Genomic DNA, 53422 nt, shown 5'->3' on the forward strand with positions numbered 1-53422 from the left:
GGACGAGCTCCGGGCCGAAGAACTGCGCCTCATCGATGGCGATGAGGTCATAGTCCTTCTGTAGGGCCGCCCCTGCAAGGGACGCGACGTCTCCGAGCGGCACTGCGGGGATATTCACCCCGGTGTGCGAGGTGATCGTGGAGATGTCCGATCGGGTGTCGAGCGAGTGGGACACGACGAGGACATCGATTCCGGCAATCGTAGCCCGCCGGACCCTGCGCATAAGCTCTTCGGATTTTCCGGAGAACATAGGTCCGGCGATGACCGTGAGACGACCGGTGTCAGTCATCGACGCTGACTCTCTTGGAGTCGGTGTCAACGGTGACTTCCACGTCTCCGCTGCCCTTCTCGAAATCGAACTGGTACTCCTGCTTGCCGTCGTCGAATTCGAGTTTCCAGCTCACGAGCTTTCCGTCGGCTTTCTTCTGGGCAAGTTTGAGAGCGTCGTCGAAGGCCATCGGATCGTTGAGGTCGATGGCCTTCTCTTTGTCATCGGTCGAGTCCTGCTCGTGTTCGGCGATCTTCCCGGTCTCCGCGTCGATCTCGACGTCATGGTCGGTGTTTCCGTCGAGGATGGACACCTCGTACTGCCAGGCCTCGTCTTTGTCGTCCCAGTCGAGCTCGATGCCATGAACGATTCCGTTCCCGACTTCCTCCTCGGCAGTCTTGATCGCGTCTTCGGCACTGATGGCCGGCGATTCTTTGCTCAGGTCGGCACCGGCGCTCAGGCCTTTCCCGGACGATTCCTCCGCCGGCCTGGTTTCATCGCCGTCATCGTTTTGGCCATCGTCGCTCTGATCCTCGCCTCCGGCAGGGCTGGCCTCGGCCGATTCGCTTGCCGCGGACGAGTCCTGCGCCTCATCGCCTCCGTTTCCGGAGTCACTTCCGCCACACCCGGCCAGGCCGAGAGTGAGTGCTGCAAGTCCGGCCACTGTACTCATTGCCATGCGATTCGTCTTCATGGCTGCCACGCTAGCAAGCGAACACCTTTCACAAGTCGTTTCTGAGAACAATCTCATCTGAAGGGGTTCGAGACTGCTGGTCAGTCAAGGCAGAATTCGTTGCCTTCGGGATCGGCCATGACGATGAAGCCGTGTTCCAACGGCGGGTCCGGATCGACTCGGCGCAACCGAGTGCCTCCGAGTCCCGTGAGTCGGGTGCATTCTGCTTCGAGTGCATCCATCCGCTCATCGCCGTCGAGTCCCGGAGCGGCACGGACGTCGAGGTGCACGCGGTTCTTCACCGTTTTGGGCTCGGGCACCGTTTGGAAGAAGACCCGAGGACCGACCTGTTCAGGGTCTTCGATGGCGGCACGCATGTTCTCGGGACCGAGTTCGATGCCGAGTCCGGCGATGAATTCCTTCCAAGCGACGAGGGGGTCGTCGTCAGCACCGAGTCGCACCCCCGGAGGTCCTGGAATGATGTAGCCGAGTGCTTCGGCCCAGAAGCGGGCGAGCCTTTCGGGGTCGTGGCAGTCGACGGTCACCTGGATTGTTCGGCTCATGGTCGGTGGCTCCCTATTGTCCGGTTCTGCCGTCGATGCATTCACGCAGCAGGTCAGCGTGACCACAGTGGCGGGCATATTCTTCGATGCGGTGGACTAAGAATTCCCGAACCGCGATGTCTTCTCGGCCCACGTGTGTGCCGAGGTCGTCGTGTCTGCTGACTTCGGCGTCGGTGGCGGCCTGCTCCTGTTCCAGTCGGGCGAAGGCATCGGTGAGGACGGTTTCCTCGGGGTGAGACGGAACATCACTGAGGTCGAATGCGTCATCCAAGCTCCCATAGATCGGGGGTTCGGGTTCGCCGTCGGTGATCCAATTCCTCCAGTCTCGCTCCACTTCGGTCATGTGACGGACCAACCCGAACAGCGACATCGTCGACGGTGGGACGGAGAGCTTCATCATCTGCTCAAGCGTGAGTCCCTGGCATTTCAGATCCAGGGTCAGCCGGTAGTCGCGCAGGTAGCTCAGCAGTGTGGCGAGTTCTCCGTCGGGACTGTGTCTGTCGGAGCTGCGGGGGTCGTCGTCGGGATCGACCCACAAATCGGGGTAGACGGTGGCAATGCTCCAGCGCTGTGGTGAGGTGGACATGATGGTCATTCTGCTCCGGTGGACGGCTGAGCACCAGGGTCGAAGGCGCTTTGCCAGGGTTCAGACAGCCAAGCTGTCATCTAGTTCGAACAGGCTCGGCATCTCCTCTCGGATCATGATCCCGAAGGCGAGCGCACCTCCGAAGAGTCCCTCGATCGTGTCGACGGTCTGCAGCACCCGGTCCCGGGAGAACTCGGGCATGAGCTCTCCGTATTTGAGGTAGCCCTTGAGTGATCCGGTCGCGGCGGCCCTCACACCGAGTCGCCCGGTGATGAGCCAGATGATGCATTCGGTTTCGAACCGCGCCTGGACTCCCTCAGCCTTCGGCTCGACCGACGCCGCACCGAGGTCGCGCCCTGGCCTGCGGTGGTCGGAGAGGCTGAGCGCGAGTTCGCTGAGGAGATGGATGAGCATGACGGAGGGGCTGCGTGTGTGCGGAAGGTAGTCCGGCAGCAGGTTCTTCCGGTGCAGCGTATTGATGACTGCGTGCAGTCCATCCCAGGTGGGTGGGCTCGCCGCGGGCAGAGACCTGAGACCGTCGGTCGTGCGATCGGGCCTCTGCTTCGCACCGCGGGCCGCTTCGACGGCGGAGAGCTGCGGGGACCGACGAACAGCGGCGAGCAACTCATCCCATGACATCGGCAAGTGACGGTCGAGCAACTCGGCAACGTGGGAATCGAATGGTTTCGACTTCTGATCCATGTTCTCACGGTAGGCGCAGCCCCTGACACGAGATTCGGCGCCGGTCGGAGTCCGTGCCCGGGCGGCGGCGGTAGGCTCGCTGTGAAACAGATTCAGCGGGAAAGGAGAGAGTGTTGACCGAGCACAATCCGGATCTTCATCTGCGGATCGGGCGGGAGGAACTCGTCGTCCGGCAGCGCTACCAGGTGATCAGCATCGCCAATGATGTGCTCATCGGCCTGTGGTTCCTCATCGGCAGCTTCATGTTCTTCTCCGAATCACTGACCTATTCGGGAACCTGGCTGTTCGTCATCGGCAGTGTCGAGATGCTCATTCGCCCGGTCATCCGCCTCATCAGGCATCTGCACCTGCAGAGGCTGCGCAGCCCCGCAGCCGCCGGAGACGATTCCTTCGACTACTGACCGCTGTCATCCGCTCTCAAATATCCGCCCGCCATTCCATCATGACCGGGCTCGCCCGTCGATAAGCCGCAGTCTGCGGTGCGCGAACTCGTTCGCCCAGCGCTGGTCGTGTGTTGTTGCCAGGACAGCGCCTCCACTGTTGAGGAACGACTCGATAATCGCGTTCAGTCGGGTCATTGCCGCGAGGTCGCGCCCGATCGTCGGTTCGTCAAGCAGCAGCACCGTGGTCTCGGTCATCAGAGCCGAGGCGATGACGATGTCTTTGCGCCTGGCCACATCGAGGTCGAAGGGATGGTCGTCGGCGACCTCGGTCAGGTCCGCCTCGGCGAGGACGCTGTCTGCGGCTGCCAGGCGATGGTCGCGCACTCGCTTTCGGTCTCGCCGTCGATGCGGCGGCAGCGGAGCGGCGTGAAGCAGTTCGCGTGCCACTGTGGCTGCGGAGAGCTGCAGTCCTGCATCCTGTCCCACCCATCCGAGGTGAGCACTGCGCGCGTGGGCGGGCAGGGTGTCCAATCGGATCATCTCGCCGAGGCGGCTGACTGTGATCGTGCCCGTCACGGACGCCGACCGGTCGAGCAGGCCGAGGAGGGCCCGCAGAAGCGTGGACTTGCCGGCCCCGTTGGCACCGGTGACTGAGGTGAGTTCGCCGGGCCGCAGATCGAGGTCGAGGCCGTCGAGGATTCGGCTGCTCCCCCGATCCACGGTGAGGTCGCGAACGGTGAGCAGCGGATCTGCCTGTGACCTCAGCATCGTCGAGAGAGTCGCATCATCGTTCGGGCGGCTGTCCCAGATTCCGACGGATCGAACCGTGGGAGTCGCCGTCTGCAGCCGACCGGCGTCAAGGAAGCGGACCTCTTCGCAGATCCGGGTCAGTTCGTCAGTCTGATGACCGGTGATGAGCACAGCCCCTCCCCGATCACAGAATTCCTGCAGCACTGTCACCAGGCGCACACGCATCTGCGGATCCAAGGACTGTGCTGGTTGGTCGAGAACGAGCAGGTCGGGCCCGGGTGCGAGGATCCGTGCCACCGCGACCAGTTGCCTCTGCCCTCCGGAGAGCGTGTCCAGCCGTCGGTTCCATAGGTCTCCGATGCCGAGGAGCTCGAGCAGGTTCCGGGCTCGGCGGTGGGCATCGGCCGGATCATGCCCGTACAGTCGACACGCCAGCTGGGACTCGTCACCGACGTGGCTGGTCATTCCGCTCAGTTGCGCTTCCGGGTCATCGCCGAGCAGCGCCACGGTTCCGTTCCGGTCGATGGTGCCGGTCAGGGCTCCCCGAGAGACGAGCTGTCCGGCGAACAGGCGGCAGAGAGTCGACGTTCCCGATCCGAGCGGTCCGAGCACTGCGGTCATGGTGCCGCTGACAACGTCGAAAGTGATTCCGCTCAGCGCGGCAGTGTCCTCTCCACGATAGGTGAACCACGCGTCCGTGATCGAAACGGTCATCTCAGGCACCGCCGATCAGCTGCGCGGCGCCCGGCAGCGGGAGGGATCCCGTCACCGAGGCGACGATGAGTCCGATGCTCACGAGCGGAGTCAGGATCCGCAGGAGGCTCTGCCCTGTCCCGTCCGTGTGGTCCTGGAGCGCAGTCGCGGTCGCGTTCGAATTGAGTCCGCTGGATTCGAGCACGTCGTGACGTTGGTCGACGGTCAGCAGGATCGCGGTGACGAGTCCTGTGACGATTCCCGGCAGCAGTCGGATGCGCACCCGCCAGGAGTCGGTGGCCCAGCCGCGGGCCTGTCTGGCTTCGATGATGTGTCGGGTGCGTGCGCCGATCATTGGGATGAGACCGATGGCAGAGGCGCACATATAGGCGACTGCCGAGGGCAGACGAAGTCGACGCAGACCGTCGAAGAGGCGAGCGGAGTCGGCACCCAGACCGAACATCGCGCACAGCCCGATCAGGGCGCTCACCCGCAGCCAGATCTGAACGGCGATGCTCAGTCCTTCGACGCTGAGGCGAGCGGGTCCGACCTGCCAGAGCACATGCACATCGGTTCCGGGGTAGAACAGCCCCTGCACGACGATCAGCACAACCAGAGTCGGCAGGCACAGGAGACCTACTGTCATCGCCCATGCCCGCAGTCGCACGGCGGGTGAGACTGTCGCGGTCACGACCGTGCCGGTCAGGATGATGACAGGCACGATCGGAGAGGGGATTCCGAAGACGAGCAGCAGGCTGCAGGCAAGGATGATCAATTCCGTGGCAGGGTGCAGACGACGCTTCGGGCGGTGAGCCTCAGCCGCGTCAACGGCGGCGTGCGTGTCGGAAGAGGCGTGACTCATTCCGCCGGCTGTGCCGATTCGGCCTGTTTGGTCAGATCGGGGCCGTCGGACTTCTTCGCCCGGGGGCGACTATGAGCGGCGAACTCGTAGCGACCGACGATGCGTTTGGGCAGCGACTGGATGACGACATAGGCGAGGGCGAAGATGAGCGCCTTGTCGACGATGTCGGAGACCATGCTCTGAGCGAAGGTGGCATTGAACATCTCGAGGCCCGTCGCTTGGAGGATCGCGACGACTCCCCCGGTGCCGGCCCCCAGCCCGCCGCCGAAGACATAAGCGGCGACGGGTGCTCCGATGGCGCCGGCGGGAACACCGGCGACGGCGCCGACGATGATCGCGGTCCAGGGTGTGCGGAAGACTCCGAGCCTTGCTGCCCAGCCGGCGGCGGCGCCGATGAAGGCGGCCCCGGAGCTGAAGGCGATGACGCTGGGGCTCAGGGTCACGCCCCAGATGAGGTTCGAGATGATTCCCGTGAAGGCACCTGCTGCGGGGCCTGCCAGGACGCCGATGAGCACGGTTCCGATGGAGTCGAGGTAGAGGGGCACGGGCGTGTAGTTGCCGATGATCTGCCCGATGACGACGTTGAGGGCGATGGCGACCGGGATGAGCGCGAGAACGCTGCGGGGAATGAGCGGGAGAGTGCCTGCGGCGAGCAGAACTCCTCCGCCGAGATAGCCGAGCATGACCCACAGAGTGGTGTATCCGAGGTCAACGCCGAGGTTGGCAGGTTGGGTGAGGAGTACGGCGACGTAGGTGCCGATGACGATGAGGGTGCCGAGCAGTGTGAGGATGAGGGGAAGAGTGCGGTTGCGGTTTTGTCCGGGACCGACCGTGGTGGTCGGCCCCTGCCCAGACTGTCTGGAGTGTGCGGTCATGCGGGTGGTCCTTTCATCAGGGTGGCGCTCAGGTGGTCGAGGAAGGCAGGAGCGTCGATGGCGCGGATGATCTCTGCGTTCACGGGGCGGCCCCACCGCCCCAGCCAGTCGGCGACGGTTTCGCCTCGTGTGAGTGTACCCGTGAGTTCGACATCGACAGGTGCCCACAGCGTCGACGCCCATGGCAGGTCCCCCGCACTTCCCCTCACGGGCACCGGGGCGGACGGCTCCCGGGAGTCGGAGTCCGATCCCTCGAGCTCTGTTCCGGTCGACGTTGTGGTGTCTTGCCGAGCCCAGGACAGAGCGCAGGCGAGGACGAACGGGTCGTGGATGTGGGCGAGGTAGCCGAGCCCGTCGGTTTCGTGGAATTCGAAGTAGAACCGAAGCGCCTCGGCCAGTTGTGCGAGTACTGATTGCCAGCGGTCATCGGCACCACCGGCAGAGGATCCGTCGAGGATGGTGGCGAGACGCTCGGGTGTCATCTCAACGGCTTCGGTCGCTTCGATCGGGGCGATGACCGGAAGGTGGGCCAGCCTCTCCTCCTGTCTGGTGCGGTCGAAAGCGGCAAGCACCTGGGCGGTGGACTCAGGGTCGAAGGTGACATTCCATTCCGTCGTCGGGTGGGTGTTGCCCCGGTAGTTGAACGCTCCTCCCATGATGAAGAGACGTTTGAACAGACTCGGCAGATCCGGGTCGATTTCGAGGGCCAGGGCAAGATTCGTGGCTGGACCGATGACGACACCGAGGAGCTGTCCGGGATGGGCGTGGGCAGCATCGACCCAGGCCTGAGCCGCCGTCACCGAACTCACCGGCGTGCTCGGGGTCGGCAGCCGCGCATATCCCCGCCCGGTCTCGCCATGGGTGAGGTCGGCATATTCCAGGTCTTCGCCCATTGCCGTCTCCGCTGCCTGCGGATCCATCTGCAGTGCCTGCCGTGCCAGCGGAAGACTGTGGCCGGCGTGGACGGGAATGTCGCTGCGTCCGGCCAACGACAGCCATCCGCGGGTATTCTCGACGACTTGTGCGGCGGCGACGTTGCCTCCGGATGCGGCGATGCCGACAACGTCGACGTCGTCTTGGCAACACAGGTAGGCCAGTGCAATAGCATCGTCGATTCCGGGGTCGCAGTCGAGGAAGAGCGGCAGAGTGGCAGGCATGGTTCTATTCTGCCGGACCCGGCTGTGTCACCACCGTCGGATGCGGGCCCAGTTTCCGCAGGCTTGGGTGGATCCCCGTCTCACCAGTCGGCAGCAGAGGTAGAGCTTCGTCGAGAGAGGTTCGTCAATTCCGAACCTTTCTCTCATATCGATGGCTTCCTCACTGCCGAAGGGAGTGCCGATGACTTCACCGAACGGCATGCTGGTGATCCACGGTTTGGCCGCGAAGGTGAAGGCGTTGAGGAACATTTCACAGTCACAGCAGCAGGCACCCATGCTGCTCAGCCGCGCGAGCAGAGCCGTGGCGCGTGGAGCCGTACGGTCGCGGAAGCCTTCCGCGAACCGGTGGGTGCCGTTGCAGCCGAATTCGCCGAGTTGTCGGAACACGTAGCAGGCCAGGCATTCGCCGGGGCGCGGAGCGAAGACTCGGGCGGTCTCCTCGTCGATGATCGTTCTGACGTCGTTGTCAATGGTGTTCTTGTCCATGGCCACACAGTCCCAGACGGCACTGACATGACATGAGGCGAATTAATATCGTTCATCGATTTCCGTCCTATTTATGCAAGTCGCAACTGGAGAAGACTTTTCACCTTAGAATCGGACCCATGAGCATTCTCGTCATCGGTGAGGCCCTCATCGACATCGTCAGCACGCCCGGGAGTCCAGACCGATATGCACCGGGTGGAGCTCCAGCCAATGTCGCTCTCGGGCTGGGCCGCCTCGGCGTCGAGGTCGAGTTCCTCACCGATGTCGGTGATGATTTCCACGGCGGGTTCCTTCTCGCTCATCTTCAGGAGTCTCATGTCACTGTGCTCGCTTCACCACGTGGCGCCACGTCGACGGCGCTGGCTCGCCTCGCCGATGACGGCTCCGCCGAGTACGAGTTCCACCTGCGGTGGGACCCTGACTCTTCCCTGCTCACGGACGCACCTCGCTCCGTTGTGCATTTCGGCTCGATTGCGGCATTCCTTTCGCCTGGCTCCGCAGTCACCGATGATGTTCTCGCCTCTGCGACCGGGGCTTTCGGTACGCATCCTCGTCCGCTCATCTCCTTCGATCCGAATATCCGACCGTCGATCATCGGCTCCCGCGAAGATGCGCTGCCGCGTTTCGAGGAGTTGGCTCGTCGAGTCGACGTTCTCAAACTCAGCGACGTCGATGCGAACTGGCTCTATCCCGATCTCGACGAGTCCGCACAGGTCGACCGTCTTCTCAGCCTCGGGGCGAATCTGGTCGCCATGACTCGCGGTGGTGAGGGTGCGATCGTGGCGACCGCCTCGGCGCGGGCATCGGTGACCTCAAGGAAGGTGGAAGTCAAAGACACGATCGGGGCCGGGGATACATTCATGGTCTCACTCATCCACGACCTGCATGCTCAGGAGAACGCTGTGTCCGATCTCAGCACGGCAGAACTCACAGCCCTGGGAGATCGCGCATCGGCGCTTGCGGCGATCACGGTCAGCCGTGAGGGTGCGGATCTGCCGTGGGCCGTGGATCTCACGAACTGAGGAAGTCGCCGAGCTGTCGCAGGCAGATGTCATGGCCGTTGCGGTGTCCGTCGATCATTCCCCGACCGACGAAGGACACGACCTGGTCGACGAGCTCGACCCGGGTGCCTGTCGGGATAGCGGTCAGGGTCCAGGTGATGATGGCCGTCGATAGTATCTCATCGTCTTTGGTGAGAGTCTCCGTTGTGACGATGTGACGTCCCGGCGCAAATGAGCAGTACTGCCCGGTGGAGACGAACTCGAGTTCTCCCGGTGACCCACAGCGGGCCCGGATCGCTCCGCCCGGACGGAATTCGTCGATGTCGCAGACCATCTCCTCCCCCTCGGGAACTCCCCACTGCACGCGCTGATCCGAATCGGCGAAGGCGTTCCAGACCTTTGAGACCGGATGCTCGAAATCAGCGCCGAGGCTGATCGTCGCGGTCACTGGCGCGCCCTGGTCGGATGCTGCCTCACTCACCGAAGAACACCACCTGGTTTCCGTCCGGGTCGGTGACCGGCAGGATGCGCTGTCCGCCGCCTGGGGACGGTTCGTCATGGTCGATTCCGGCCGCTCGCAGATGCTCGGCCATCGTGTCGAGGTCGTCCACGTCGAGAACCACGTTGGAGCGTCCGGCTCGCTGCGGGTCCTCCCAGATCTGGATTCCGAACCTCTCGTCGAAGAGCCATTGGGCCAGCCCCGCCATCGGCTTGTCATCCGGCTGTCTTTCGAAGAGTCGGGAATACCATTCGGTCGCTTCCTTCTCGCTGGTGACAACGATATTGGCCATGAGTCCGGTGATCATGATCGCTCCTTCGGGATCAGTCTTGAGATTGAGTGATTGCATTCTGCAATCACTTATTCCATGGAAGCACACATCGGCCCCGGGAACAAGAGCGACGCTCAGCTCAGCCCCCGAACGGGGCCAACGCAAACCGGCCCCATGCGAGGAACGCAAATACCAGCAGGTATGCGGTGTCCCCCGCCATCAGGCCCCATTCGCTGCGTCGAAATCGGGTTGTCGCCGCCCCAGCCATCACCAGCATGAGTCCACACGCCGCGATCGGCGAGAGAACCGGAAGGACCCCCACCAGCGGCGGCACGATCAGTCCGATCACGCCGAGGAGCTTGATTGTTCCGATGGCTTTGATATGCCCCGGACTGAAATCGTCCACCCAGTGCTGACTGTGAGCCAGCGCCCGATACTTCTCCTTGGACAGGATCACCTGCGAGGCTCCGCCGATGCCGAAAGCCACTGCCATTGCGGCGGCGACGACCCATAGTACGATGTCCATCATTGCAATTCTCCTTTGCCGAAAGAGCCCGGTCGGACTCTCACTCTGATGACGCATCGCCGCCAGGAAAGGTAACAGCCATCGCGCAGTCATCTTCGACCTCAGAGTTCGAAGCTCATCGCCCTCGCCTCACTGCGTTGGCCACGAGAGTGCTCGGCTCGCACTCGGACGCCGAGGATGCCGTTCAGGAGACGTGGCTCCGCTGGGAGCGGAACGGCCCGGAGTCCATCGACAATCTCGGCGGGTGGCTGACCCGGGTCATCGGACGCATCTGCCTCGATGCGCTCCGCCGACGCACCACTCGGGGAGAATCGTCGCTTGACGCCTGGCTCAGCGAAGCAATCGTCGACGAGGATGACCCGACGCCTGAGCAGAATGCAACTTTGTCGGATTCGCTCGGACCGGCCATGCTCATCGTGCTCGACTCGCTGCGCCCGGAGGAGCGAGTCGCGTTCGTCCTCCACGACATGTTCTCAGTGCCCTTTGCCGAAATCGCGGCCGTCATCGGATCCTCGGAAGCCGCCGCGAAGATGGCCGCCAGTCGGGCCCGGCGCAAGGTCAAGGACACACCACCACCGTCCGGAGAACTTTCACAGCGCCGTGCTGTCGTCGACGCATTCCTCACTGCCGCACGGCTTGGAGACTTCGACGCTCTGCTGCACTTTCTCGACCCGGGACTGACGTGGCACCGCAGCAACGCCCGCGGCCACATGGTCCGGATGGGTGCGAACGAGGTGCTCGCAGCGATTCGGCGCGGCGATCCGGACAGGATCGAAGTTCGAAAGGTCAACGTCAACGGCGAGCCGGGTCTGCTCGTTCTGACCGCAAGCGGTCACCGTTTGGGACTCATGGCATGCACCGTGGCAGACAGCAGATTGGTCGGCATCGTCTCGATCACCTCAAGGAAGCTGCTGGAGCGACTGAGACTGCCCGGGCAGTAGGCCCACCCGAATCAGCTTCCCGAGATCTCGGCCTCGTAGGCGGCCTGCAGTCGCTCCGAGGAACGCGGTTCGTCAGGATTCGGGCGCGGCACCCCGAGGTGGGTCTCCCGAAGCTCATCCACGAGACCTGCGACGAGTCGGGAGTCATCGGCCATGATTCTGGCTCGGATCGTCAGCTCCGGCGAGGTCTCCCGGTGGGTCATTCCCCACGTTCCGAGGGCGACCATGACCGGCAGAGTCTGGATTCCAGCCTCGGTGAGGGTGTACTGGGCTCGCTGCCCGCGTGCGGCTTCCGCTTTTGTCAGCAGACCTTCGTCGATGAGCTTCCTCAGACGACTGGCGAGCATGTTCGAGGCTATGCCCTCATCATTGTGGGTGAGCAGCTCGCGGAAGTGCCGACGATTGCCGAAGATGATGTCCCGCAGGACGATGAGCGACCAGTTGTCGCCGAGGACCTCGACGGCGGCATTGATCGCACATCCTGAACGCGGCTGTGCAGGCATCGCCCCACCTCCAGTGATTGCATTCTGAAACTACTTAATCTTACACTGGGTCCACTTCCCCGGAACCCACGCCATCCGTCGGACTGAAGACATCAGCCGAACCATCACATTGGAGTGCACATGGCCAAAGCGTGTGTCAACAACCTCTTCGTCTCCCTCGACGGATTCGCTGCCGGCGAGTTCGTCACCTTCGATCAGCCGATCGGCGAAGCCCAAGCACTGTTCTCCTACTTCGACGGCCGCGGCATCGAGGGCGTGGACAAGGTCGACGCCCCGGTGACCGCAGACCGCGCTCTGTTCGCCATGTGGGGGCAGGGCATCGGAGCCGAGATCATGGGCCGGAAGAAGTTCGGTCCCCAGACGGGGCCGTGGCCCGACGACGGCTGGCGTGGCTGGTGGGGTGAGGAGCCGCCGTTCAAGACCCCGTGCTTCGTTCTCACTCATCATCCACGGGAGCCGATGGAGTTCGACAACGGCACGAGTTTCCACTTCATCGACGCGTCTCCCGCGGAGGCACTCGCCGAGGCGACCTCTGCCGCTGACGGCGGCAATGTCCGCATCGGCGGCGGTCCTTCGATGGTCAGACAGTTCCTTGCGGACGGCCTCGTCGACTTCATGCACCTCGTCATCGTCCCGGTCACCCTCGGCCGCGGGGTCTGGCTCTGGGAAGGACTCGAGGGGTTGGAGAAGGACTTCACGATCGAGAGTCTCACCACGGCCAGCGGTCTGACCCATCAATTGTGGAACAGACGAGGCTGAATCTCAGCGGCGACTCGAACCGGACTCGTCGGAACGCCCGATGGCCTGTGGTCTCGGTTCGGAGACCACAGGCCATCGGGTAGGGACGGGACAGCGCCCGCATGGATTGTCAGGTCAGTTGATCGCCTCGGCGATGGGGGTCTGCCCGTCGTAGAAGTTCACAGTCTCACGCACAGCTGCAGATTCGGCGATGACGTGTGTGATGACCTCGGCGACGAGTTCGCGGGAGGTCACCCGCACCTCGTCTGCCGGGCGTTCACCGTCGAGATCGCCGGCCGCATCGGCGATGAGGACCTTGCCGCTGGAGGGCTCGAGGGTCAGACCGCCGGGTCCGAGAATCGTGAAGTCAAGGTCGCTGGCGCGCAGGTGCTCGTCTGCACCGGCCTTGGCCTCGACGTAGGGGTAGAACGAGCTCTCGGGGTCGACGCGATCACGGTCGACGCTCGCACTGGCATAGGAAACCATGACGAAGCGCTTGACGCCCGCCTGCCCGGCGGCGTCGATCGATCGCTTGGCTGCTTCGAGGTCGACGGCCTTGGTCCGGGCCGGGTTGCCGCCGCCGGCGCCTGCGGAGAAGACGACAGCCTGGGCTCCGGAGAACAGATCGGCGAGCGCCTGAGTGTCGGCGGTTTCGATGTCGAGGACGACCGGGTTGGCCTCAGCAGCTTCGACATCTGATGACTGGTCGGGGTTGCGGATCACCGAATCGACGGCGAAGCCTGCGGCCTTGAGCTTGGGCGCGGCCAGAAGTGCGATCTTTCCATGGCCGCCGAGAATGACGACACGAGTTGAATCAGACATATCTACCTCCGTTGTCGGTGAAGCTTGGCATTCGGTACAGCGATGCCACTTGCGCGATTATTCCCAGTCCGCCGGTATTCTGAGGACCATGACCGACGACTTCTCCCCCGCCGACGTCGTGCGCCGGCTCGAGCGTGGACAGCAGGTCGTCATCCCCTCCTCGAAACGCAACGTCTTCACTGCTTTGGCCATCGCGGTCCCGCTCGGCATCGGCCTGCTCGCCTTCTTCGTCTACATTGTCACTGCAGCTCTCGGTGACGGAGGCAGCCCATGGGTCATCGTTGCGAACCTGCGCATGTGGGCAATTGTCGCTGGCATCATCGGATGCCTCGTCGTCGCGCCGATCGGCGTATTCGTGCGGCTGCGCAGGCACGAATCCCTCGTCGTCTCCCCCACCGGCGTCGCGTCGGCCCGGCGCGGTGAGGTTCTGCCCGGGACTCTGCTGCCATGGCACGATATCGAGTCAGTGGTCTTCGAATCGGCGGTGTCTCCGGGCCCGAAGGTGCTCGCTTATATGCTCACCGAAGAGGCAACCCGCCGACTCATCGGACGCGGGCGCAATCCGCGCGTGCTCGTCAGAAGCGGATTCGTCCTCTCACATCGCCGACTCTACCCGGTCCTCAGGGCCGCTCATGCCCGTTTCTCACCACACGTCCATGGACACCGATAGGCCCACACATCCTCGTGCCTTACCGTTGAGTTCATGATCCGACGCCTCCTCGCTCGCGCTTTCTGGTCCTTCAGCAAGTGGAACCTCGTGACCGAGCCCGCTCCGAACCGCCCGACCATCCTCGTCGGCGCTCCGCACACTTCGAACTGGGACTTCGTCGTCATGCTCGCGATCGCGTGGCGCATGCGCGTCGACGTCCATTGGCTGGGTAAACATTCCCTGTTCACCGGCTGGCGGGGGCCGATCATGCGGGGACTCGGTGGGATTCCCGTCGATCGGTCGGATCCGAGCAAGATCGTCACCGAGGTGGTCGACCGCATGCGAGACGGTGAGGTCTTCGCGCTCGTCATCACCCCTGATGGCACCCGCGGCGGACACACTCATTGGAAATCCGGGTTCCATCGCATCGCGATGGCAACGGGAATGCCCGTAACGTTGGGCTACCTCGATACGACTACGCACACCACCGGGCTGGGCCCGACCCTGGAGATGACCGGCGACATCGCCGCAGACATGGATCGGATCCGCGAATTCTACGCCGACAAGCGTGGAATCCGCCCGCACCTGCAGATCACGCCGAGGCTGCGCGAAGAAGACTCCGCCGGTGACGATCGCGAAGGCGAAGCGGAGCCGAACTGAGATGGACGGTGATCTGCGCGTCCCCGCCGGGCCGGGTATCCCCGCCGGGCTGGTCATCCCCGCGTCCGACCTGTCCGAACAGTTCTCCCGGTCATCCGGCCCGGGCGGCCAGCACGTCAATACCTCCGATTCACGGGTGCAACTGAGCCTCGACCTGGCCTCAGCGAGGTTCCTCACCGAGGTTCAACGCGAGCGAGTGCTCAGTCGGTTGGCACCACGACTGTCGGGCACCGTGGTGACCGTGACTTCGGAGAAGCAGCGGTCACAGCTGAAGAACCGTCAGGACGCACGCATGCGTCTGGCGCAGCTGCTGCGTGAGGCGTTGGCTCCGCCGGTGCAGAGGCGAGCGACGAAGCCGTCACGCAATTCCCGTCGTCGCCGAGTCCTGACCGAACAGCGGCGGTCGGAGATCAAACGCAACCGTCGCAGGCCCCGTCTCGATTGAGCCCCGGTGGTGACAGTGGTTGACGTGAAGAGCAGAATGGGCGACATGAACAGCATCGACATTCTCACCGACCTGTCCCAGCGTCCCCTTCAGGCAGCACAAGCTCTGCCCGACCTCTCCCCCGAACAGCTCAACAGCCGTCTGGGCGGTCATCCGAATTCCGTCGCCTGGCTGCTGTGGCACAGCGGCCGTGAGATCGACGTGCAGCTCTCAGCCCTCACGGGCAAGCCCGAGCAGTGGGAGGACTTCCGGAACCGGTTCGATCTCGGCGAGATCGGCGAGACCTTCGGCTACGGACACAGTCCCGAACAGGCGGCAGAGATCAAGGTCGACGATCAACAGCTGCTCGTCGACTACCTCGCCGCTACTCTGAACGCGTTCACCGACTATGCAAAGACGCTTTCCGAGGATGACTTCGACGAAGTCATCGACAGGAACTGGACTCCCGCAGTCACCCGTGGCGTTCGGATGGTCTCGATCATCGACGATGCGATCCAGCATGTCGCGCAGGCGGCGTTCATCGCAGGTGCGTCTGTTTGATTCGGTTCAGAGTCGACAGAAATCCCTGACTTCGCCGAGGATGCTCATCCCAGCCGCACGGTAAGTGGCGACGGCGACTGTGTTCGATGTCGGCGTGGCCACGGTGACGCTCGAGGCTCCCATCTCCCTCAGCGCCGCGGCCGCGGCCAGTGTCATCTCGACTCCGAATCCGTGACCCCGGTGGTCGCCGTGGACGCCGAGTGGTTCGATGACACCGGGGCGCCTAGGACCGGCCGACCAAACGGTTGTGGCACCGGCTGGAGCGCCGTCGGCGGTAAATCCGACGAGACATTTGGCCTGCTTGTAAGCGTGACCGTCGGCCATGGACCGCCAACGGTCCGCAGTCAATGAGGACCCGGGAAAAGCCGAGGATTCGACCGCGATACGGTCGGCGATACGGTTATCTGCTCTGTCGGGGTCGACCGTTTCGATCCGCTGGGTAACGGATGGGATCGGTTCGCTCAGATCTCGGTGGAGCGTGGTCCACGCTTCATCAGATCCCCATCCCGCCTCGGCGAGGGTATGTTGCAGGGCGGATCCGAATCGAGCTTCGACGATGCCCTTCCCTGCAGGCAGCAGTTCGGTGAGATCTCCGGTGAAATCGGCCAAGATCGCCTCAGCGAGCGCTTGGTCATCGGAGTGATCGGGTGAGATGGCCATTCGGATGAGTTCGGATTCGTCGAGGAATCCGACGGCCGCAGCTTCGTCGCCGACAGTCCACACCCGCAGTGCCGAGGCGAGCGCATCGGCCCCGAAACGCTGATACCAACCGAGGTCTCCGGGATGTACCTGGACGGGCAGTCCTTCGCGTTGCCAGGACGCGACAGTGTCGATGATGTCCGGCAGGTCCGTCGTAGTCGGTGTCAACATGGTCATTCCTCTGTCCTCGCCTCTGCGCGCCAGATGACTTCACCGTCGTCGATCTCGTCGGTCGGTTGCAGTCCGAGACAGACAGCGATTCGGGCGGAAGCGGCGTTGTCAGGATGGATGGCCGCTTGCACCACAGTCACGAGATGATCCGCCAGCCAATCGACCATGGCTCGGGCCGCCTCGGTGCCGAATCCCTGCCCCTGGCTGTCGACGCCGATGACCCAAGCGATGTCGGCTTGATAACCGGTTTCGGCTCTTGTCACTGTGGCCTGAACATATCCGACTGCAGCGGACTCAGCCGTTTCGCGAACGATCCAGTTCAGCCAGCCGGCGTCACCGGTCGGTGAGGCACCTGCGGATTGGAGTGCATAGAGTCGTTCGAGTTCGGACCGGCTCGGGCTCGTCCCACCGATATGGGTGTATAGGTCGGGTGAGGACAGTGTCTCCACCATCTCCGACGCATGGTGGATTGCGAGCGGCTCAAGCTGCAGCCTGTCGGTGACGATGGGTGTCGCCTGTGGCCAATTCACACTGCGGTTTGAGCTTTCTGCCGGGTTCACGGATTCAGCTCTCGTTCGTTTGAACGGGCCTCGTCCGATTGCTGACGCGGGAAGCGAAGTCGACGATCTCCGCCTCGACCTCGAGGCGGGTGGTCGGTTCGTTGTGGACTTCGTGGCGGACTTCGGCGAAGACGCGGGTGCGCACATCGTCGTGTCCGGTCGCGCGGAGGCGGTTCGCGACGTGATAGGCGCCTTCGCCGTAGTTCGCGACAGGATCCTGGTCACCTGCGAGGATGAGCACCGGCAGACCGCTGGGGATCGTCGCGTACCAGGAATCGGCATTGGCACCGTCATAGAGTTCGACGAAGCCCTGCAGGAATCGGGAGCTCATCGGGGCGCCGAAGTTGTTGAAGGGGTCGCGCCCATGATCGGCGACGACAGCCTCGTCGAGGGCGACCCACGCGGTGGGGCCGGCATCCGGACCGAAACGTTCGACGAATCCGTCGAAGAGCTGGCCCACCAATTGATCGGATGCAGGTTCGGCTCGTCGGTTGCCGGTGGCCGCCTCGGCGAGTTCGACACGGTCGATGGTCTGATCGATACCGCGCATCTGCGCAGCGATTCCACACAGAGCCAGCCCCGCGAGGCCAGCCGTCGGATCGGAGGCCATGACCCGTGCAATCATCGATCCCCAACTGTGACCGAACACGATGTACGGCAGATTCGGGAGGATCTCGCGAGCCTTGCGCTGCAGCGTCAGTTCGTCGGCGACGACCACTCGAGCTGCGTCGTCACCTGTATCGACCCAGATTCCCGACTGCATGGCCGTCCGACCGTGACCGGAATGGTCATCGGCGACGACGGCGAATCCGGAGTCGACGAGGGTGGCGATGAGGTGGTGGTAGCGCCGGGAATGCTCGCCGAGTCCGTGGATGATGTGGATGATGGCTCGAGGTTCAGTGGTCGGTGTGTAGAGCCAGCCGAAGACCGTGTCACGATCGTTGTGAGAGGTGAACTCGATTTCGTGCAGGGCCAAGGTGGGACTCCTCTGTCGTCACGTGTGTCTGCACCGCCGTGGTGCAGTTCGCAAAACTTGTGGAATGCAGATCACCCTACCGCACCGATTCGACCTGGGTGCGGGGACCCTGGGTGCGGGGACGGAGGCTTTCACCTGCTCAATGGCCTTCGGCCCGGCTCGCGGCCACCTCATGCCAGGTGAGTCGCACCTCTCCAGACGTCTGACGAATCGCCTCGACGAGGTCGTCAGTCGCTCCGATGACAGAGCTGATACCGTCCTGACCCGACGATTTGAGCACGATCTGCCATCCAATTCTGCCAGTCGACGGAGACGTCTCCGCCGTATAGCCTCCCCAAAAGTGAACTTCTGTGCCTTCGGCGACATCAGCATCGGGGTCGGGCCTGAGAGCAGCCTGAAACGTGCGCACCGCGCGCTCGGCGGCAGCACCTGTGATCGAGGCCCGGACTTGAACTACGGTCCACACGTCGAACGGCCAGTCGTTGAGCCAGTGGTCTGACGGTGTGAACGGTTTGACGTCGGTTCCGCTGTGCATGCATTCCTCCTCAGAGGTTCATTGACAGATGTTCATCGGCCCTCGGCGACATGCGGATTCGCTGCCTCATGAGCGAGTCTCTCACCCTTCCTGACGACCGTGGGCCCGGTCGTGGGCGGATATCCAGGATCAGGCATATCCTTGACCCATGCCGTTCGAAGCCGTTTCATTCACCGATGTCTCCACCGCGGGACTCGAATCCTCCCCCATCGCCGAGGCGCTGGCTGGTCTGCGCGCCAACGAGGCACGGTACTTCTCCAACAAATACAAACACACATTCGCCGTGGCCCCGGCCGCCGAGGTACAGGAGGCCCTGAACTGGGTGGAGGAGATCCTTGACTCCGAGCGTGAGATCGTACCGACCTCGCCTGCCCTCGAAGTCAGCATCAATGACGTCGATGGCATCTATTGGGTGCACGTCTTCTACGAGTCCGGGCTCGCAGTCAATGTCCTATGGACACGAGCAGACGATGGCAAGCGGGCCGTCGGCTTCAAACTTTCGGAGGGGATGGACGTGCCTCCCGAGCTGTCGGCGTTCAAGTTCGCCCGTCAGAAGTCGAAGCTCGCCGGGGAGATCCGTGGATCCTTCTTCAAGATCAAGGGTGATCATCCCCTGCCGTAGCGTCACGACGCGCAGGTCCTGAGGCCGCGACCGGCCGTTTTCACTCCTCGGTCGTTCGCGGTCTCAACTCATCGAGTTCAGTCTCTGAGAACATACTTCAGGGTTTCGACCACTTGATCCGTCGTCTGGCACCAGGCCTTGGCTTCGGCATCGACTTCTTTGAGCGGATGCACGATGTCGGCATCGTGGAGGGTCACATAGGGTGTGCCGAGTGCCGCGCAATAGCCGGCATCGAAGGCGGCGTTCCATTGCTTGTACTTGTCTCCGAAGCGCACGACGACCATATCGGCCTTTTCGATCAGGGTCCGGGTGCGGATGGCGTTGACCTTCGCCGACTGGTGATCACGCCAGAAGGCGCTGTCGTTCTCGCCGAGGTGGTCACCGGCAGCATCGCTGGCAGGATGGTCGGTCACGGGTGCGGTGAAATCGATATCCAGACCGGCCGCCTCGGCACCGCGCTTGATCTCATCGCGCCACTCGGTGTGGATCTCACCGGACAGATATACAGAGAAACTCAAGTCGATCACTCCTCAAACTTATGGCAGATGGGACTGCTCTCCCTTTAAGCACCACCATAGCCAATCGGAAGTGAGACGCTCAGCGCCGACCGCGCGGCCGAGCCCCAGACATCGCACGAAGTGACGTCTGCGGGCTCAGCCCGGCGATCGTCACCGTCAGGAGGTTGCCGTCCTGACGATATCGGCGATGCGCTTCTCGGCGGCCTCGTCGATGGTCTCGAAGTACCATGCGGCGGGCATCAGCGATCCGTCGGAACCACCGGCTGGGGTGAGTTCGACCTTTTCCGTGAGGGCCAGGTTGACCCGCTCATCATTGCGCAGTGTCACCAGTGCAGGGGTGCTCGCGGACAGAGCATAGGCTGGCATGCCGTACCAGATCCGCGGTTTGAGACTGGGGGCGACGGTCACGATGATGTCGTGCGCTCGCTGCATGAGCGATCGTTCCGGTTCGTCCATCTTCGCGATCTTGTCGGTCACCTGGGACAGGTTCTTCTCGTCTTTGGTCGTCATGTCATGTCCTTACGTCAGCCGGTGTGTCGCACCGGCGGTTGAAGACGGCGCAAGAATGCGCCGCACCCCATCTGGACATGTTCCGGGCCGACCGGAGCTCTCCGCAATGATTCAGGCTTAGGTACCTGGAAGTGCTGGCAACCGTACGTGCTGCCGGTTTCCACGATACCTGCATCGATGCCTCCCCGCCAGAGCAGCCGAGATCCACAACAGTCGTGTGGCTAGCGAAGTTGTTCGGATAAGTAGGCCTCTGCGATGCTCAGGTGTCCCTGGCTGCCGATTGAGTTCTTCGCCTTCTGCGTGTATGCATGATTGGCGAGGGGAACTTTCACGGTTGTGACGTCGACTCCGCGGCTTCGGGCCGATTCGGCCCATGAAAGCTGGTCGGTTGGGGTGATCACGTCATCGCGCATCGCTGTCATCATGAGCATCGGCGGCGCGGGTGCTTTCAGGTGCGTGACGGAATCGGCCACTGAGTAGCGTTCCGGATACTCCTCTGGTGTGCCACCCGTGTAGCTGGTCGCGAACAGGCGCGTGCCGGATCCCGCGCCGGGCCCGGTGGGGGCGTTCTCGTAGAGGCCCGTCACGTCGAACGCGGGGTAGTCGGCAATGACCGCCGCCGGAACCGGAACCTTCCCGCCACACGACGACTCGGCGTCGCCCTGCGCAGCGGCACCAGCGGTATTGGCGACCATGTTGCTGCCCGAACTCTCGCCCCAGAACGCAAGGCGATCGGTATCCGCACCGATCGCGTCTGCGTGGGTCTGAATCCAGCTTGCCGCACAGGCGACCTGCGATGGTGCGCTCTGCCAGGTTGCGTTATCCAGGGTGGCGAGTTCGTATTCGACCGATACGACCAGGTAGCCGTGATCGGCGAGTTCACGGAGCTCTGAGCTCGCTGCGTTCGGTTCGCCTGCGATCCAACCGCCTCCGTGAACATACATGATCGTCGGAGCCGAACCCTTCGCTCTCTCCGGTTCGTAGATCGATACGGAGAGGTCATCGCCTGAGCTGGATTTGTCGTACACTTCCTCGCGATCAGGCAACGCCGAGTCGATCGCCGAGAGCCCGAACGTCGCAGTGAACAAGTTCACCGAACCACCGGCCGAGGTGATGGCAACGATGAGCACAATGACGACCGCCAGATTCGCGATTGTGCTCACCGCTCCGAATCCTGTCATTGCAGCTCCGGTCCATCGACGGCCTCGGCGCAGCCAGACGATTCCGAACCCAAGCACAATCGCTCCGATCACAGTCGCTATCGGCGCAATCGTCGGCGCAAACCGAGCAGCGGCGGAACTGAACGGGCCAAGCCCGGGAATAAGCGATGCCAGGCCGATGACCGCAGCGATCGCACCGAGCACGAGCGCGAGGATGAGGCCCGTTGCCCGAACTGTTTTGGTCACGCGCTGAGGCACCGCGGGCTGTGACGAATTCTTGCTGGCTGTCATCTTCGGTCCTCGCCTTCCGAGCTTTCGGGTTGAGATTCCCTCTGCGGCAGATCTCATCGTGGCGGTCAGCTGCTGGCGCCAGGGGTCACTCTAACGCACCTGATTCTCACGACCTTGATGAATCAGGTGCGATGACGACTATTCGTGCCTATCTTTGACGACGTCAGCAGCCCAGAGGCAATGTAGCCGCATGACGCTCTTTCGCACGCCTCAGATCGTGCTGTTCACCCGCGACATCGACCGCGCGGCGAACTTCTATCGGCGCGTCGGCTTCGAGGAGGCATTTCGCACCCCTCGAGTTGGAACACCTATACACGTCGACCTCACCCTAGATGGGTACCGAATCGGGCTCGCAACTGAAACGAGCACCCGCAATGACCACTGCCTCGACCCGGTCGCCGACGGCCAGCACGCAGCGGTGATCCTCTGGACTGACGACGTCCACGCAGGCTACGCGCATCGGGTCGATCTCGGTGCAACCCCGATCAAGCCACCGGAATCTTGGCTCGACCACCTGCTCATCGCTTGGGCCGATGACCCAGAAGGACATCTGATTCAGGTCGTGCAGACTGTCAGCTGACCAAGTCTCGCCCGCAGTACAAGTCATACCTTGAACCGGAACTCCACCGGAATGCTTCACGGAAAGTGATCAACCCTCCGAACCCAGATAATCAGGAGTCCGCACCATAGTCGATCGTGTACTCCCGCATGATTCCTTCCGTCACTCGGCCCCAGTCACTGACCCGCACTCGCGCTTGATGGGAATCGAACGCATGCTTGTCGACGAACTTCTCGGACACCATCCACACGAGTGGATCCGCCGTCGGTTCGACACTGAAGTGAAGACACCCGGATTCGGCGCGAGTGAGCTCGACATGCCGGTCAAGATGGCCGGCGACGATGTCCGCCTCGTTGCCGTCGGCACAGATGAGCCTGCCTCTTAATGTGACGACAGACATGCGGCCTCCAGAGGTGTTAATGCGGCGACAGCATCACGCAACAGGCGCTGAACCATCCGCAACTCGTCGTTCGACCGCAGGTTCATCCAGAACTCCTTTGGTGCTGTCCTCGGTCACGGCTGATCGAGCAGCGCAATGCCGAAACCGCCGACGACGGCCCGAACTTCGTCGAGGTAGCGTTGCGCCTGTTCGGTCAGCGGGATCCCGGAATGATCGATCCAGCCGATCTCGATGCGTTCATCGACCTCGAGTGGAATCGCGACGATGGCCGGATCGAGATCGTCGCTGATAATGCCCGTCGAGATGGTGTAGCCGTCGAGTCCGATCATCAGGTTGAAGATGGTCGCACGGTCAGAAACCCGGATCTCCTGCTTGCTCGACAGGGTGGAGAGAATCTCCTCGGCGAAGGAGAACGAGTTGTTCGCCCCCTGGTCGAAAGTGAGCCGCGGCAGGGCGGCGAGATCGTCAAGGGTGACGCGGTGGCGGGAGGCAAGCGGGTTCGTACGAGAGATGAAGATGTGCGGGGAGGCGAGGAAGAGCGGGTGGAACGCAAGCCCGGAATCTCGCAGCAGTTTGTCGATGACCTTCCTGTTGAAGTCGTTGCGGTAGAGGACGCCGAGCTCACTGCGGAGCGTGCGAACGTCTTCGATGATGTCCCAGGTACGCGTCTCTCGCAGTGAGAACTCGTACTCGGCAGCATCGCTGGCCTTGACCATCCGAACGAAAGCATCGACGACGAACGAGTAGTGCTGCGCCGAAACTCCGAGCAGACGCCGTGACGGTGGGCGCCCTAGGTAGTGCTGCTCGAGGAGTTCCACCTGTTCGACGACCTGCCGGGCATAGCCGAGGAACTCCACACCGTCGTCAGTCAACGTCACCCCGCGGGCGGATCGGACGAGCAGAGCGCGATCCACACGGGTCTCCAGGTCCTTCATCGCGGCAGACATGGTCGGCTGAGAGACATAGAGGAGATCGGCGGCGGCGGTGATCGACCCCTCCGACGCGACCTCGATGAAGTACTGGAGTTGCAGCAGCGTGATGTTCTTCAGACCTCGAGACATAGATCAAGGCTATAGGAATCCATAGTTCCCCCGAGTTACCCGATGGCCACAGGGGACGGGCAGGATGGATCACAGACATGCCAGCGACCACAACCGGCCGCACACCCACCGAATTGGACGTCCATGACACCTGAGTTCTCATTCAGCATCACCACGACTCGATTCGACGAGGACTACTCGCCGTCGGAGAGCACCCGAGCGACGACGAACTTCGCCAACCTCGCCAGGGGCGAGGACCGTCAGCAGAACCTCCGCACTGCTCTGAGCATCATCAATCGCCGCTTCAACGAACTCGCGTCCTGGGACAATCCCGACCGGGATCGCTATGTCCTCGAACTCGACATCGTCTCCGGAGGACTTCACTTCACCTCGGGCGGCCGGGAACAGGAGTTCCCGCTGCTCCAAGTCCTGGATATCCAGATCATCGACAGACTCACTGGAAAACGTCACCCCGGGATCGTGGGGAACAATTTCTCGTCCTTCGTCCGCGATTTCGATTTCAGCGTGCGGCTGCCGGCTGCCAATGAGGCCGCAACCGAGTTCACGGTCCCCGATGACTTCGGTGATCTGCATGGCAAACTATTCCAACACTTCCTCGATTCTGCCGCCTATCGGGAACGGTTCCAGACGGCACCCGTGATCTGCATCAGCGTGTCCACGAGCAAGTCGTACCATCGGACCGAGAATCACCACCCGATTCTCGGGTTCGAATACCAGCAGGACGACTACTCGCTGACCGATGACTACTTCGCAAAGATGGGACTCCAGGTGAGGTATTTCATGCCATCGGGCAGCGTCGCACCGCTGGCCTTCTACCATCGCGGCGACCTCCTCGGCGACTATTCCGATCTGGCGCTCATCGGCACGATCTCCACGATGGAGACTTTCCAGAAGATCTATCGGCCAGAGATCTACAACGCGAATACCGCCGCCGGAGAGGTCTACCGGCCGACGCTGGACCGGCACGACTTCTCGGAGATGCCGGTCACCTATGATCGCGTCGAACGCAACCAGCTCGGCATCAGACAGGGAAAGTTCACGGAGGAGTTCTTCGTCAACCCGCACCGAGAGATGCTCGAGCAGTGGGCGTCCGACCGACCCGTCCCAGTCGCATGACCGCAGGAGAAGAAACGATGACCCAGCCGCTGTTGCCCACCTCAATCGTCGGCAGTCTGCCGAAGCCGTCCTGGCTCGCGCAGCCCGAAACCCTCTGGTCCCCCTGGAACCTCCAAGGCGATGCCTTGGTCGAGGGCAGGCACGATGCCCTGCGCATCTCGACTCATGAGCAGACCAACCGCGGCATCGACATCGTCAGCGACGGAGAGCAGACCCGCCAACACTTCGTGACGACGTTCATCGAGCATCTCAGCGGAGTCGACTTCGAGAAGCGCAAGACGGTTCGGATCCGCGATCGCTACGACGCAAGCGTACCCACAGTCGTCAGCGCCGTGAGCCGTGAGAAACCGGTCTTCGTCGACGATGCGAAGTTCCTCCGCCAGCAGACCGATCAGCCGATCAAGTGGGCGCTGCCGGGACCGATGACGATGATCGACACACTCTATGACGACCATTACAAGAGCCGCGAGAAGCTGGCATGGGAATTCGCCACGGTCCTCAATCAGGAGGCAAAGGATCTGGAGGCGGCGGGAGTGGACATCATCCAGTTCGACGAGCCCGCATTCAATGTCTTCTTCGAGGAGATGAAGGACTGGGGAGTCGCCGCGCTCGAACGAGCAGCGGAAGGTCTGCGGGCCGAAACCGCAGTGCATATCTGCTACGGCTATGGGATCAAGGCGAACAACGACTGGAAAACGACCCTCGGGTCCGAGTGGCGCCAATACGAGGAATCCTTCCCCCTCCTGCAGCGCTCGAGCCTCGACATCGTCTCGCTCGAATGCCACAACTCCCATGTCCCGATGGACCTCATCGAACTGATCCGCTGCAAGAAGGTCATGCTCGGTGCCATCGACGTGGCAAACGAGACCATTGAGACACCGGAGGAGGTCGCCGCGACTCTGCGCAAGGCTCTGAAGTTCGTCGACGCCGACAAGCTCATTCCAAGCACGAACTGCGGCATGGCCCCCTTCGCGCGCGACGTCGCCCTCGCGAAGATGAGCGCCTTGAGTGCGGGAACAGCGATCGTCCGCAAGGAGCTGTCTAGGGGCTGATCGCCGCCGCACTCCATCCGCACACGTCCAGAGCCGTCCGGCCTCTCCGCAACTATTCGGGCGTTCTGAGCCGGGGAAGTGCAGTGACAGCTCAAGCTGTCGTTGCCACAGTGCCCCAGCCTCTGCCGCAGACGTTGAAGCGGAACCTTCGGCAGACCGGATTCCGCGAAGAGTCGAACGGCTGCGCGACTACGAGAGGTGTGATCGCAGAGATCCTGTCGCGCAGCACCCGACGCTCACGACGCAGCCCGCAGCTCGACTTCAGGTTCATCCAGAACTCTTCCGCCGTGTCGAAGCCGATGCGGGCGAAAAACTGCACCCAAATTCGTCGACTACCCGTCGCGACGCACGTACTCGGCACAGACATCGACGATCCGAACGGCCGCGGTGATCGCTTCAGCCACGTCTTGGTTCGTCGCTGTCGGTCGATCGTCGTCGGGATACTCAGTCGCGTTGCGCACTTGACGCATCCACTCAAACTCGCCCAAGGCACTGTCGTTGACGAAGCCCGCTGCCGCGATCCCGGTGTTGCGATGAGCTCCGCCCACGGGTCGGACACGGAACCCTTCGGCGGCAAGAACCGCGACGAGCGCTTTGCGCGCACCATCGTACGCCGCTGTGAACGCCATCGCGTGATCGTCGGTATCAGCAAGCAGCTCTGCCGTACGGATATGGCGTTCTGCGGTCACGACCACAGCCAGCGCATGCTCGCGATTCCGCTCCACACGCTCCAGTCTTCGGTTCACGAGCATCTGATTGACGATCTCAGGCAAGGATCTCACCGGACCTCACATCGACTAAGGGGCGTGACCGAATCGTCGAGACGAAGGGCGACGGGTCCTCAGAGTTCCAGTCAACCGGTGCGATACGCGTGATGTTCACGGGCAAGTCGAGCTTGTCACCTGCTTCGGCCGCAATCCCCGAGAGCGTCTTCCGCGGCGTCTCCCCCACGACGAGGACGTCTAAGTCGTTGGGAAACTCACCGCTTTCCCCGGACCGGCGCGCGGCCCAAGATCCGTAGATCAGCAGCTCCTCCACCCCGTCGATCCCGTCGAAGAGCTCACGCAAGACCGGCACCGGCCCGTAGGTCGCCGCGATCAGATCTCGCATCAGAGCGAACAATGGGTGGTCGGCATTCGCACTCACGAGACGGTTTCGCCCCTCATACCGGTCACGAAGCACGGCGGAGTCGACCAGTCGCCCCACTTCGCGGTGCACGACCGGGCCGCTCGTGTCCGTGCGCCGCCCAAGCTCTGCCAGCGTAAACTCCCGCTCAGGGTGCCCGAGAGTCTCGGCCAGAATCGCCCCAACGGCATCCGAGCGCACGAAAGGCGTCAGCTGCGGTGCGATATTCTTCATAGAACACGAAGATATCTTCCACTTATAGGAAGAGTCAAGAGTGTGGGCATCACTCGATGGACCGGAACTCCACCGAGTTCCGGCACGGAACAACGTCTCAAACCACACGCTCGGCAAGCACGGGAGACCTCAGCGGAGGAACCATGTCTCGATCACGCCCTGAGTCTCTGGCGTACATGACGCACCAATGACATCATCCCTTGCAGTGATCCATCGAGCCGCGACGTGCTCGTCCGAGAGCTTCACAATACGATCGGCCAACGGCACTGACACTGTGAGCTGTCGCGTCAGTCTCCCCGAAGCGGATCTATAGTCGAAGTGTTAAAGTAAGTCGCCATTGATCACCTCAGACTCGAATCCGACTTCTTCGAGCAGTTCACGATCAAGCGCCGCTGTGAGTGACTCCCCGACCTCAACGCCACCAGAGGGCAGTTCATCGATCCCAGGCAGGAAGTCGTCCAGTTCGCTACGAGTGACGACCAGCACAGACCCATCTGAATGTATCACCGCGCCGACCACGAACTTCTCCACGCCGTCACGTTGTGCAGAATCGCGGAGCTCTTCCACGAGGACAGTCACGCAACCTCCAACGGTGTGATCGCGGCAACCTTGTCGTGCAGGACACGGCGCTCAAGCCGAAGCTCGTAGTTCGACTGCAGATTCATCCAGAGCTCCTCGGACGTTCCGAAGTAGCGCGCCAGACGGATCGCCGTATCAGCGGTTATCCCCCGCTTGCCGTGCACGATCTCGTTGATCCGGCGTGGCGGCACGCCGATGGACACCGCGAGCTTGTTCTGAGTGATCCCGAAGCCCTCGATGAAGTCCTCCATCAGGATCTCTCCCGGGTGGATCGGCTCGATCAGGTCGGCCTCAGTGGTAGTCGACGAGTTCGACATCGTCCGCACCTCCCTCTCTCCAGACGAAGCAGATACGCCATTGCGCGTTGACGCGGATGCTGTGCTGCCCGCTTCGGTCGCCGACCAGACGCTCCAGGCGGTTGCCCCGCGGGACCCGGAGATCCTCGACATCCTTCGCCGCATGGATCAGCTCGAGCTTCCGCATGGCCGCCCGCTGCACCGTCCGGTCGACGCGCTTGACGTACTGCTCATGCCAGATGCGCTCGGCGTCCTTGCTGCCGAACGATCTGATCACGAGAGCATTCTATAACGGAAACCGTCAATAACGCTAGACGTTAAACCGGAACTCGACCACGTCCCCATCGACCATGATGTAATCCTTGCCTTCCATCCGGACCTTGCCGGCGGACTTCGCGGCAGCCATCGAACCGTTCGCATCGAGATCATCGAAGGACACGATTTCGGCCTTGATGAAGCCCTTCTGGAAGTCTGTATGGATGACTCCGGCCGCCTCGGGGGCGGTGGCTCCCTTCGGAATCGTCCACGCACGGGATTCCTTGGGCCCGGCCGTCAGATAGGTCTGCAGACCCAGGGTGTCGAAGCCGACTCGGGCGAGCTGATCGAGTCCGCTCTCTTCCTGGCCGGTCGATTCGAGCATCTCCCGGGCTTCCTCCTCGTCGAGTTCGGCGAGTTCGGACTCGAACTTCGCGTCGAGGAAGATGGCTTCGACGGGAGCCACCAGTGCCCGCATCTCATTCTTCTTGTCCTCGTCGGCGAGCACCTCGTCGTCGACATTGAACACGTAGAGGAAGGGCTTGACCGTCATCAGCTGCAGCTCGCGCAGCGCACTGACATCGAAGTTCTCGGCCTGCATCGCCTGGTAGAGCGTCCGCCCGCCTTCGAGGATCTCGGTGGCGGCATCGATCGCAGTCAGCTGCTCAGCAGGAGCGCGCTTGCCCTTGACTTCCTTCTCGATCCTGGGCCGAGCCTTCTCCAATGTCTGGAGGTCGGCGAGGATGAGCTCGGTATTGATCGTATCGATGTCATCGGCGGGGCTGATCTTGCCGTCGACGTGGACGACATCGTCGTCGACGAATCCGCGGATGACCTGGCAGATCGCATCGGCTTCACGGATGTTCGCGAGGAACTGGTTGCCCAGGCCTTCACCTTCGGAGGCGCCGCGCACGATTCCAGCGATATCGACGAAGTCGACGGTGGCATTGAGGATGCGTTCGGAGCCGAAGATCTCAGCCAGTCGCGTGAGTCGCTCGTCCGGCAGCGGGACCACGCCCACGTTCGGTTCGATCGTCGCGAACGGGTAGTTCGCCGCGAGAACTTGGTTCTTGGTCAGTGCGTTAAACATGGTCGACTTGCCGACATTGGGCAGTCCCACGATTCCAATAGTCAAAGCCACGGTATCCAAGTCTAGCCGTCGCCGAGGTGGTCCTCGAATTCTCGTGTCAGTGCCCTCTGTCACCCTGGGATCATGAATGCTTTCCCCGCATCCGCAGTCATCATCGCCTTCATCGTGGCGATCGTCCTCGCCGCCGCGCTCGGATTCCTCCTCGGCCGAAGTCTCACCCGTTCCCGCTATCTCGAGAGACTCACTCGCGCCGAGACCACGTCACGCATCCTGTCCGAGCGCACCGAAGATCTCGAGGCCGATGCGCAGATGGCCGGTGAGATCACTGCCGCCATCGGGCCGTTGGCGGCAAGCGTGAAGAATCTGCAGGAGAACCTGCACTCCCAGGACCGCACGCAGATCGAACAGATCACCCGACTGAACTCCCAGATCGGGCACCTCAGCCAACAGAACCTCCGCCTCCAGGAATCGACCGGGTCACTGGCCAACGCTTTGAATTCGACGACCCACCGTGGAGACTGGGGCGAGGTCCAGCTCAAACGCATCGTCGAATATGCCGGCCTCCTCCCCCACGTCGACTTCGACACGCAGGTCAGCGCAGAACGTGATGGTAAGCGCCACCGACCCGATATGGTCGTCCACCTGCCCGGCGGCGGCACGATCGTCATCGATGCAAAGACTCCCCTGTCGGCGCGGATGAACGAGGATTCCGGCGAGGCGGCCGACGCCGGCACGGGCGGTCAGGACCATGCCCGCGCCCTGTTGCGACATGTTGATGCGCTGGCATCGAAAGAGTACTGGAAGGCGTTCGAAGCCTCCCCCGACTTCGTCGTCTGCTTCGTGCCCACCGACGGTCTGCTCTCCGCGGCCGCGGCAAGCTACCCGAAGATGATCGATCATGCACTGGGCAAGAACGTCGTCCTCGCCTCACCGGCGACTCTGCTGGTGCTGTTGAAGACCGTGGCGCTCAACTGGCGGCAAGCGGATATGTCCACCTCCGCGGCCGAGGTGCTGCGGCTGGGCACGGAACTCTACGAACGCATCGGCACTCTGGTGACTCATGTGTCACGGATGGGTGCCAGCCTGGACCGCTCGGTCGAGGACTACAACCGGTTCGTCTCCTCGCTGGAGACGCGCTTCCTCGTCACCGCGCGAAAGTTCCCCTCGACGGGAATCGTCGCCGACGAGCTCGACGCCGTGGCCGAACTCGATACTCGCACTCGCGGCATCAGCGCAGAAGAACTCAGTCGCCCTCGGGCCATGGACTTCGACGGACGCGGTCCGACTCATCTACGTGATCGGCAGACGGGGACAAGCTGAGAATCGACAGCGTTCGTCGACTCCGTTGAGTCGTAAGACTCCCCGTCGAGCCGCGTAGCGGAATTGCTCAGCTCAGCCGAGCTTGCGCAGTTCCTTCGGCAGCGAGAATATGAGGTCCTCTTCGGCGGTGACGACCTCTTCGACGGTGTTGAATCCATAGTCGGCCAGCAGCTGCAGCACATCTTGGACGAGGTTCTCGGGAACACTCGCTCCGGAGGTGACTCCGACCGTGGCGACCTCATGGAGCCATGTCTCGTCGATCTCCCGGGCGAAGTCGACACGGTAGGCAGCCTTCGCCCCGTGTTCGAGGGCGACTTCGACGAGGCGAACGGAGTTCGAGGAGTTCGCCGACCCGACGACGATGACGAGATCCGCGTCGGGCCCGATCTTCTTCACCGCGACCTGCCGGTTCTGTGTCGCGTAGCAGATGTCATCGCTGGGTGGATTCTGCAGGTGCGGGAAGCGCTCACGCAGGATCTCCACTGTTTCCATGGCCTCGTCCACGCTCAAGGTCGTCTGTGAGATCCACACCAGCTTCTCGGCATCGGGAACCTCGATGGTGCGGGCCTCTTCCGAGCTCTGCACCAGTGTGATGTGTTCCGGCGCCTCGCCCATGGTGCCCTCGACCTCTTCGTGTCCGGCATGGCCGACGAGGAGGATGCGGAAGCCGTCCCGGGCGAACCGGATGGCCTCCTTGTGGACTTTCGTCACCAACGGGCATGTCGCATCGATCGTCGACAGCGAACGCTGGGCAGCCTCGGTGTGCACGGCCGGTGAGACTCCGTGAGCGGAGAACACGACCCGCGCACCTTCCGGGACTTCATCGGTGTCATCGACGAAGACGGCCCCGCGTTCGGACAGGGTCTCGACGACATGCCGGTTGTGCACGATCTCCTTGCGGACATAGATCGGTGCGCCGAAGTGCTCGAGGGCGCGCTCGACGGCGATGACAGCACGATCTACGCCGGCACAGTAGCCGCGCGGTGCGGCCAGCAGCACCCTCTTGTCAGCATTGACCGGAGTGCGGATCTCGCCAGGTGCCAGACGCCGGCGCGGAATGGTCGGGGCAGGTACTGAAACGACGCTCACCCGTTCAGTCTAAGCCGGAGGCATCGACTGCGGCCAGGAATGGGCTGTGTCGGTGGCGTTCGTTAGGCTTGGGATTCGGAAGGGGACTTAAATGGCGCAAAGAATTTCCGGCACTCCCGGCACGCTCGGTGAAACGGCCGAGCAGAAGGAGCTCGCCGCCACTGCAGCCGAGACCACAGCGGAGAATCCGTGGCCGCTGAGTCTGCTGTCTTCGAAGATGAAGTCCTATATCGACCGCATGTCGAGCGTGTGGATCGAAGGGCAGGTCGTCGAGCTCAACCATCGCGGCAAGGCCAGCTACCTGACCCTGCGCGACACCGATGTCGAGATGTCCTTGCCGGTCCAGATCTGGAAGAACGTCCTCGACCGCACCGGGGCTCCTCTGACCGAGGGCAGCCACGTCGTCGCCAATCTCAAAGCCGATTTCTGGACGAAGACCGGTCGGCTGACGATGCGGGCCAACGATATCCGCGCCGTCGGCCTCGGCGAACTCCTCGCCCGCCTCGAACGATTGAAGAAGCAGCTAGGCGCCGAGGGGCTCTTCGATCCCAACCGGAAGCTGCGCCTGCCGTTCCTGCCGAACCGGATCGGGCTGATCACCGGACGGGATTCGGATGCCCAGAAGGACGTCATCCGCAATGTGCATCTGCGCTGGCCTGCCGCCGAATTCGAAGTCCGCAACTGTGCCGTGCAGGGACCGGATGCCGTGCCGGGAGTGATGAAGAACCTCGCCGAACTCGACGCGGACCCGCAGATCGATGTCATCGTCATCGCCCGCGGCGGCGGCAGCATGGAAGACCTCCTGCCGTTCTCCAACGAAGCACTCGTCCGTGCCGTCTCCGCCGCGCAGACACCGGTCGTCTCGGCGATCGGACACGAGGCGGACCGGCCCATCCTCGATGAGGTCGCTGACATGCGGGCGTCAACACCCACGGATGCCGCAAAGAGGATCGTTCCGGATGTCGCCGAGGAAGGCATGAATCTGCTGCGTGCCCGCGCCGAGCTCGAAGCTGCCGTCAATCGCATCCTCGACCGAGAGCAGGAGATGCTCACCGCCGTGCGATCACGGCCGGTGCTCGCCGAACCGCAGACGATGATCACCGCGCATGAGAACGAGCTGACGATGATCCGCCGCCGCAGTCTGCAGGCGACGAACGGACGGCTCATCCAAGCTCAGAACGAGATCCAGCATCTCCGTTCCCAAGCCAGGTCCCTCTCTCCCCTGCGGACGTTGGAGCGCGGCTACGCCGTGGTGCAGACCGACGACGGTCAGGCCGTCCGCAATGCCGCCGAGGTCGCCGCCGGCGACACCGTCCATGTCCGGGTCGCTCGTGGTCGTTTCGACGCAGATATCACCGAGGTCACTCCGGAGACCGACGATTCGCCGACCGACGATTGACTACAACTCCACACTCTGTCCACGTTTCACACACTCTGCGAAGGAGACACCGATGACCGAACCGACGACCCAACAGGACCAGCCCGACATCAGCACGCTCAGCTACGAGCAGGCGCGCGAGGAACTCGTCATGACCGTCAAGCGTTTGGAGACCGGCAACCTGCCGCTCGAAGAGTCACTGCGGCTGTGGGAGCGCGGCGAGGCTCTGGCCGACCGGTGCCAGGCGTGGCTCGACGGAGCACGGGAACGCCTCGACAAGGCCCGTGAGGAAACCTCGGACGACACCGAATAGAACTTCGGGTCAGCCTGGGATCACTTCAGTTCGGCGGCGACCTGATCGGCGAAGCTGTTGACGGTGTCCGGCGCAGCGGTGGCAGTCAGAACGACATACATATCGCCTTTGTGCGTGACCCAGTATTCTTTCGCCTCTTCAGTGCGGTAGATCTGGAAGTCGGCGCCGCCGACGGTCACCTTCTCGGCAGCGACAGCCTCGTCGGTCTTCCGCTTCGCCCAGTTCGCGCTGGCTTCGGCCTGTTCGATGCTCACCCATTGGTCGTCGGGGCCGATGAACGACATGTACCACGAGGTGTATTCGGAGTCGCCCACGCGGTCGAGGCTGGCTTCGTTCGACGTCCATCCGCGCGGGATCTGCGGAACGATGAGGTCGAAATCGGCGTTGCCCTGGGACTGCTCGGCGATCCCCTGATAGTCGACGACGCGTTCTGAGTCGACTTCGGGCTGCGGGGCGAGGAACAGGATCCCGACGGCGACTGCGAGACAGGCGAGGATCGCGATGACCATATTGACCCAGTTCGAGTTCTTGCGCAGGAAGCGCATCTCTTCCCGGGACCCCGGCAGCATCACTCCGGACTCATCAGCCATGGACTCTCCCCTAGGACTCGGCGTCGCCTCGTCGACGACCGTTCGAGTACCCGTCTCGTCGGCAGCATTTCGGACATTCACACCGCCATTGTCCTCGGCTCGCGCGCGAAGGGCCAATTCCGGCCCGAGGACGTGACTGCGGCCACAAGCGGACACCGCTGTCGCGACCTCGATCACAGGGGTGGCACAATTGGAGGCATGAGTGACTCCAAAGAGCCTGTTGACGTGAAATCTCACCATGACCGAGGACGAGTTGATGAGGAGGCTCCGCCTGTCGCAGTGACCGACTCATGGTCACAGAAGGCTCAGGTCGAGTCGGATGCTCCCGACCGCAACTTGGCTCTGGAGCTCGTCCGAGTCACCGAGGCCGCAGCCATCGCCGCCGCCCCCTGGGTCGGCCGCGGCGACAAGAACGCAGCCGACGGAGCAGCCGTGGCCGCGATGCGCAATGTCATCTCCACCGTCCGCATGGCCGGCACCGTCGTCATCGGCGAAGGAGAGAAGGACGAAGCTCCGATGCTCTTCAACGGCGAGCAGGTCGGCGACGGCGGAGGACCGCACTGCGATGTTGCTGTCGACCCGATCGACGGCACTCGCCTGACCGCCCTGGGCATGCCCAATGCGATCTCGGTCATGGCTGTGACCGAAGACGGTGCGATGTATGACCCCTCTGCCGTGTTCTACATGGAGAAGCTCGTCACCGGCCCCGATGCCGCTGACGCCGTCGACATGCGTCTGCCGATCGCTGAGAACATCCGCCGCGTCGCCAAGGCGAAGGGAACGAAGGATCCCGCCTCGGTGACGGTGATGATCCTCGACCGCCCCCGCCACCAGCAGATGATCGATGAGATCCGCGCCGCCGGAGCCCGCATCCAGCTCATCACCGATGGCGACGTCGCCGGAGCCATCGCCGCCTGCCGTCCGGGAACCGGCGTCGACATGCTCATGGGCATCGGCGGTACCCCCGAAGGCATCATCACCGCCTGCGCCATCAAAGCACTCGGCGGAGTCATCCAGGGCCGTCTGTGGCCGCAGGACGACACAGAGCGCGAGGCCGCGGCCAAGGCCGGCCTCGACATCAATCAGGTGCTCAACACCGATGACCTCGTCACCGGTGACAACAGCTACTTCGTCGCCACGGGCATCACGAACGGCGACCTGCTCGACGGAGTGAAGTTCCAGGGTGGCCACGTCACCACGCATTCCCTGGTGATGCGGTCGAAATCGGGGACCGTCCGGCAGGTCTTCGCCGAGCACCAGGCCGCGAAGACCCACTCCTACGTGGAGGCCGCCGAAGAAGCCGCACGCCGCGGATTGGTCTGACCTCCAATCGCACCCGGTCCCGGGCGCGATGCATACAACTCGGAAGCAGGTGCGAAAGCAATGCCCAATCAGGCGTGGAAGCGACTCCTCGAGGGAAACCAGCGTTTCGTCGACGATGTCCCTCAGCACCCCAACCAGGACACGGCGCGACGTGAGTCACTGTCGGGCAGCCAGACCCCGTTCGTCACTCTCTTCGGCTGCTCGGATTCCCGAGTCGCCGCTGAGATGATCTTCGATGTCGGCCTCGGTGACATGTTCGTCGTGCGCAATGCCGGACAGGTCGTCGACCCGGTAACCTTGGGCTCGCTCGAATACGGAGTCGAGATGCTCGGCACTCCCCTGCTCGTCGTGCTCGGCCACGACAGCTGCGGAGCCGTGACCGCCGCCTACAACGCCTACGACTCGGGTGAGACTCCCCCGGGATTCATCTCCGACGTCGTCGCCCGCATCCTGCCGACAGTGGCCCGGGCCCGAAAGAACGGGCGCACCACGATCAACGAGACCGTCGGTCAGAACACCATGGACACGGTCGACAAGATCATGCAGCTGTCCACGATCATCAAGACCGCCGTCGACGACGGCCGACTCATCATCGTCGGGCTCACCTACCAACTCCACGACGGCCACACTACGGTCGTCGCCCAATATGGAGGCGACGAGGCCGCGGTCTCCACCTATGCTTCCTGAGCGACCAGCCACCTCGGTGGACAGCCGTTCAGTCTCCCAACGAGCCTGAGCTCCGCAATCATTTCCCAGGCACCCAACGGAAAGGACAACAATGACCGAAGAATTTCGCATCGAACACGACACCATGGGTGAGGTCAAAGTCCCCAAGGACGCCCTCTACAGCGCACAGACCCAGCGTGCCGTCGAGAACTTCCCGATCTCGGGCAAGACCCTCGAATCCGCTCACATCGCCGCACTGGCTCAGGTGAAGAAGGCCGCTGCGAAGGCCAACGCCGAACTCGGCGTGCTTGACGAGGCCCGCGCCACAGCCATCCAGAACGCCGCCGACCGGGTCATCGCAGGCGAATTCGACGCCCACTTCCCGATCGACGTGTTCCAGACCGGCTCGGGAACCTCGTCGAACATGAACACCAACGAGGTCCTTGCCTCGTTGGCGACCAAGGCGCTCGAAGCCGACGGAATCAACGTCCACCCGAACGACCACGTCAACGCTTCGCAGTCGTCGAACGACGTCTTCCCCACCTCGGTGCACCTGGCAGTGACCAAGGCCCTGGTCAACACCCTCATCCCGGCCATGGACACCCTGGCGACTTCGCTGGAGAAGAAGGCGAAGGAGTTCTCCTCGATCGTCAAGTCCGGACGCACCCACCTCATGGATGCCACTCCGGTGACTCTCGGTCAGGAGTTCGGCGGCTACGCAGCTCAGGTCCGTTACGGGATCGAGCGCATCGAGGCTTCCCTACCGCGCGTGGCAGAGGTCCCGCAGGGCGGAACCGCTGTGGGCACCGGCATCAACACCCCCGACGGCTTCTCCTCCCGCGTGGTCGAGATCCTCGCCGAGGAGACCGGACTGCCGATCACCGAGGCTCGCAACCACTTCGAGGCCCAGGCCAACCGCGACGGACTCATCGAGGCCTCCGGTCAGCTGCGGACCATCGCCTACGGCTACATGAAGATCTGCAACGACCTGCGCTGGATGGGTTCGGGACCGAACACCGGCCTCGGCGAGATCGCCATCCCCGACCTGCAGCCCGGTTCGTCGATCATGCCCGGCAAGGTCAACCCGGTCATCTGCGAGGCCACCATTCAGGTCGCCGCACAGGTCATCGGCAATGACACCTCCGTGTCGCTGTCGTCGACCAACGGCGCGTTCGAGCTCAACGTCGGCATCCCCGTCATGGCCTCGAACCTGCTCGAGTCGATCCGCCTGCTCGCGAACGCCTCGACCGTCATGGCCGAGAAGATGATCGACGGACTCACCGCCAACGAGGAGCGTGCCCGCTTCCTCGCCGAGGCGAGCCCCTCCATCGTCACCCCGCTGAACAAGGTCATCGGCTACGAGGCGGCCGCGAAGATCGCGAAGCACGCCGTGGCTGAGAAGATGACCGTCAAGGAAGCGACGATCGCGCTCGGCTTCGTCGAGAACGGCTCCATCACCGAGGCGGACCTCGACAAGGCCCTCGACGTCACCACCATGATCGGCAGCTACAAGTAAGCCTCCGATCTGACAGAACGAAACGGCGCCCGGACGGATACCGTCCAGGCGCCGTTTCGTGTTGGCGGCCCATTTCGAGTCCCGTCGACCGCCCACCCCAGCGTCGACCGCTCACCGAACAGCACGCGACATCGGCGGTAACGTGAGCGGTCGGCGACCGGAGCAGAGGCTCAGGACCGGAACGGGTCGAATTCCTCGAGCACATCGGTGACCAGGGCGGCGATCTCCGACCGCTCCGACCGCGTCAGCGTGACATGCGCGAACAGTTCGTGGCCCTTGAGCTTCTCGATCACCGCGGCGACTCCGTCGTGCCTGCCCACTCGCAGGTTGTCGCGCTGGGCGACATCGTGGGTGAGCACCACCTTCGAGTTCATTCCGATGCGTGAGAGCACGGTCAGCAGAACATTGCGCTCCAACGACTGCGCTTCATCGACGATGACGAATGCATCGTGGAGGGACCGTCCGCGGATGTGGGTGAGCGGAAGCACCTCGAGGATCTCCCTGTTGACCACCTCGTCGATGACGTTCTTGCTCACCAGCGCACTGAGGGTGTCGAATACGGCCTCCGCCCAGGGGTTCATCTTCTCACCTTCGCTGCCGGGCAGGTAGCCGAGGTTCTGTCCGCCCACTGCGTAGAGGGGACGGAAGACCATGATCTTCGAGTGCTTGTTCTCCTCGAGCACCTTCTGCAGGCCCGCCATGAGGGCCAGCGCGGACTTCCCCGTTCCGGCTCGCCCTCCCATCGACACGATCCCCAGGGCGTCGTCGAGCAGCATGTCGATGGCGATCCGCTGTTCTGCCGACCGTCCGTGGACGCCGAAGATGTCACGATCCCCGCGCACCATCGACACTCGGTTGCCGCCGCGCACACGTCCCAGTCCGGATCCGCGCGGTGAGGTGATGACGACCCCGGTGTTGACCACCTCGTCGGAGACATCCTCGGTGACGACCGACCCCGAATCGTAGAACTCGTTCATCTGCTCGTCGTCGAGGCCGAGCTCGCTCATCCCGGTGAACCCGGAGTCGACGGCCAGCTCCGCCAGATACTCCTCCGCGTGCAGACCCAGGGCCGAAGCTTTCACTCGCATCGGCACGTCCTTGGTCACGACAACCACGTCACAGCCTTCGGCAGAGAGGTTGCGGGCCACGGCCAGGATGCGGGTGTCGTTCTCCGTCCGGTCGAAGCCGACCGGCATCGTGGAGGCGTCGATGTGGTTGAGCTCGACCCGCAGCGTTCCGCCTGCGTCACCGACGGGAATGGGCTGATCCAACCGGTCGTAGTCGGAACGGAAGTCGTCGAGGATGTGGAGGGCTTTGCGTGCGGTGAATCCGAGTTCGGGATGATTGCGTTTGCCCTCGAGTTCGGAGACGACGATGAGCGGGATGACGACGTGGTGTTCGGCGAAGCGCAGAAGCGCTCCGGGATCCGACAGCAGCACCGAGGTGTCGAGAACGTAGGTGTGGACTTTTTCAGCCATGAGGACCTCTGAGGCGTGAGTTCCGCCGAGATCCGGTTCTGACATCCCCCGATCTCGGGTTGGTGTCGACCAACTACAGCCAACCTAACCCGGTTCGCGCCCGCAGGCGGTAGCGGCACGCGTGCTCGGGCAAGTCAGGGTCATGAACTTCGAGTGAATGCGGGATTCCCCCGTCAGAAGGCCGGCAGGTCTCGCCGGCGGCGGGCACGACCTATTTGCCGAAGCGCCGCTGCCGCAGACCGTAGTCGCGCACGGCTCGGAGGAAGTCCGTACGGCGGAAGTCCGGCCAATAGGCTTCGCAGAAATAGAACTCCGAATAGGCGCTCTGCCACATGAGGAAGCCGGAGAGTCGCTGCTCTCCCGAGGAGCGGATGATGAGGTCGGGATCGGGTTGGCCCTTGGTGTAGAGGTGTTCGCCGATCTGCTCCGGCGACAGTTCGGAGATGATCGACTCCAGGTCCATGCCGTCGTCGGACCGTGTGCGCAGCAGGGACTTCACAGCATTGACGATCTCCTGCCGACCGCCGTAGCCGACGGCGACGTTGACGCGCATTCCACAGTCCTCGGTCGTCGACACCGCTTCGAGGCGGGCACGCAGATCCGGGGGAACGATGTCGAGATCACCGACGAGCTGGACGCCGACGCCGTCGAGAGCCGCGATCTTCTCCACCAGGTCCGAGATGATCTCGATGAGGATCGACACCTCTTCTGCCGAACGGGCGAGGTTCTCTTTGGACAGAACGTAGAGAGTGACGATCTCCACATCGATCTCGTGGCACCAGCCGAGGAACTCGACGATCTTCGCCGCTCCGGCGCGGTGACCGTCAGCGGTCGTCGCACCGAACTCCTTGGCCCACCTTCGGTTGCCATCGGTGATGACCCCGACGTGACGTGGAACCGGAACCGACTTGTCGAGCTCACGTTTGAGCCGTCGCTCGTACAGCCGATAGAGCAGGTTCACGGGTCGCGCCACAGCTGTCCTCTTCCACATGGGTCGTCGGTCGGTTCGAATACTGTACAGACTACTAGCCGACGATGCTGAATGAGGCCTCAGGTCCGCTGGCTACCATGGAGCTATGAATGCTTCGCTCACCGATTCCTCTCCGGTCGTTCCCGACGGCGCCGGGCCGGTCGGTTCAGCGGGCGCGGATGACGTTCCGCCCGCCGATGACCACCGCATCGCCCGTCGCCGCTCAGCACTGCGCGCCGAACTGACGAAGTTGGCGGGTCAGGTCAAGCCGAAGCTGCGCGGTTGGTTCCACGCCGGGGCGTTCCCTCTGGCGATGATCGGCGGCCTGGCTTTGGTGATCATCTCCCCGACCATCGAGTCGCGCATCGCCGCCGCGATCTTCGCCGTCACCGGCATGCTGCTCTTCGGCACCTCCGCCGTCTATCACCGAGGCCGCTGGCGCACCCGCGTCCGCCTCGTCCTGCGGCGGCTCGACCACGCGAATATCTTCCTCATCACCGCCGGTACGTACACACCGCTGGCAGTGCTGATGCTCCGCACCGACCAGGCAGTCCTCCTGCTGTCCGTGCTGTGGGGTGCCGCCGCACTCGGCGCTGCCTTCCGTACGATCTTCACCACCGCACCGAGGTGGCTCTTCGTCCCGATCTACGTCGGGTTCGGCGTCGCCGGAGTCGGGTACATTCCCCAGATCTGGGCCACGAACTTCCCCGTCGGACTCCTCGTCGTGGTCGGCGGCGTGTGCTACATCGCCGGCGCGGTGATCTACGGGATCAAGCGCCCGAACCCCTCACCAAAGTGGCTCGGCTTCCATGAGATCTTCCACATCTTCACGATCCTCGGCTACGGCTGCCACCTCGCCGCACTCATCATCGCCGCCGTCGCAGCCTACTGAACTCCAATCGACTGAGTCCGCACGGACGCACACGGCGCGATCACCGATCGGTGATCGCGCCGTTGTCTGTGTGCGCAGGACCTCAAAGCCTCAGAGCTCAGGCTCGTTCATTGCGTTCGTCGGTGGATTCGGAGGAATCGATCGGCTCCTCCGCCGAGCCGCCTCGGCGATCCGCATCGGATGGTCCGGTATCGGCGGACGCGTCGGAGTCGCTGTCAGCGGTCTCCGGTTCGGGTGCCTCCGGCCCTGAGAGCTTCGACTGGTTGGGCACCACATGCCTGCGCAGCGGGATCGGATAGGCATCGCTGGCGCCCGAGTGCGCCCGCACCCGACGGACACGGCGCAGGGCGTCCCTGATGAGGAAGATCGTCAGGACGACGATGGCGAGGGTGGCCAGGAAGCCGACGGTTCCGGGCGTCACCAGATCCGGGTCCGGTGTGCCTCCGTCCGGAGTCGGGGCTGGAGAGGACGCGAAGATCATGCGCGGGTGTCGCTTTCGGTCGGGACGGCGGAATCAGCGTCGAGGTCGTCGGCAGCCGGCGAGTCCGGGAGCATCCCCTCGGCGGGAACGCGACGACCGTCATCGAAGGTCACTGCGGCGAACAGGTCGGTCTCCTGGAAGTCCAGCTCCCGGTCCAGTGGCTCACGCCCGGTGAGGTCGAGAGCCAGCTCGAACTCTTCGGTCGGCCAGTACGTGCGAGCGGCCTTGCGCGATGCGGAGAAGAAACCGCCTTCGGGATCGATCTGAGTGGCGTGGGAGAGCAGCGCACGATCGCGGGCAGAGAAGAACTCGGAGCAGGAGATGCGGGTGCTCAGCCAGTTGTGGCGCTGGTTGTCACGCTTCTTGAAATCCTCGAGGTGGTCGGCGAACGGGGACTTGAGTCCCGCCTCGAGCATCTTCTCGTGGATCGTGATCCACTTCTTCGCCGACAGGTCCTGGTTGAAGTAGATCTTCTGCACCTGCCACGGTTCGCCGAGCTCGGGATGCGAGGTCGCATCTGCGGCGGCTTCGACAGCGGCCATGGTCACAGCGTGGTTCTTGATGTGGTCGGGGTGAGGATATCCGCCGAGCTCGTCGTAGGTGGTCACCACCTGAGGACGGAAGGTGCGGATGATGTGCACGAGGGGAAGCATCGCCACCTCGTCGGGAACCCGATAGAAGCATCCGGGAGGAGTCTGGTTGTCGAAATCGCCGTCGGGCAGTCCCGAGTCGACGTGACCGACCCAGACATGTTCGGCGCCGAGGGCTGCGGCAGCGGTCGCCATCTCCTCTCGACGGAGACCGGCGATGTCGCGGCTGGCCTTCGGACTCTGCAGGAGAGCGGGATTGAGGATATCGCCGGCCTCGCCACCGGTCATGGTGGCGATGAGCACCCGGGCACCCAGTGAAGCGTACTTCGCGCTCGTTGCCGCACCCTTGGAGGATTCGTCGTCGGGGTGGGCATGGACGGCCAACAGGCGCAGTCCATGGTACGGAAGCGAAGTCATATCCTAAATGTCCCTTTCGATTCAGCCTGGTGGCCACCTGCTGCCGGCGCTGCGGCTGACATGATCGCCGGCAGAGGATCGACTACTCTAGATTAGTGCGCGAAGTACTTAAAGAGGAATTCAATGACTGAGGTAACAGTGGCACCACCACTGCATGATGATCGCTACGGCCGGACCAGCAGACCCAAGCGAGAGCTGAGTCGTCGGGCGAAGATCATCGCCGTCATCGTCCTCGCCGTGGTGGTCGCCGTCATCGCTGTCTGGGCATTCCGCCCGCAGACGAATCCCACAACACCGCGCACTCTTGACTATTCGGTTGTCGACGATTCTTCAACGCGCGTCAGCGTCGGAATATTTCCTGATCAGAAACGCGACGTGCACTGCATCGTCCAGGCCACGAATGAGCAGGAAGCGATCGTCGGATTCACCGAGGTGACCGTTCCCGCCGATCCGAACGCCGATCCGAATTCGCCGAAGCGCATCGACGTGGACCTGGCCACAACTCAGCTGGCCGCCTCCGGCCACGTGGACTCCTGCTGGTTCGAATAGGCCGAACCTTCGACCGCTTCGACCGCCTGGTGGAAGCACAGGAACCCGGTCGCACGAGTCTCTTCGAATAGTTCTCGCACGGGAACGCATCTTGCGGTCGCGAACCTCCGCCTCACGGCCGGGGACGTGATCGAACTCATCGTTTTTCTCCGCAGATGCGTTACACTGTAGTTTCATTCAACTTCCGGGCGTGCCCATACGCCCGGTTTTTTCGTTGCCTGACACGCCCGTCAGTGCACCGACCGAAGAAGGAGAAGTCATGACCGAGGAAGTCACCCAGGAAGAGACATGGTTGACCCAGGAAGCCTTTGACCGCCTGTCGAAGGAACTCGAGCATCTCTCCGGACCGGGTCGTGCAGAGATTGCTGAGAAGATCGAAGCCGCCCGCGACGAGGGTGACTTGAAGGAGAACAGCGGTTATCACGCTGCGCGTGATGAGCAGGGCAAACAGGAAGCACGCATCCGCCAACTCGAGGTGCTGCTGCGGAACGCGAAGGTCGGCTCCAGCGACAGCGACGGCAAGACCGTGGCACCCGGAACCGTCGTGACCGCCAGCGTTGCCGGCAACTCCATGCGATTCCTGCTGGGCAACCGCGAGATCGCCGGAGACTCCGATATCGACGTCTTCTCGGAGAAATCGCCGCTCGGAGCGGCTGTCCTCGGCGTCAAGGCCGGAGACAAGACCTCATACGAGGCTCCGAACGGCAAGACCATCGAGGTCAAGGTCGATTCCGTCGAAGCCTTCACCGGCTGATTGAGACCGAATAGAGAAGTGGGCGGGTGCGATCGCACCCGCCCACTTCTCTATTCATTCCGGTTCAGGCGCGTCCTGCCGGACCCCGATTCAGACGAGTCCTGCCGGGTCGTCTGGTCCGAGCCTCAGGCATCGGGGCCCTTCTTCGGCCGTCCGGGTTCGGCCGAACCGGTCTCACGCGACGTGGTCGGACCGGTTGATCCGGTTTCCGTCGAATCGGTCTGTCCGGAACCTGATGCACGTTCGTCTTCCGCGGACTCGTGGACGGCATCGGTGAGCCTTTCCTTCGCCGTCTCGAGGACTGCCGTGGCCTCGCGTTCGTCCGGGTCACGCTCGGCGTCGTCCTCCGCTTCGTCTTCGTCCGAATCACCGGCGTTCGTACGCACGATATAGCTGACGACGCTGTTGAGCACGGCAACCAAGGGAACGGCGAAGAGAGCGCCGACGATGCCGAAGAGGAAGCCGCCTCCGGTGACTGCGAGGATCACAGCCAGCGGATGGACCGACACTGCCTTGCCCATGAGGAACGGCTGCAGCACCTGGCTTTCGATCTGCTGGACGGCAATGACAACCGCGAGCATGATGACGGCACTGACCAGACCGTTCGATACCAATGCCACGAGCACGGCGACCGCACCGGAGGCGATGGCTCCGACGACGGGGACGAACGAGGTGAGGAAGACGAGCACGGTCATGGGGATGACCAGCGGGATCCCGAGGAACGCAGCGCCGATGCCGATGCCGATCGCATCGACGGCGGCGACGAGGATCTGGACCCTCACGTACTGCACGAGGGTCGTCCACCCCTTCAGAGCGGCACCCGTGGCGACGGGACGGGCCGGGACCGGCAGCAGGTTCATCACCCACCTGAAGATGTTCTGCCCGTCGTAGAGGAAGAAGAACGTCGCGAACAGACAGACGGCCATACCGGTGAGGAAGGTGCCCACCGAGGAGGTGGCCTCCAGGGCGCCGCCGAGAAGCTGGCTGCTGTTGTTCTGGAAGAAGTTCGTCGCGGTTTTGATGGCGTCGTCGATATAGCTCGAGATCGTCGTTGCGTCGATGCCGAAGGGGCTCGAAGCCAGCCATCCGCTGATCCCGGACACACCGGCGATGACCTGTTTGACGAGGTCGGGCATGCCGGAATAGATCTGCTGACCGACGAGGCCGAAGAGTCCGAGCACGACGACGATGAACCCGATGAAGGAGATCGCGGCGGCCCCTCCTCGAGGCACGCCCTTCTTCTTCAGCCATCCGGTCAGGGGCGCGAGCAGCGCTGCCAACAGCAGAGCAATGAGCACGGGCAGCACGACGCTGGAGATCTTCGACAGGAGCCACAGCGCCACACCGATCGCCACGAGCACGACGATCGACCGCCACGACCATGCGGCAGCTAGCTTAAGACCGGGAGCCACATACGGTTTGGCCTCGGCTTCGATTCGGCTGAGTGCGATCTCCTCGGGACTGACTGCCTGCGATGGGGTTGCTTCGGGTTCGGACGAGGAGTGAGAGGAGCCGCGTCCGCGCCGGAACGCCTCCCATGCTCCTCGGAGTCGGTTCGGAGGATGCTGCTGATCGTTTTCGCTCATGACTCAACAATAGTTGTTGATGCAGTGACAAAGGTGCAATGATGACGCCGGAGGAGGGAAATCAGTGGGAAGACGCTTGATCTACACGCTGGCGACCATGGGGGCGACCGTCGTCGGCGCCGGCGCATCGGCGGCGGGACTGCTCCGCCACCAGGCCGGATCGCTGCGCCGTTCCTTCGACGACGACAAGAACCGTCGCTTCTCCACCTTCACCGAGGCGATCGCCGCCCCACGTGACAACGACGATGACGACTCCGCCGCTCTTGCCATCATCGGCGACTCCTGGCTGTGCGGGGTCGACGTCGACCCGGAGCAGGCGCCCCCGACCCTCATCGGGAGAGGCCTGGCGCGGATGCTCGGCACCACCGTCCGGGTCCAGACAACCGCACGCCCCTCGGCACTGTCGGATGATCTGCACCGACAGGTCGACGAAGTCCTGCGCTCGCCGTGGCTCTCCCGCCAGCTCTCGGACCGCTGGAGCGACGACCGCCGGTTCGCGATCATCTCGATCGGCACCGGCGACATCATCCACCCGATCCAGGCGACCATCGGCGTACCCGTGCTCAACCAGGCCATCAACCGGCTCCAACGCGAGGGCCGCTACACCGTGTTCGTTCTCGTCTGCCCCAATCTCGGCGGTCTGCCGGGGCTGCGCGATCCTCTCAAGACGTCGCTGCGCCGAACCTCGCGGGTCCTCGCCGGCTCTCAATGGCTGGCCGCCCTGGCCGCGCGTGCGGTTCCGCTGCGGTCGACGGGATCGCTGAGCGGAACGACACGCCGGTCTCTGCTCAACGACTCGGGCCGATTCCCCAGCGAACTCGGCTATGCGCAGCTGTCCTCGACGCTGCTGGCCGCAATCGCCGAACGCATCGATGCACCGGTCGTCGTCGACCGCAGCCTTGACATCCCCGAGAAGGGCGAAACCGCCCGCCGACACGAACTGGTCCCCGGCGCCGAGGCGCAATCTGCTGCTCAGAACGATTCGGATATCGAGGCGCAGACCGGCGCCGAGGCGCAGCCAGATGCCGAAAGAACAGCAGTGACAGAAGACGCCAGCCCCGAACCGGTCCCGAATCGTTCGGAAGCAGCCTCGTGATCCCCGTCGTCCTCGCCTCCCAATCTCCTTCACGTCGCCAGATCCTCCGGGACGGCGGGATCGACCCGATCATCATCGTCTCCGAGGTCGACGAACGTGCCATCGAGGACGATTTCACCGGCTCCGTCGGCGAACTCACCACAGCGTTGTCGGAGGCGAAGGCGCGTGCGGTCATCGACCGGATCATCGCGTCCGCTCCCCCGACACTTGACGGCGCGGACACCGTGGTCGTCATCGCCGGGGATTCCCTGCTCGAATTCGACGGACAGGCCATCGGCAAACCGGGAACGGCCGATCGCACTCGCAACGTGTGGTCGGCGATCGCCGGTCAGTGGACACAGCTGCATTCGGGCCATACGGTCGCAGTGCTCACGCGGGCGCAGCAGTCGAACGGCGCAGTCGGGCGAGCGGGAGACGATGTCCGCAGTGACGGCCCCGACAGTGCTGATCGAACCGGCTCGGCGCCCTTCGAACTCGGCGCTCTGCGCTCGCAGCGGTCGGCCACCTCGGTGCTCATCGGCTCACCCAGCACGGAGGAGCTCGAAGCGTACATCGCCACCGAAGAGCCCTTCCACGTGGCCGGGGCGCTGACGATCGACGGCTATGGTGGGGCCTTCGTCGACCGGCTCGACGGCGACCACCTCACCGTGCTCGGCCTCAGCCTGCCCGTCGTGCGCGAATTGGTCACCGACATGGGGCTGTTCTGGCCCGATCTGTGGACTCTCAAGCGGTAGACTCGACCCTGGTCCGGTGACACGCCCGAGGACATTGAAGTTCTCGTCCCAATTTTTTATCGCTGTCCTACAAACCCTTGGTGCTGTTCTCTAAATTGTTCTGTGATCATACAAAGGAGCACCATGACCACAGTCCTCTCCGACTCCACGACCTCGGTACTGAGCACCACTGTTCCGACCGGGGCCGTCCGCCGAGTCCTCATCGCCAACCGCGGTGAGATCGCTCTGCGCATCATCCGGGCCGCCCACGACCTCGGCATCAAGGCCGTCGCCGTGTACACCCGCGCCGACTCCGATGCCGACTTCGTCGAACTCGCCGACGACGCGTGGCTGCTGGACGGTTCCGGAGCCGGGGAGACGTATCTCGACATCGAGAAGATCCTCGCCTTGGCCAAGCGCTCCGGCGCCGATGCTGTCCACCCCGGTTACGGCTACATGGCCGAGAACGCACAGTTCGCGCAGGCCGTCATCGATGCCGGGCTGATCTGGGTCGGTCCTCCCCCGGCGGCGATCGAACTCCTCGGTGACAAGTCCGGAGCCCGCGCCGTCGCCGAAGCCGTCGACGCTCCCGTCGCTCCCGGTTCCGACGGCGCCGTAGCCGATCTGACAGAGGCCGCCGAAGTGGCCGACCGGATCGGGTTCCCCGTCGTCGTCAAGGCCGTCCACGGCGGAGGCGGGCGTGGCTTCCGCGCCTGCGCTGCTGCCGAAGACCTCGAAGCCGCCTATACTGCTGCGACCCGCGAGGCACAGAGTGCCTTCGGGCGCGGTGAGTGCCTCATCGAGAAGCAGATCGTGCGACCCCGTCACCTCGAGACCCAGTGCCTGGCCGATGCCCACGGCAACGTGCGGATCGTGTCCACGCGTGACTGCACTCTGCAGCGCCGCAACCAGAAGATCATCGAGGAAGCACCCGCTCCGTTCCTCACCGCCGAACAGGAGCGCATCGTCTCCGAAGCCTCGGCACGCCTGCTCGCCCACGTCGGCTACGTCGGCGCCGCGACGTGTGAGTTCCTCCTCGGCGAGGACGGCACGATCATCTTCATGGAAGCCAACGCGCGCATCCAGGTCGAGCACACCGTCACCGAGGAGGTCACCGGAGTCGACCTTGTCGGTTGGCAGGTGCGCATCGCTTCGGGCGAGGCCCTGCCCGACGAATTCCCCGCCGTGCGCGGACACTCCTTCCAGTTCCGCATCAACGCCGAAGACCCCACGACGTTCTTCCCCGCCACCGGCGCAGTGAAGAACTACCGTGCGCCTTCGGGTCCCGGAGTGCGTCTGGATTCCGGCATCGGCGAAGGCAGCGTCGTCGGCACGGACTTCGACCCGATGCTGGCCAAGCTCGTCGTCACCGGCGCCACCCGTGACGAGGCCCTGGCGCGAGCACGCCGGGCCCTGTCCGAATACCGCATCGAGGGCGTCTCGACGCTGCTGCCGCTGCATCGGGTGCTCGTGAACGAACAGGCCTTCGCGACCGATTTCAAGGTCTGGACCAACTGGCTCGAAACCGCTTTCGTCAATCCGCTTGTCGATCCACAGCTAGGAGAACAGATGAGTACTGCAACCGACAGCTTCAGCGTTGTGGTCGAGGTCGATGGCCGCCGCATGACCGTTTCGGTCCCCAAGGACGTCATCTCGGATCTCGGTCATGTTCCCAGCCCCAGCGTGCCGCGGCGCAAGCGCGGGCTGAGCAGCCGCAAGGGTGCGAAGATCGCCGACGACTCGAATGCGCTCAACGCTCCCATGCAGGGCACCATCGTCTCCGTCTCCGTCAACCCCGGTGACACCGTCGAAGCCGGTGACACCCTCGCCGTCATCGAGGCCATGAAGATGGAACAGCCGCTCAAGGCCGGCCACTCCGGCACCGTCTCCGAGGTGCTCGTCGACGCAGGCGCCTCGGTGAAGTCCGGTGAGGCGATCATCCGCTTCGCCGCCTGAGCCGCTCCCGCTCCTGCCTCCGTTCGCTCCGAACTGAGGTCAGGAGTCACGAACACAGAAGTCCCTGCCCGGATCACCGTCGAAGATCGGTGATCCGGGCAGCGATGTATTCGGATTCGGCATCGTTGCCGGGACATTCCAGCCCCGCGGCATAGGCGTCCTCGGCCTCCGCCGTACGACCGAGTCCGTCGAAGGTGATCGCCCGTGCGATGTGGAAGGGCCTGTAACGCAGCAGCTGCGGATCGTCGGCCAGTTCGTCGAGGGCGCTCATGGCCGCCTCGGGACCCGAGACCTGCCCGAGGGCGATCGCGGTATTGAGAGCGACGACCGGCGACGACTCGAGGTCGGACAGCATCCGATAGAGCACGAGGATCTGCTTCCAGTCCGTGTCGGCGAATCGCGCGGCGTCGGCGTGGAGGGCGGCGATCGCCGCCTGGATGGTGAAAGCCCCGGCTCCCGATTCGCCGGCGGCCACGTCGACGAGTCCGGTCCCTTCGGCGATGAGGCGTGAGTCCCATAGGCTGCGGTCCTGCTCGGCCAGCGGCACCGGCTGGCCATCCGGCGTCACACGAGCGGTCTCACGTGCCCGTGTGAGCAGGAGCAGAGCCAGCAGGCCACGGGCTTCGGTCTGCTCGGGCAGGTATCCGACGAGCAGTCGGGTCAGCCGGATGGCTTCGTGCTGCAGATCGACTCGAGTATGTTCGGGTCCTGCGGTGGCGTTGACGCCCTGAGTGAAGATGAGATAGAGGACGCGCAGCACTCCGGGCAGCCGGTTGCCGAGTTCATCGGGCGCTGGACGGCCGAAGGGAATCCCGGTCTTGAGGATCCGCTGCTTGGCACGGACGATCCGCTGCTGCATCGTCGCGGTCTCGATGAGGAACCCGGCGGCCACCTCGGCGGTGGTCAGCCCCGAGAGGAAGCGCAGGATGAGCACGATGCGTTCGTCCTCGCGCAGGGTCGGGTGGGAGCAGGTGAAGAACAGTCCGAGGCGCTCGTCGGGCAGATCCGCGGCTTCCATCTCCTCGCCGAGGCGCTCCGCGTGATCGTCGTGGTCACCTGGTCGCAGCTCGTCCTCGATGCGCAGGCGGGCGAGATGCCGGGTGCGCACCTCATCGGAGCGGATGAGATCGATGGCGCGGTTCTTCGCCGTGGCCATCAGCCACGCCTGAGGGCGTTCGGGCACTCCCCTGCCCGACCATGTCTCGACCGCGCGCAGCACGGCATCGTGGAGGGCCTCCTCGGCGAGGTCGAATTCACGGAACCGGGTGACCAGCGCCGCGAGCAGCCGCCCGTAGTCCTCCTCGCCGATGGCGCTGAGGACGCGGTCGGCCGCATCGGGGTCGGGGTCCATCAGTAGTCGGCCACCGGACGGATCTCGATGTGTCCGGCCTTGGCTGCGGGGCTCTTCTTCGCCCAGGCGATCGCCTCGTCGATATCGGCGACGTCGATGACGTAGCTGCCGCCGACGAACTCGTTCGATTCGGCGAACGGGCCCGAGGTGACAAGCGATTCGCCTCCGGATCCGCTCACCCGGACCCCGAGTTCGGGTCCTTCGAGGGCGAAGCCGCCGACGACGATCCCCGCCTCGCTGATCTCCTTGTCGAATGCCATGAATTCTTCAGGGTCCGCTCCGCCGTCCTCACCGCAGTCAGGATCCTGTGTGCGTCCCATGAGCAGAAGTGCGTATTTCATGTCGTTCTCCTTCGTCGTTCCTCATGTCATGCCGGGCGGCCTGACACCATGATGACGGTCGAGGAGCGACCGGATCGACAGCTGCGGAGAAAAACTTTCCTGCGATCGTCGGATCGACGATTCAGAGGTGACGGTGGAGCTTCCGTGCCGCTTCGGTCAGCGAACCGCTCACCGAGGGGTAGACGACGAAGGAGGCGGAGAGCTGATCGACGGTCAGCCGGTTCTCCACTGCCATGGTGATCGGCAGAATGAGCTCACTGGCTCGGGGACCGACGACGACTCCGCCGAGGATGGAGCCGGATCCGCGCCGAGCGAAGATCTTGACGAAGCCGTCCTCGATGCCGAGCATCTTGGCGCGCGGGTTCGTGTCCAGCGGCAGCATCACGGTGTCGATGTCCGTCGGGTTCTCGCGGTAGTTCTGCTGAGTGAAGCCGACGGTGGCGATCTCGGGTGCGGTGAACACGTTCGATGCTACATTGCGCAATTTGAGAGGCTGCACGGCGTCGCCGAGCGCGTGGTTCATGGCGATCCGCCCCTGCATCGCTGCCACCGAGGCCAGCGGCAGCACACCGGTGCAGTCACCGGCCGCGTAGATTCCGGCCCGCGAGGTCCGCGAAACGCCGTCGACGACGATGTGTCCGGATTCGCTGACCCGGACACCGGCCTTCTCCAGGCCGAGACCTTCGGTGTTCGGAATCGAACCGACGGCCATGAGGCAGTGGGATCCTTCGACACGGCGACCATCGGCGAGCACGACTTCGACTCCGTCGTCGGTGCGAGTCACCGAGGCGGCGCGGGAGCGGGAGAGGACATTCATGCCCTTGTTGCGGAAGACGAATTCGAGCACATCGGCTGCGTCCTCGTCCTGGCCGGGCAGGACCTTCTCACGCGAGGACACGAGGGTCACCTCGGTGCCCAGTGCCCGATAAGCCGAAGCGAACTCGGCACCGGTGACACCGGAACCGACGACGATGAGGTGCTCGGGCAGTTCGTCGAGGTCGTACAGCTGAGTCCAGGTGAGGATGCGCTCACCGTCAGGCTGCGCAGTGGGCAGCTCACGCGGGTGGGCGCCGACCGAGAGCAGGATCGTCGAGGCCTCGAGGGTGTACTCGGTGCCGCCGGATTCGACGACATGGACCTGGTCGCGACCGGCCAGAGTCGCCTTGCCCTGGATGGCTTTGACACCGGCCCGAATGAGGCCCTCGTAGATGTCGTTGGCCTGAGCGTCGGCGAGGGAGAGGATGCGCTTGTTGACCGCTTCGAGGTCGGCGGTGACTCGGCGCGCAACGGCCTCGGTGTCCTCGGAGTTCTCGATCCGGATTCCGAGCCCGTCGGAGCGCTCGATCTCGTCCATCATCTCCGCGGTGGCGATGAGCGACTTCGACGGCACGACGTCGGTGAGCACGGCGGAACCACCGCACCGATTCTGCTCGATGAGCATGACATCGGCACCGAGCTGAGCCGCGACGAGCGCGGCTTCGTAGCCGCCGGGGCCGCCGCCGATGATGACGACGCGATCTGCAGTGGAATCAAATTCAGTGTTCACATACTGATTGTCTCAAATCGCCACGATGCTGGCGAACGGCCCCCTGGGGATCGACCGAATGGTTCCTTTGGGATCTGGTGGAGATCGGGCCTGGGCCGATCCGGAATCGGTCCGGTTACGGTCCGATCAGTTCGGGTCGACCACCTCGGCGGTGTCCTTGTGCAGGGTCGACAGACGCACATAGGACTGGGCGTTCTGCCGGACCTTCTCCACTCCTTCATCGGTCATCTCCCGGCGCACCTTCGCCGGCACACCTGCGACGAGCGACCGTGCGGGGATCTGCGTGCCTTCGAGGACGACGGCGCCCGCGGCAACGAGGGATTCGCTGCCGACATGGGCGTCGTTGAGCACTGTGGAGTGCATTCCGATGAGCACATCGTCATCGACGACGGCACCGTGAACGAGTGCTTGGTGGCCGATGGAGACGCGCGCGCCGATGACGACGGGTTTGCCGGCGTCGGTGTGCATGACGGTGTTGTCCTGTACGTTCGAGTCCTCACCGATCGTGATCGGGGCGGCTTCGGCGCGCAGAACACAGCCGTAGAAGACGCTGGCGCCCTTCCGCACGTGCACGTCGCCGACGAGAGTGGCACCGGCTGCGACGAACGCCTCCGGATCGATCTGCGGTGTGTGTCCGCCGACGGAGACGATGCGTGGGCTGGCGAGATCGTTGGTCATGAGTCCTCCATTGGTTCACGTGATGTCTGTGTGCATTCACCTGCTGTCTGCATGTGCCTGACAGTCTAGGCGGAGAAGCTCAGACAGGCCCGAAAAGACGAATCGCGGACCGATTTGCGCGATCGCCCTCATAGCAGGACAATGGGGAAAATTCTTGTCAGAAATTTCACACTGCCGGACCCTTGTGCGCCCAATTGCGTTATGTGAACCTTGACTGTGAGAGTTGCACGCCCGGAATTCGGGCGTAGTCAACCGCGTTCACTGAATTCGTCGAAAGGTCACCATGGATTGGCGACACCGTGCAGCATGCCTCAATGAGGATCCGGAGCTCTTCTTCCCGATCGGCAACACCGGACCCGCGCTGCTCCAGATTGAGGAAGCAAAGACTGTCTGTCGCCGTTGTGAAGTCGCAGAGACCTGCCTGCAG

General features: G+C 63.4%; 66 protein-coding genes (2 of these 66 only partly in view). 25 read left to right on the forward strand and 41 right to left on the reverse strand.

What is annotated here, in order from left to right:
- The 5 genes from ACU4IU_RS01475 to ACU4IU_RS01495 form a co-directional block, all read right to left on the reverse strand.
- Positions 1 to 289 carry the beginning of a thymidine kinase gene (locus ACU4IU_RS01475; RefSeq protein ID WP_446655706.1) on the reverse strand. The gene continues 332 nt to the left of window position 1, outside the view, so only the first 289 of its 621 coding nucleotides appear in the window; its start codon is at positions 287 to 289; its stop codon lies beyond the left edge, outside the window.
- Entirely contained in the window at positions 282 to 962 is a 681-nt protein-coding gene (locus tag ACU4IU_RS01480) for a PepSY domain-containing protein (protein ID WP_248283828.1), read from the reverse strand. Before ACU4IU_RS01480 ends, ACU4IU_RS01475 begins: the two co-directional genes overlap by 8 nt.
- Positions 963 to 1042: 80 nt before the next feature.
- The gene (locus ACU4IU_RS01485; RefSeq protein ID WP_139466867.1) at positions 1043 to 1504 is read right to left on the reverse strand and encodes a VOC family protein; all 462 of its coding nucleotides are present in this window, start codon (positions 1502 to 1504) and stop codon (positions 1043 to 1045) included.
- Positions 1505 to 1517: 13 nt separating this feature from the next.
- Positions 1518 to 2090, reverse strand: coding sequence for a DinB family protein (locus tag ACU4IU_RS01490; RefSeq protein ID WP_446655707.1), 573 nt, complete (start codon positions 2088 to 2090; stop codon positions 1518 to 1520).
- A gap of 60 nt (positions 2091 to 2150) precedes the next feature.
- Positions 2151 to 2792 (reverse strand): hypothetical protein, encoded by a 642-nt coding sequence (locus tag ACU4IU_RS01495; RefSeq protein WP_446655708.1) that lies wholly within the window; start codon positions 2790 to 2792, stop codon positions 2151 to 2153.
- Positions 2793 to 2902: 110 nt separating this feature from the next.
- Between ACU4IU_RS01495 and ACU4IU_RS01500 the strand changes: the two genes are divergently transcribed.
- Positions 2903 to 3193, forward strand: coding sequence for a YrhK family protein (locus tag ACU4IU_RS01500; protein ID WP_173153605.1), 291 nt, complete (start codon positions 2903 to 2905; stop codon positions 3191 to 3193).
- Between the two features lie 39 nt (positions 3194 to 3232).
- Here the strand turns inward: ACU4IU_RS01500 and ACU4IU_RS01505 are convergent, their stop codons facing one another.
- From ACU4IU_RS01505 to ACU4IU_RS01525, 5 genes are read right to left on the reverse strand one after another with little or no spacing between them, the layout of a single operon-like run.
- Entirely contained in the window at positions 3233 to 4639 is a 1407-nt protein-coding gene (locus ACU4IU_RS01505; RefSeq protein WP_139907527.1) for an ATP-binding cassette domain-containing protein, read from the reverse strand.
- Between the two features lies 1 nt (position 4640).
- Positions 4641 to 5480, reverse strand: coding sequence for an energy-coupling factor transporter transmembrane component T family protein (locus tag ACU4IU_RS01510; protein ID WP_446655709.1), 840 nt, complete (start codon positions 5478 to 5480; stop codon positions 4641 to 4643).
- Positions 5477 to 6355, reverse strand: coding sequence for a histidine kinase (locus ACU4IU_RS01515; RefSeq protein WP_139466861.1), 879 nt, complete (start codon positions 6353 to 6355; stop codon positions 5477 to 5479). The genes ACU4IU_RS01510 and ACU4IU_RS01515 overlap by 4 nt, the downstream gene beginning before the upstream one ends.
- Complete coding sequence (locus ACU4IU_RS01520) at positions 6352 to 7512, reverse strand: nucleoside hydrolase (protein WP_446655710.1); 1161 nt, start codon at positions 7510 to 7512, stop codon at positions 6352 to 6354. The genes ACU4IU_RS01515 and ACU4IU_RS01520 overlap by 4 nt, the downstream gene beginning before the upstream one ends.
- A 27-nt stretch (positions 7513 to 7539) precedes the next feature.
- A complete protein-coding gene (locus ACU4IU_RS01525) occupies positions 7540 to 7998 on the reverse strand; it encodes a DUF2695 domain-containing protein (protein ID WP_446655711.1) in 459 nt (152 codons plus the stop codon).
- Between the two features lie 119 nt (positions 7999 to 8117).
- On the opposite strand from ACU4IU_RS01525, the gene ACU4IU_RS01530 reads away from it, so the two are divergent.
- Positions 8118 to 9020: a carbohydrate kinase family protein gene (locus tag ACU4IU_RS01530; protein WP_446655712.1), complete on the forward strand. Its 903-nt coding sequence runs from the start codon at positions 8118 to 8120 to the stop codon at positions 9018 to 9020.
- On the opposite strand, the gene ACU4IU_RS01535 is transcribed toward ACU4IU_RS01530, so the two are convergent.
- From ACU4IU_RS01535 to ACU4IU_RS01545, 3 genes are all read right to left on the reverse strand, one after another.
- The gene (locus ACU4IU_RS01535; RefSeq protein ID WP_446655713.1) at positions 9010 to 9480 is read right to left on the reverse strand and encodes an SRPBCC domain-containing protein; all 471 of its coding nucleotides are present in this window, start codon (positions 9478 to 9480) and stop codon (positions 9010 to 9012) included. The genes ACU4IU_RS01530 and ACU4IU_RS01535 overlap by 11 nt on opposite strands.
- Positions 9473 to 9805 carry a VOC family protein gene (locus ACU4IU_RS01540; protein WP_139466856.1) on the reverse strand — a complete coding sequence of 111 codons (333 nt, stop codon included), beginning with the start codon at positions 9803 to 9805 and terminating at the stop codon, positions 9473 to 9475. The genes ACU4IU_RS01535 and ACU4IU_RS01540 overlap by 8 nt, the downstream gene beginning before the upstream one ends.
- 103 nt (positions 9806 to 9908) lie before the next feature.
- Positions 9909 to 10298 carry a DoxX family protein gene (locus tag ACU4IU_RS01545; protein ID WP_218973594.1) on the reverse strand — a complete coding sequence of 130 codons (390 nt, stop codon included), beginning with the start codon at positions 10296 to 10298 and terminating at the stop codon, positions 9909 to 9911.
- A 77-nt stretch (positions 10299 to 10375) separates the two neighbouring features.
- Between ACU4IU_RS01545 and ACU4IU_RS01550 the strand changes: the two genes are divergently transcribed.
- Positions 10376 to 11236, forward strand: a complete 861-nt coding sequence (locus tag ACU4IU_RS01550; protein WP_446657568.1) for a sigma-70 family RNA polymerase sigma factor — start codon at positions 10376 to 10378, stop codon at positions 11234 to 11236.
- A gap of 11 nt (positions 11237 to 11247) precedes the next feature.
- On the opposite strand, the gene ACU4IU_RS01555 is transcribed toward ACU4IU_RS01550, so the two are convergent.
- Positions 11248 to 11739, reverse strand: a complete 492-nt coding sequence (locus ACU4IU_RS01555) for a winged helix-turn-helix transcriptional regulator (RefSeq protein WP_446655714.1) — start codon at positions 11737 to 11739, stop codon at positions 11248 to 11250.
- Positions 11740 to 11859: 120 nt separating this feature from the next.
- Between ACU4IU_RS01555 and ACU4IU_RS01560 the strand changes: the two genes are divergently transcribed.
- Positions 11860 to 12498, forward strand: a complete 639-nt coding sequence (locus tag ACU4IU_RS01560) for a dihydrofolate reductase family protein (protein WP_139466854.1) — start codon at positions 11860 to 11862, stop codon at positions 12496 to 12498.
- A 114-nt stretch (positions 12499 to 12612) separates the two neighbouring features.
- On the opposite strand, the gene ACU4IU_RS01565 is transcribed toward ACU4IU_RS01560, so the two are convergent.
- Complete coding sequence (locus tag ACU4IU_RS01565; RefSeq protein ID WP_139466853.1) at positions 12613 to 13299, reverse strand: SDR family oxidoreductase; 687 nt, start codon at positions 13297 to 13299, stop codon at positions 12613 to 12615.
- 88 nt (positions 13300 to 13387) lie between these two features.
- Between ACU4IU_RS01565 and ACU4IU_RS01570 the strand changes: the two genes are divergently transcribed.
- From ACU4IU_RS01570 to ACU4IU_RS01585, 4 genes are read left to right on the forward strand one after another with little or no spacing between them, the layout of a single operon-like run.
- Positions 13388 to 13969, forward strand: a complete 582-nt coding sequence (locus ACU4IU_RS01570; protein ID WP_139466852.1) for a hypothetical protein — start codon at positions 13388 to 13390, stop codon at positions 13967 to 13969.
- Between the two features lie 33 nt (positions 13970 to 14002).
- Positions 14003 to 14608, forward strand: a complete 606-nt coding sequence (locus tag ACU4IU_RS01575; RefSeq protein WP_446655715.1) for a 1-acyl-sn-glycerol-3-phosphate acyltransferase — start codon at positions 14003 to 14005, stop codon at positions 14606 to 14608.
- Position 14609: 1 nt separating this feature from the next.
- Positions 14610 to 15053 (forward strand): alternative ribosome rescue aminoacyl-tRNA hydrolase ArfB, encoded by a 444-nt coding sequence (gene arfB / locus ACU4IU_RS01580; RefSeq protein WP_446657569.1) that lies wholly within the window; start codon positions 14610 to 14612, stop codon positions 15051 to 15053.
- 45 nt (positions 15054 to 15098) lie between these two features.
- Positions 15099 to 15593 carry a mycothiol transferase gene (locus tag ACU4IU_RS01585; RefSeq protein ID WP_135538239.1) on the forward strand — a complete coding sequence of 165 codons (495 nt, stop codon included), beginning with the start codon at positions 15099 to 15101 and terminating at the stop codon, positions 15591 to 15593.
- 6 nt (positions 15594 to 15599) lie between these two features.
- Here the strand turns inward: ACU4IU_RS01585 and ACU4IU_RS01590 are convergent, their stop codons facing one another.
- The 4 genes from ACU4IU_RS01590 to ACU4IU_RS01605 all read right to left on the reverse strand — a co-directional run bounded on the left by ACU4IU_RS01590 (position 15600) and on the right by ACU4IU_RS01605 (position 18534).
- Positions 15600 to 16463: a GNAT family N-acetyltransferase gene (locus ACU4IU_RS01590; protein WP_446655716.1), complete on the reverse strand. Its 864-nt coding sequence runs from the start codon at positions 16461 to 16463 to the stop codon at positions 15600 to 15602.
- Between the two features lie 2 nt (positions 16464 to 16465).
- Positions 16466 to 17023 carry a GNAT family N-acetyltransferase gene (locus ACU4IU_RS01595; protein WP_446655717.1) on the reverse strand — a complete coding sequence of 186 codons (558 nt, stop codon included), beginning with the start codon at positions 17021 to 17023 and terminating at the stop codon, positions 16466 to 16468.
- Between the two features lie 4 nt (positions 17024 to 17027).
- Positions 17028 to 17999, reverse strand: coding sequence for an alpha/beta fold hydrolase (locus ACU4IU_RS01600; RefSeq protein WP_446655718.1), 972 nt, complete (start codon positions 17997 to 17999; stop codon positions 17028 to 17030).
- Positions 18000 to 18138: 139 nt separating this feature from the next.
- Positions 18139 to 18534, reverse strand: coding sequence for a hypothetical protein (locus ACU4IU_RS01605; protein WP_139466846.1), 396 nt, complete (start codon positions 18532 to 18534; stop codon positions 18139 to 18141).
- A gap of 148 nt (positions 18535 to 18682) precedes the next feature.
- Between ACU4IU_RS01605 and ACU4IU_RS01610 the strand changes: the two genes are divergently transcribed.
- The gene (locus tag ACU4IU_RS01610; protein ID WP_172168946.1) at positions 18683 to 19156 is read left to right on the forward strand and encodes a phage tail protein; all 474 of its coding nucleotides are present in this window, start codon (positions 18683 to 18685) and stop codon (positions 19154 to 19156) included.
- 77 nt (positions 19157 to 19233) lie between these two features.
- Here ACU4IU_RS01610 and ACU4IU_RS01615 read toward each other — a convergent pair whose 3' ends face one another.
- The 3 genes from ACU4IU_RS01615 to ACU4IU_RS01625 all read right to left on the reverse strand — a co-directional run bounded on the left by ACU4IU_RS01615 (position 19234) and on the right by ACU4IU_RS01625 (position 21590).
- Entirely contained in the window at positions 19234 to 19674 is a 441-nt protein-coding gene (locus tag ACU4IU_RS01615) for a YtoQ family protein (protein ID WP_139466844.1), read from the reverse strand.
- Between the two features lie 156 nt (positions 19675 to 19830).
- On the reverse strand, positions 19831 to 20184 hold the full coding sequence (locus ACU4IU_RS01620; RefSeq protein ID WP_139907519.1) for a DUF1801 domain-containing protein: 354 nt from the start codon (positions 20182 to 20184) through the stop codon (positions 19831 to 19833).
- A 221-nt stretch (positions 20185 to 20405) separates the two neighbouring features.
- A complete protein-coding gene (locus tag ACU4IU_RS01625) occupies positions 20406 to 21590 on the reverse strand; it encodes an alpha/beta hydrolase fold domain-containing protein (protein WP_446655719.1) in 1185 nt (394 codons plus the stop codon).
- A 235-nt stretch (positions 21591 to 21825) separates the two neighbouring features.
- On the opposite strand from ACU4IU_RS01625, the gene ACU4IU_RS01630 reads away from it, so the two are divergent.
- Positions 21826 to 22215: a VOC family protein gene (locus ACU4IU_RS01630; protein WP_446655720.1), complete on the forward strand. Its 390-nt coding sequence runs from the start codon at positions 21826 to 21828 to the stop codon at positions 22213 to 22215.
- Positions 22216 to 22306: 91 nt separating this feature from the next.
- Here the strand turns inward: ACU4IU_RS01630 and ACU4IU_RS01635 are convergent, their stop codons facing one another.
- Positions 22307 to 22594: a putative quinol monooxygenase gene (locus ACU4IU_RS01635; RefSeq protein ID WP_446655721.1), complete on the reverse strand. Its 288-nt coding sequence runs from the start codon at positions 22592 to 22594 to the stop codon at positions 22307 to 22309.
- Positions 22595 to 22707: 113 nt separating this feature from the next.
- The gene (locus ACU4IU_RS01640) at positions 22708 to 23655 is read right to left on the reverse strand and encodes a LysR family transcriptional regulator (RefSeq protein ID WP_446655722.1); all 948 of its coding nucleotides are present in this window, start codon (positions 23653 to 23655) and stop codon (positions 22708 to 22710) included.
- 123 nt (positions 23656 to 23778) lie between these two features.
- Between ACU4IU_RS01640 and ACU4IU_RS01645 the strand changes: the two genes are divergently transcribed.
- Together ACU4IU_RS01645 and ACU4IU_RS01650 are read left to right on the forward strand one after the other, a co-directional pair.
- On the forward strand, positions 23779 to 24771 hold the full coding sequence (locus tag ACU4IU_RS01645) for a putative oxygenase MesX (RefSeq protein WP_446655723.1): 993 nt from the start codon (positions 23779 to 23781) through the stop codon (positions 24769 to 24771).
- A gap of 17 nt (positions 24772 to 24788) precedes the next feature.
- Complete coding sequence (locus ACU4IU_RS01650) at positions 24789 to 25823, forward strand: methionine synthase (protein ID WP_172168925.1); 1035 nt, start codon at positions 24789 to 24791, stop codon at positions 25821 to 25823.
- 332 nt (positions 25824 to 26155) lie between these two features.
- Here the strand turns inward: ACU4IU_RS01650 and ACU4IU_RS01655 are convergent, their stop codons facing one another.
- From ACU4IU_RS01655 to ychF, 6 genes are all read right to left on the reverse strand, one after another.
- Positions 26156 to 26596 (reverse strand): HEPN domain-containing protein, encoded by a 441-nt coding sequence (locus ACU4IU_RS01655; protein ID WP_172168922.1) that lies wholly within the window; start codon positions 26594 to 26596, stop codon positions 26156 to 26158.
- Positions 26589 to 27182 carry a hypothetical protein gene (locus ACU4IU_RS01660; RefSeq protein ID WP_446655724.1) on the reverse strand — a complete coding sequence of 198 codons (594 nt, stop codon included), beginning with the start codon at positions 27180 to 27182 and terminating at the stop codon, positions 26589 to 26591. The genes ACU4IU_RS01655 and ACU4IU_RS01660 overlap by 8 nt, the downstream gene beginning before the upstream one ends.
- A gap of 321 nt (positions 27183 to 27503) precedes the next feature.
- Positions 27504 to 27761: an NUDIX domain-containing protein gene (locus ACU4IU_RS01665; RefSeq protein ID WP_446655725.1), complete on the reverse strand. Its 258-nt coding sequence runs from the start codon at positions 27759 to 27761 to the stop codon at positions 27504 to 27506.
- Positions 27758 to 28078 carry a HigA family addiction module antitoxin gene (locus tag ACU4IU_RS01670; protein ID WP_139466833.1) on the reverse strand — a complete coding sequence of 107 codons (321 nt, stop codon included), beginning with the start codon at positions 28076 to 28078 and terminating at the stop codon, positions 27758 to 27760. The genes ACU4IU_RS01665 and ACU4IU_RS01670 overlap by 4 nt, the downstream gene beginning before the upstream one ends.
- Positions 28053 to 28334 carry a type II toxin-antitoxin system RelE/ParE family toxin gene (locus tag ACU4IU_RS01675; RefSeq protein WP_446655726.1) on the reverse strand — a complete coding sequence of 94 codons (282 nt, stop codon included), beginning with the start codon at positions 28332 to 28334 and terminating at the stop codon, positions 28053 to 28055. Before ACU4IU_RS01675 ends, ACU4IU_RS01670 begins: the two co-directional genes overlap by 26 nt.
- A gap of 33 nt (positions 28335 to 28367) precedes the next feature.
- Complete coding sequence (gene ychF / locus ACU4IU_RS01680) at positions 28368 to 29453, reverse strand: redox-regulated ATPase YchF (protein WP_139907503.1); 1086 nt, start codon at positions 29451 to 29453, stop codon at positions 28368 to 28370.
- Positions 29454 to 29525: 72 nt separating this feature from the next.
- Between ychF and ACU4IU_RS01685 the strand changes: the two genes are divergently transcribed.
- On the forward strand, positions 29526 to 30722 hold the full coding sequence (locus tag ACU4IU_RS01685) for a DNA recombination protein RmuC (RefSeq protein WP_446655727.1): 1197 nt from the start codon (positions 29526 to 29528) through the stop codon (positions 30720 to 30722).
- A 72-nt stretch (positions 30723 to 30794) separates the two neighbouring features.
- On the opposite strand, the gene ACU4IU_RS01690 is transcribed toward ACU4IU_RS01685, so the two are convergent.
- Positions 30795 to 31811, reverse strand: a complete 1017-nt coding sequence (locus ACU4IU_RS01690; RefSeq protein ID WP_446655728.1) for a 4-hydroxy-3-methylbut-2-enyl diphosphate reductase — start codon at positions 31809 to 31811, stop codon at positions 30795 to 30797.
- 91 nt (positions 31812 to 31902) lie between these two features.
- Here ACU4IU_RS01690 and xseA point away from each other — a divergent pair, with 91 nt between their 5' ends.
- Positions 31903 to 33210 carry an exodeoxyribonuclease VII large subunit gene (xseA, locus tag ACU4IU_RS01695; RefSeq protein ID WP_446655729.1) on the forward strand — a complete coding sequence of 436 codons (1308 nt, stop codon included), beginning with the start codon at positions 31903 to 31905 and terminating at the stop codon, positions 33208 to 33210.
- Positions 33211 to 33262: 52 nt separating this feature from the next.
- On the forward strand, positions 33263 to 33502 hold the full coding sequence (locus ACU4IU_RS01700; protein WP_025778102.1) for an exodeoxyribonuclease VII small subunit: 240 nt from the start codon (positions 33263 to 33265) through the stop codon (positions 33500 to 33502).
- Positions 33503 to 33522: 20 nt separating this feature from the next.
- Here ACU4IU_RS01700 and ACU4IU_RS01705 read toward each other — a convergent pair whose 3' ends face one another.
- Positions 33523 to 34092, reverse strand: a complete 570-nt coding sequence (locus ACU4IU_RS01705) for a DUF4245 domain-containing protein (protein WP_446655730.1) — start codon at positions 34090 to 34092, stop codon at positions 33523 to 33525.
- A gap of 198 nt (positions 34093 to 34290) precedes the next feature.
- On the opposite strand from ACU4IU_RS01705, the gene glpX reads away from it, so the two are divergent.
- The 3 genes from glpX to ACU4IU_RS01720 all read left to right on the forward strand — a co-directional run bounded on the left by glpX (position 34291) and on the right by ACU4IU_RS01720 (position 37597).
- On the forward strand, positions 34291 to 35415 hold the full coding sequence (gene glpX / locus ACU4IU_RS01710) for a class II fructose-bisphosphatase (RefSeq protein WP_139466822.1): 1125 nt from the start codon (positions 34291 to 34293) through the stop codon (positions 35413 to 35415).
- A 60-nt stretch (positions 35416 to 35475) separates the two neighbouring features.
- Entirely contained in the window at positions 35476 to 36102 is a 627-nt protein-coding gene (locus ACU4IU_RS01715) for a carbonic anhydrase (RefSeq protein ID WP_139907497.1), read from the forward strand.
- 91 nt (positions 36103 to 36193) lie between these two features.
- On the forward strand, positions 36194 to 37597 hold the full coding sequence (locus tag ACU4IU_RS01720) for a class II fumarate hydratase (RefSeq protein ID WP_139907496.1): 1404 nt from the start codon (positions 36194 to 36196) through the stop codon (positions 37595 to 37597).
- Between the two features lie 170 nt (positions 37598 to 37767).
- On the opposite strand, the gene ACU4IU_RS01725 is transcribed toward ACU4IU_RS01720, so the two are convergent.
- Positions 37768 to 39075, reverse strand: coding sequence for a PhoH family protein (locus ACU4IU_RS01725; RefSeq protein WP_446655731.1), 1308 nt, complete (start codon positions 39073 to 39075; stop codon positions 37768 to 37770).
- A gap of 211 nt (positions 39076 to 39286) precedes the next feature.
- Positions 39287 to 40048: an isoprenyl transferase gene (locus ACU4IU_RS01730; RefSeq protein WP_367647409.1), complete on the reverse strand. Its 762-nt coding sequence runs from the start codon at positions 40046 to 40048 to the stop codon at positions 39287 to 39289.
- A 103-nt stretch (positions 40049 to 40151) separates the two neighbouring features.
- On the opposite strand from ACU4IU_RS01730, the gene trhA reads away from it, so the two are divergent.
- Entirely contained in the window at positions 40152 to 40937 is a 786-nt protein-coding gene (gene trhA, locus ACU4IU_RS01735) for a PAQR family membrane homeostasis protein TrhA (protein WP_172168894.1), read from the forward strand.
- A 97-nt stretch (positions 40938 to 41034) separates the two neighbouring features.
- Here the strand turns inward: trhA and ACU4IU_RS01740 are convergent, their stop codons facing one another.
- Positions 41035 to 41418, reverse strand: coding sequence for a hypothetical protein (locus tag ACU4IU_RS01740; RefSeq protein WP_180345505.1), 384 nt, complete (start codon positions 41416 to 41418; stop codon positions 41035 to 41037).
- The gene (mca, locus tag ACU4IU_RS01745; RefSeq protein WP_434594853.1) at positions 41415 to 42425 is read right to left on the reverse strand and encodes a mycothiol conjugate amidase Mca; all 1011 of its coding nucleotides are present in this window, start codon (positions 42423 to 42425) and stop codon (positions 41415 to 41417) included. Before mca ends, ACU4IU_RS01740 begins: the two co-directional genes overlap by 4 nt.
- 123 nt (positions 42426 to 42548) lie before the next feature.
- Here mca and ACU4IU_RS01750 point away from each other — a divergent pair, with 123 nt between their 5' ends.
- A complete protein-coding gene (locus ACU4IU_RS01750) occupies positions 42549 to 42974 on the forward strand; it encodes a DUF4307 domain-containing protein (RefSeq protein WP_139466807.1) in 426 nt (141 codons plus the stop codon).
- 259 nt (positions 42975 to 43233) lie between these two features.
- A complete protein-coding gene (gene greA, locus ACU4IU_RS01755) occupies positions 43234 to 43728 on the forward strand; it encodes a transcription elongation factor GreA (RefSeq protein ID WP_101546580.1) in 495 nt (164 codons plus the stop codon).
- A gap of 125 nt (positions 43729 to 43853) precedes the next feature.
- Here greA and ACU4IU_RS01760 read toward each other — a convergent pair whose 3' ends face one another.
- Entirely contained in the window at positions 43854 to 45314 is a 1461-nt protein-coding gene (locus ACU4IU_RS01760; RefSeq protein WP_259356641.1) for an AI-2E family transporter, read from the reverse strand.
- Between the two features lie 64 nt (positions 45315 to 45378).
- Here ACU4IU_RS01760 and ACU4IU_RS01765 point away from each other — a divergent pair, with 64 nt between their 5' ends.
- The 3 genes from ACU4IU_RS01765 (at position 45379) to ACU4IU_RS01775 (ending at position 49079) form a co-directional block, all read left to right on the forward strand.
- Positions 45379 to 46410, forward strand: coding sequence for an SGNH/GDSL hydrolase family protein (locus tag ACU4IU_RS01765; protein WP_446655732.1), 1032 nt, complete (start codon positions 45379 to 45381; stop codon positions 46408 to 46410).
- Positions 46407 to 47144: a Maf family protein gene (locus tag ACU4IU_RS01770; RefSeq protein ID WP_446655733.1), complete on the forward strand. Its 738-nt coding sequence runs from the start codon at positions 46407 to 46409 to the stop codon at positions 47142 to 47144. The genes ACU4IU_RS01765 and ACU4IU_RS01770 overlap by 4 nt, the downstream gene beginning before the upstream one ends.
- A gap of 123 nt (positions 47145 to 47267) precedes the next feature.
- Complete coding sequence (locus ACU4IU_RS01775) at positions 47268 to 49079, forward strand: acetyl/propionyl/methylcrotonyl-CoA carboxylase subunit alpha (protein WP_446655734.1); 1812 nt, start codon at positions 47268 to 47270, stop codon at positions 49077 to 49079.
- A 73-nt stretch (positions 49080 to 49152) separates the two neighbouring features.
- On the opposite strand, the gene ACU4IU_RS01780 is transcribed toward ACU4IU_RS01775, so the two are convergent.
- The 4 genes from ACU4IU_RS01780 to ACU4IU_RS01795 all read right to left on the reverse strand — a co-directional run bounded on the left by ACU4IU_RS01780 (position 49153) and on the right by ACU4IU_RS01795 (position 52995).
- On the reverse strand, positions 49153 to 50430 hold the full coding sequence (locus tag ACU4IU_RS01780; RefSeq protein WP_446655735.1) for an RNA polymerase sigma factor: 1278 nt from the start codon (positions 50428 to 50430) through the stop codon (positions 49153 to 49155).
- Entirely contained in the window at positions 50430 to 50771 is a 342-nt protein-coding gene (locus ACU4IU_RS01785) for a YciI family protein (RefSeq protein ID WP_139907488.1), read from the reverse strand. The genes ACU4IU_RS01780 and ACU4IU_RS01785 overlap by 1 nt, the downstream gene beginning before the upstream one ends.
- A gap of 121 nt (positions 50772 to 50892) precedes the next feature.
- The gene (locus ACU4IU_RS01790) at positions 50893 to 52317 is read right to left on the reverse strand and encodes an NAD(P)H-quinone dehydrogenase (RefSeq protein ID WP_139466795.1); all 1425 of its coding nucleotides are present in this window, start codon (positions 52315 to 52317) and stop codon (positions 50893 to 50895) included.
- A gap of 126 nt (positions 52318 to 52443) precedes the next feature.
- A complete protein-coding gene (locus ACU4IU_RS01795; RefSeq protein ID WP_446655736.1) occupies positions 52444 to 52995 on the reverse strand; it encodes a gamma carbonic anhydrase family protein in 552 nt (183 codons plus the stop codon).
- A 283-nt stretch (positions 52996 to 53278) separates the two neighbouring features.
- Here ACU4IU_RS01795 and ACU4IU_RS01800 point away from each other — a divergent pair, with 283 nt between their 5' ends.
- Positions 53279 to 53422, forward strand: the 5' portion of a protein-coding gene (locus tag ACU4IU_RS01800; RefSeq protein WP_009374875.1) for a WhiB family transcriptional regulator. Its footprint extends 105 nt past the window's final position; only the first 144 of its 249 coding nucleotides appear in the window; the start codon lies at positions 53279 to 53281; its stop codon lies off the right edge, out of view.

The organism is Brevibacterium sp. CSND-B09, assembly GCF_052906525.1.

Excerpts from the sequence above, each read along its gene's own strand:
- ACU4IU_RS01480 (WP_248283828.1), bottom strand. The coding sequence starts at position 962 with ATGAAGACGAATCGCATGGCAATGAGTACAGTGGCCGGACTTGCAGCA.
- ACU4IU_RS01485 (WP_139466867.1), bottom strand. The coding sequence starts at position 1,504 with ATGAGCCGAACAATCCAGGTGACCGTCGACTGCCACGACCCCGAAAGG.
- ACU4IU_RS01490 (WP_446655707.1), bottom strand. The coding sequence starts at position 2,090 with ATGTCCACCTCACCACAGCGCTGGAGCATTGCCACCGTCTACCCCGAT.
- ACU4IU_RS01495 (WP_446655708.1), bottom strand. The coding sequence starts at position 2,792 with ATGGATCAGAAGTCGAAACCATTCGATTCCCACGTTGCCGAGTTGCTC.
- ACU4IU_RS01505 (WP_139907527.1), bottom strand. The coding sequence starts at position 4,639 with ATGACCGTTTCGATCACGGACGCGTGGTTCACCTATCGTGGAGAGGAC.
- ACU4IU_RS01510 (WP_446655709.1), bottom strand. The coding sequence starts at position 5,480 with ATGAGTCACGCCTCTTCCGACACGCACGCCGCCGTTGACGCGGCTGAG.
- ACU4IU_RS01515 (WP_139466861.1), bottom strand. The coding sequence starts at position 6,355 with ATGACCGCACACTCCAGACAGTCTGGGCAGGGGCCGACCACCACGGTC.
- ACU4IU_RS01520 (WP_446655710.1), bottom strand. The coding sequence starts at position 7,512 with ATGCCTGCCACTCTGCCGCTCTTCCTCGACTGCGACCCCGGAATCGAC.
- ACU4IU_RS01525 (WP_446655711.1), bottom strand. The coding sequence starts at position 7,998 with ATGGACAAGAACACCATTGACAACGACGTCAGAACGATCATCGACGAG.
- ACU4IU_RS01530 (WP_446655712.1), top strand. The coding sequence starts at position 8,118 with ATGAGCATTCTCGTCATCGGTGAGGCCCTCATCGACATCGTCAGCACG.
- ACU4IU_RS01540 (WP_139466856.1), bottom strand. The coding sequence starts at position 9,805 with ATGATCACCGGACTCATGGCCAATATCGTTGTCACCAGCGAGAAGGAA.
- ACU4IU_RS01545 (WP_218973594.1), bottom strand. The coding sequence starts at position 10,298 with ATGATGGACATCGTACTATGGGTCGTCGCCGCCGCAATGGCAGTGGCT.
- ACU4IU_RS01555 (WP_446655714.1), bottom strand. The coding sequence starts at position 11,739 with ATGCCTGCACAGCCGCGTTCAGGATGTGCGATCAATGCCGCCGTCGAG.
- ACU4IU_RS01560 (WP_139466854.1), top strand. The coding sequence starts at position 11,860 with ATGGCCAAAGCGTGTGTCAACAACCTCTTCGTCTCCCTCGACGGATTC.
- ACU4IU_RS01565 (WP_139466853.1), bottom strand. The coding sequence starts at position 13,299 with ATGTCTGATTCAACTCGTGTCGTCATTCTCGGCGGCCATGGAAAGATC.
- ACU4IU_RS01570 (WP_139466852.1), top strand. The coding sequence starts at position 13,388 with ATGACCGACGACTTCTCCCCCGCCGACGTCGTGCGCCGGCTCGAGCGT.
- ACU4IU_RS01575 (WP_446655715.1), top strand. The coding sequence starts at position 14,003 with ATGATCCGACGCCTCCTCGCTCGCGCTTTCTGGTCCTTCAGCAAGTGG.
- arfB (WP_446657569.1), top strand. The coding sequence starts at position 14,610 with ATGGACGGTGATCTGCGCGTCCCCGCCGGGCCGGGTATCCCCGCCGGG.
- ACU4IU_RS01585 (WP_135538239.1), top strand. The coding sequence starts at position 15,099 with ATGAACAGCATCGACATTCTCACCGACCTGTCCCAGCGTCCCCTTCAG.
- ACU4IU_RS01590 (WP_446655716.1), bottom strand. The coding sequence starts at position 16,463 with ATGTTGACACCGACTACGACGGACCTGCCGGACATCATCGACACTGTC.
- ACU4IU_RS01605 (WP_139466846.1), bottom strand. The coding sequence starts at position 18,534 with ATGCACAGCGGAACCGACGTCAAACCGTTCACACCGTCAGACCACTGG.
- ACU4IU_RS01610 (WP_172168946.1), top strand. The coding sequence starts at position 18,683 with ATGCCGTTCGAAGCCGTTTCATTCACCGATGTCTCCACCGCGGGACTC.
- ACU4IU_RS01620 (WP_139907519.1), bottom strand. The coding sequence starts at position 20,184 with ATGACGACCAAAGACGAGAAGAACCTGTCCCAGGTGACCGACAAGATC.
- ACU4IU_RS01630 (WP_446655720.1), top strand. The coding sequence starts at position 21,826 with ATGACGCTCTTTCGCACGCCTCAGATCGTGCTGTTCACCCGCGACATC.
- ACU4IU_RS01635 (WP_446655721.1), bottom strand. The coding sequence starts at position 22,594 with ATGTCTGTCGTCACATTAAGAGGCAGGCTCATCTGTGCCGACGGCAAC.
- ACU4IU_RS01640 (WP_446655722.1), bottom strand. The coding sequence starts at position 23,655 with ATGTCTCGAGGTCTGAAGAACATCACGCTGCTGCAACTCCAGTACTTC.
- ACU4IU_RS01645 (WP_446655723.1), top strand. The coding sequence starts at position 23,779 with ATGACACCTGAGTTCTCATTCAGCATCACCACGACTCGATTCGACGAG.
- ACU4IU_RS01650 (WP_172168925.1), top strand. The coding sequence starts at position 24,789 with ATGACCCAGCCGCTGTTGCCCACCTCAATCGTCGGCAGTCTGCCGAAG.
- ACU4IU_RS01660 (WP_446655724.1), bottom strand. The coding sequence starts at position 27,182 with ATGAAGAATATCGCACCGCAGCTGACGCCTTTCGTGCGCTCGGATGCC.
- ACU4IU_RS01670 (WP_139466833.1), bottom strand. The coding sequence starts at position 28,078 with ATGTCGAACTCGTCGACTACCACTGAGGCCGACCTGATCGAGCCGATC.
- ACU4IU_RS01685 (WP_446655727.1), top strand. The coding sequence starts at position 29,526 with ATGAATGCTTTCCCCGCATCCGCAGTCATCATCGCCTTCATCGTGGCG.
- xseA (WP_446655729.1), top strand. The coding sequence starts at position 31,903 with ATGGCGCAAAGAATTTCCGGCACTCCCGGCACGCTCGGTGAAACGGCC.
- ACU4IU_RS01700 (WP_025778102.1), top strand. The coding sequence starts at position 33,263 with ATGACCGAACCGACGACCCAACAGGACCAGCCCGACATCAGCACGCTC.
- ACU4IU_RS01705 (WP_446655730.1), bottom strand. The coding sequence starts at position 34,092 with ATGGCTGATGAGTCCGGAGTGATGCTGCCGGGGTCCCGGGAAGAGATG.
- glpX (WP_139466822.1), top strand. The coding sequence starts at position 34,291 with ATGAGTGACTCCAAAGAGCCTGTTGACGTGAAATCTCACCATGACCGA.
- ACU4IU_RS01715 (WP_139907497.1), top strand. The coding sequence starts at position 35,476 with ATGCCCAATCAGGCGTGGAAGCGACTCCTCGAGGGAAACCAGCGTTTC.
- ACU4IU_RS01720 (WP_139907496.1), top strand. The coding sequence starts at position 36,194 with ATGACCGAAGAATTTCGCATCGAACACGACACCATGGGTGAGGTCAAA.
- ACU4IU_RS01725 (WP_446655731.1), bottom strand. The coding sequence starts at position 39,075 with ATGGCTGAAAAAGTCCACACCTACGTTCTCGACACCTCGGTGCTGCTG.
- trhA (WP_172168894.1), top strand. The coding sequence starts at position 40,152 with ATGAATGCTTCGCTCACCGATTCCTCTCCGGTCGTTCCCGACGGCGCC.
- ACU4IU_RS01740 (WP_180345505.1), bottom strand. The coding sequence starts at position 41,418 with ATGATCTTCGCGTCCTCTCCAGCCCCGACTCCGGACGGAGGCACACCG.
- mca (WP_434594853.1), bottom strand. The coding sequence starts at position 42,425 with ATGACTTCGCTTCCGTACCATGGACTGCGCCTGTTGGCCGTCCATGCC.
- ACU4IU_RS01750 (WP_139466807.1), top strand. The coding sequence starts at position 42,549 with ATGACTGAGGTAACAGTGGCACCACCACTGCATGATGATCGCTACGGC.
- greA (WP_101546580.1), top strand. The coding sequence starts at position 43,234 with ATGACCGAGGAAGTCACCCAGGAAGAGACATGGTTGACCCAGGAAGCC.
- ACU4IU_RS01760 (WP_259356641.1), bottom strand. The coding sequence starts at position 45,314 with ATGAGCGAAAACGATCAGCAGCATCCTCCGAACCGACTCCGAGGAGCA.
- ACU4IU_RS01775 (WP_446655734.1), top strand. The coding sequence starts at position 47,268 with ATGACCACAGTCCTCTCCGACTCCACGACCTCGGTACTGAGCACCACT.
- ACU4IU_RS01780 (WP_446655735.1), bottom strand. The coding sequence starts at position 50,430 with ATGGACCCCGACCCCGATGCGGCCGACCGCGTCCTCAGCGCCATCGGC.
- ACU4IU_RS01785 (WP_139907488.1), bottom strand. The coding sequence starts at position 50,771 with ATGAAATACGCACTTCTGCTCATGGGACGCACACAGGATCCTGACTGC.
- ACU4IU_RS01795 (WP_446655736.1), bottom strand. The coding sequence starts at position 52,995 with ATGACCAACGATCTCGCCAGCCCACGCATCGTCTCCGTCGGCGGACAC.